The sequence below is a fragment of the Mesorhizobium sp. P2_D5 genome (assembly GCF_056404355.1).
On the sequence record NZ_JBFUEE010000006.1, the window covers coordinates 1 to 55,492 of the forward strand.

Below are 55,492 nucleotides of genomic sequence, written 5' to 3' on the forward strand. Positions count from 1 at the left end.
CATAACCTGAAGGTCACAGGTTCAAATCCTGTCCCCGCAACCAAATTAAAACAGCCCGGCCAAGCCCGGGCTGTTTTTGTGTCCGGCCGACCGTGGCCATGGATTCGAACCCCTCAGGGGCCCGCAAGCAGGCATAGTCGACCCAGCCGGACAAATAAGACAAAGCCTGTCCCCGAAACCAAACGCCCGCCTGGCCAAAAGCCGGCGGGCGTTGCGCGTTTGGGACGCCTTGCCGTCGATTCTCCCATCAATGTAAGTTGTCTCTGACGTTTCCATGCGGCGGAAATTGCCCATCTGTTGCAGCGTCCTGCAACAGGTCGCCGAATAGGCGTCACGCCATGGTGCGGCCGCGCGATCGGTTTTTCTCGGCCGCGGCGAGCAAGTCGACGAAGGCGCGCACCTTGGCGGGCCGGAACCGGGCCGGCGGAAAGACGGCATGGATGCCGCCGGTGGGCAAGCTCCAGTCGGCAAACACCGGCACCAGTCGTCCCTCCGCGATATCGTCGCTGACGCTGTAGTCGGGAAATACGCCCAGTCCGATGCCGGCGAGCACGCAGGCATGGGCGGCGGGGCTCTTGTCGCACATGATGATCGGATTGAGTTCGGTCAGCACGGTTTCACCATCCCTGGAAAACAACCATTGGCCGATGCCGCGCAGCTGGGCGTTGCCGACCCAGGCCAGCGATCTTGCCTGGCGCGGGCTGACGTCGGGCGGCAGGCTTGCCGCGAAGGCGGGGCTCGCCACCACGGTCTGCCGTATCGTGCCCAGGCGACGCGCCTGGTTGGAGGAATCGGCGAGCCAGCCGACGCGGATGCCGAGATCGATCTGCTCGTCCACCAGATTGCTCACCGCGTCTTCGAAGATCGCCTCGACGCGCATATGCGGATAGGCCTTCAGATAAGCGGCCATGACCGGAGCCACCACCTTGGTGCCATAGTCGAGCGGCGCGGTCAGCCTCAGCGTCCCGCTCGGCTCGAACGCTCCGTGCGAGATTTCGCCATAGGCCGCCTCTGCCTCGCGCAGGATGATCATCGCGCGATCATAGAAGAGGCGACCTTCTTCGGTTGGCGTGACGCGCCGTGTGGTCCGCTGAAGCAGCGTTGCGCCCAATTCCTCCTCGAGCTTGCCGATCTGGTGACTGACGACGGCCTTGGCGACACCAAGCCGGTCAGCCGCTGCGGTGAACGAGCCGGTTTCCATCACCGTGGTGAAGTAGGCGAGCCGATTGAGGTTCAGAAGTTCGGCCAAAGCGACAGCCTTTTTGTCTGATTAGATCAGACAGTTTGTATTATTGGACGCTGTTTATCGCAAGGCTGTCGCCTGTCATGGATGCGCCAACACATTCGACCGGTCGGTGGCCGGCATTTCCGCACCAAGGATGGCAGCGATCTTGAGCAATTCAGAAGTGACCTACCTCTTCGATCCGCTCTGCGGCTGGTGCTATGGCGCCACCCCGATGCTGGACAGGCTGTCGGCCGGTGGCGTGTGCGTCGAGCTGCTGCCGACCGGCTTGTTCTCGGGTGCCGGCGCGCGTCCGATGGATGAAGGTTTTGCCGCCCACGCCTGGGCGAACGATCAGCGCATCGAGCGGCTCACCGGACAGAAGTTCACGCAGGCCTATCAACACAACGTCCTCAATGTCCGCGGCACCTTGCTGGACTCGCACGCCGCCACACTCGGCATCAGTGCTGCCGGCCTGGTAGATCCCTGCCGTAGACTTTTCGCGCTGAAGACGATCCAGCGGGCGCGCTATGTCGACGGCCGCGATATCGTGACGATCGACGGCGTTGCCCAGGTGCTCGCCGCCGCCGACATGAGGAGCGCGGGCGACCTGCTGAAGGCGCCGACGGAGGAGCTGATGACGGCCCACCGCGAGTTGGTCGGCCGTGGCCGCGCGCTGTTCCAGCGCCTGCATGCCGATGGCGTGCCCGCTCTGGCGGTCATGCGCAACGACGCGCCCCGGCTCATCGGTTCGAATGCATTGTTCGGCAGCTTCGACAACCTCGTCGCCCACATCGCGGCGTGATCCATCCACCAGCAATCTCCAACAAGGAAACGGAAAAGACATGGCAAAAGTCGCTCTCATCGGCGCATCAGGCGCTGTCGGTTCGCGCCTTCTCAGGGAACTCTCGGATCGCGGCCACACCGTCACTGGCATCGCCCGTAACCCGGAAAGGATCGCGGCGCTGCCGGGCGTGACAGCCAGGAAGGGCGATGTCTTCGACAAGGAAGGCCTCGCCAACCTGATCCGCGRCCATGATGTGGTGATCAGCGCCGTGCATTTTCTGGACAGCGATGCCGACGCGCTGATCGCTGCCGTGCGCGCCTCCGGCGTGAAGCGCTATCTCATTGTCGGCGGTGCCGGCAGTCTCGAAGTCGCACCCGGCAAGCGTCTGGTCGATACGCCGGAATTCCCAGCGATCTACAAGGCTGAAGCGCAGAAGGGCGCTGACTTCCTGGACAGGCTGAAGACCGTCGGTGACCTCGACTGGACGTTCCTGTCGCCGTCCGCCATGTTCATTCCTGGGGAGCGCACCGGCCAATTCCGTCTCGGCAGGGACACCCTTCTCGCTTCGGACAAGGGCAGCAGCATTTCGTTCGAGGACTACGCCATCGTCATGGTCGACGAGATCGAGAAGCCGGCCCACGTCAGGCAGCGCTTCACCGTCGGCTACTGATCGAACGAAGCCCGGCCGATCTTGTCAGGCTTCTTTCGAACAGCGTCGGCGTTGCCGACGTCCTTCAGTTCGGTGCGGCGCGTCCAGCATCGTCTGCCTCCTGATCGCCGGCCCTGTTGGTCAGCGCGATGTGGCAGCAGCCGGAGCCGTGGCCCGGCGTCCAGGTGACGTTGTCGAAACGCACACCGGTCGCCTCGAACAGGCCGCGGTCGAAAGCGCCGGCAATACGGCAGAGCGTGGCAAGTTTCTCGTCACTGAGCCCGGCCTCGACCCAGGCGTCCTTCAGCGGGCAGCGTCTGACCTTGAAGGCGATGCGGCTATCGCTGCGTTCGACATCGGTCGGATACATGCGGCCGCCGTCAGGGCTGATGGCCAGGAAGGCTTCGCCGATCGCGCGTGCATCGTTGGCGCCGAAGCTGGCGAAGGCGGCTGCGGCCACTTCCTTGCCGCGCTGTTCGATGGCGCGGATCATGATCGCTTCGGCTCGTTCCGCACCGAGCTCTCCAGTCAGTTCTTCGAGTAACAGACGATAGAGATCGGCGCGGTTGCGAAAGGCGGAATCGAGTTCGCGCGACAGCTTTTCGGATCTGGCTTCGGGGTCGGTCATGTTGGGTCCTGGTTTGTTGTTTGACCATGATCTTGTCCCGAAAACCGGATCCCACTTTTCGCTGGCGCGGTCCTTCGGTTCGGGGTCATGGTCGGATCCTGTTCAATCTTGGCGCGGCTGCCACCAGCGCCTTGCCGATGGCAGATTGCGGCGCGTCGATGACGGTCCGGGCATCGCCGCTCTCAGCAATTTGGCCGGCTTCGAGGAGGACAACGCGGTGGGCGATCGCCCGGACGACGCCGAGATCATGTGAAATGAAGACATAGGCGATCCGTTCCTGGCGTTGCAGGTCGAGCAGCAATTCGAGGATCTTCCCACGCACCGAGACATCGAGCGCCGACACTGCCTCGTCCAGCACGATCAGCGACGGCTTAGTCGCGATGGCGCGAGCGATGGCGACGCGCTGGCGCTGGCCGCCGGAGATTTCATGGATGGCGCGCGGGGCGACATCAGCGGTCAGCCCGACGCGCTCCAGCAAGGCGGCGATGCGGCGCGGGCGTTCGGCGCGGGCGGCGATTCCATGGATACGCAAGGGGTCGTCGAGCACGCGCGCCACCGTGGCGCGCGGGTTGAAGGCGGCAAGCGGGTCCTGGAACACCATCTGCAGGCGGGCGCGTCGCGCCCGCAATGCTGCGCCACTCAAAGCCAGGAAATCATTGCCTTCGAATTCGATACGGCCTGCATCCGGTTCGATCAGCCGCAGCACCAGCCGCGCGATCGTCGATTTGCCGCTGCCGGACGGTCCTGCCAGCGCCAGCGTTTCGCCGGGGTCGATATGAAAGGAGACATCGTCGACGGCGGCAATGGTCTTGCCGCCACGACGGTAGCTCTTGGTGAGGTTGGAAACCGTGAGCAAGCTCATGCGTCGGGCCCGGCTCGGTTGAGCAGCGGTGCGGCGTCGAGGCCGATATGGGCATCGAGCAGCGTACGCGTATAGGCTTGGGTTGGCGCACCAACGATCTGTGCCGTCATTCCGAGCTCGAGCAGTTCACCATGACGAAACACGGCAATGCGTTCGGCAAGCTCGGCCGCCAGCGCGATGTCGTGGCTGATGAACAGCAGCGTCATGCCGTCCTCTGCCACCAGCCGCCGGATCAAAGCGACGATCTCGGCCTGCACCATGGTGTCGAGCGCGCTGGTCGCCTCGTCGGCGATCAGCAATTTCGGACCCGCCGCAATCGCGGCGGCGATCGCCACTCGCTGCTTCTGGCCGCCGGAGAGTTGATGCGGAAAGGCCTGTAGGGCTGCGTCGGGGTCCGGCAGGCGGACGCGTTCAAGCAGGCTCTTTGCCTTCGCATACGCCTGCGGCCATGTCAGGCCGAGATGGGTGTATGCCACTTCCGCGATCTGCTTGCCGACAGTCATGACGGGATCGAGGCTGGCGGACGGATCCTGGAAGACGAAGCCGATGTCTCGGCCGCCGAGGGGCGCCTTGGCACCAGAGGATGGCGACGATGGCAAGTGCCAGCCGATGCGGCCTTCAATCCGGGAAGACCGCGGCAGCAGCCCGGCAATCGCCAATGCCAGCGTGCTCTTGCCCGAACCGCTTTCGCCGATGATGGCCAGGCGTTCGCCAGCGACGATGTCGAGGTTGATGGTCTTCAACGCCGCGACCTCGTTGCTGTCGCGGCGGTAGGTCACGGTCAGGTCGCGGATCGAAGCCAGTGCGGTCACGACAGGCCTCTTCTTACGGCTGTCGTTTCGACGATGCCTTCACCGGCGAAATAGACACCCAGTACCGTTAGCACCAGTGCAATGCCCGGGACGATCGACAGGAAGGGCGCGGTGCGCAGCACGGCGCGGCCCTCGGCGATCATGCCGCCCCAGGTCACCCTGTTGGGATCGCCCAGGCCAAGGAAGGACAAGGCTGCCTCGGTGAGGATCGCGGCGGCGACGATCACCGAGGACATGGCCAGCACCGGCGGCAAGGCGTTAGGCAGAACTTCGCGAAAAGCGATCGCCAGCGGATGCATGCCGATGACCCTGGCACCGGCAACATAATCGCGCTCCCGAATGGAGAGGACCTCGGCGCGGGCGACACGCGCGGGGCCGGTCCAGGTGCCGAGCGCGATGGCAATCACGACGATGCCGAGCGACGGTCCAACGACGCTGACGAAGGCCAGCGCCAACAGGAAGCTCGGCACGGTCTGGAAAGCGTCGGTGATGCGCATCAGCGCCTCGTCGACGAGGCCACCGGCAAAGCCGGCCAGCGTGCCAACCACGGAGCCGATGGCGAGGGCCGCCGCCGCTGCCGCCAGCCCAACGGCCAGCGAGGTGCGGGCGCCATGGAACAGCTCGGCCAGCACGTCACGGCCAAGCCGGTCGGTGCCGAGCGGCAGCGACCAGTCCTGAAACGGCGGCAGCAGTGCCGGCCCGGCGATGGCTTGCGGGTCGCCGGGAAACAGCAGCGCTGCCGACAGCGCCATGGCAATCAGCGCCGCCAGGAGGATGGCGTCGGCGACAGCCTCGGGTGTGCGCAGAAAACGTCTGACGGGGCTCATGTGCCGGCCTCGCCGGCGCCGACGCGCGGATCGAGAAAGGCATAGGCGATGTCGACGAGCAGGTTGATGACGATGACCAGGACGGCGCTGGTGAGGATAATCCCGAGCAGTAGCGGGGTGTCCCGCGCGGCCACCGCTTCCTGCGCCAGCCGGCCGAGGCCGGGCACGGAAAAGACGCTCTCGATGACCACGCTGCCGCCGAGCATCTGCGCCGATTGCAGCCCGAGCATGGTGACCAGTGGCAAGAGTGCGTTGCGGGCAACGTGGGCGAGGACGATGCGGCGGCGGGACAGCCCCTTGGCGCGGGCGGCCAGCACAAAATCTTGCCGCCAGACTTCTGCCATGCCGGCACGCATCATGCGCAGATAGAGCGCCAGATAGATGAAGCCTAGCGCCGAAACCGGCAGGACGAGGTGAATGGCGATGTCGGCGACACGGTCGAAGCCGGTCTTGTCCGACGCCAGGGTTTCGATGCCGCCGATCGGCAACCAGCGCAGGTCGACGGCAAAGACGACGATCAGCACCAGGCCGAGCCAGAAACCAGGCACGGCATAGAGCGCCAGCGAGCCGATCGACAGCAAGCGGTCGCGGACGCTGCCGGGTCTGGCGCCGGCGTAGATGCCGAGCGCCGAACCCAGCCCGAAAGAGAGCGCAGTGGCGCTGACCATCAGCAGCAGCGTGGTGGGCAACCGCTCGAGGATCATGTCGCGGATCGGCCGGGAGAACGTCACCGACTGGCCGAGATCGAGATGCAGGAGCGCCCAGAGATAGTTGGCCAGCCGTGTCAGCTCCGACTGATCGAGGCCCCAGCGATGACGCAGGAGTTCGATCATGCCGGCGTCGCCGCCGGTGGAGACGATGTAGGCGTCGACCGCATCGCCGGGCGCTGCTTCGAGCAGCAGGAAGGTGCCGACAACGACGATCAGCAGCACGAAGATGCTGCCGACCAGGCGACGACGGAGGAGAATGAGGGCGCGGGTCATGGGGATGACATGACGCCGTGCCGATTGAGAGAAGTGCGGTGTCTAGGCACCCCCCTCTGTCCTGCCGGACATCTCCCCCGCAAGGGGGGAGATTGGATGTCACCTCTGCTTTCGCCAATCTCCGATGTGGTCACGCAGAAAAAGAACCGCCGTCTGCGAAACCGCCGATCTCCCCCCTTGCGGGGGAGATGTCCGGTAGGACAGAGGGGGGTGTGAAGGAACGCGGCCTTCGGCCGTGTTTCAACACCGATTTCACCGCGAACTTTCATCCGCGCGACTGTGTCACGATTCCAGATAGGTGTCCGCCCAGTTCGACACCGCCCAGCGCGGGTTGTTGGCAATGTTGCCGACGGTGTCGCGCGCGACGCTGATGAAGCTCCATTCGGCGACGTTGATCAGCGGCAGGTCGGCGGCCACCTGTTTCTGGAATTCTTTGTAGAGGTCGGTGCGGGCAGCTGTGTCGAGCGTCTCGGATGCCTTGGCGATTAAGGCATCGAGCGCATCGTTCTTGTAGCCACCCTGGTTGGAGAACGGCACGCCGTCTGGAATGCCGCTCTGCACCAGGATGGTGGTCGAGATCGCCGGGTCGCCGCGGAACACCGGCGGCCCGACCGCGAGGTCGAAGGCGTGGTCGGTGTAGACGGCCTTGATGTGCGCGGCCGAGTCGTTGTTCACCAGCTGGGCATCGATGCCGATGGCGGCGAGCGCCTGGCGCAGATAGTCGCCGAACTGCTTGGTCTCGTTGAAGTAGGGCGCGGGCAAAAGCTTCAGCGAGAAGCGGTTGCCGTCAGCGCCTCGTCTGTAGCCGGCCTCGTCGAGCAGCGCGTTGGCCTTGGTGACGTCGAAGGCATAGGTCGGCACGTCGGCAGTGTAGAATTGCGGATCGTTCTTGGGCACCGGACCGGTGGCGGTGGCGGCATAGCCGAGGAACACCGTCTTGACGACGAAATCCTTGTCGATGGCATGCGCGATCGCTTGGCGCACCTTGAGGTCGGCCAGTTCCTTGCGGCGATGGTTGATCTCGACGACGAGCTGATAGGTGAGCCCCTCATAGCCCTTGGAGATCACCTTGAGGCCTGGCACCTTGGAGATGCGGTCGAGGTCGGCCAGCGGCACGGCGGAAAAGGCGGCGAGCTGGATCTCTTCGGCTTCCAGTGCACTTGCCGCCGACGTGCGGTCAGGCAGCACCTGATAGATGATCTCGTCGAGATAGGGCTCGTCCTTGCCCCAGTAATCCATGTTCTTCGTCAGCCGGTAGTACTGGCCAGCCTTGTATTCGCCGAATTTGAACGGCCCGGTGCCGATCGGCGCGTTGTTGGCCGGGTTGTCCTCGATCTTGCCCACGTCGTAGATGTGCTTCGGCACGACGCTGCTAAGTGCCGGCAGCGCGTTGCGGATCAGCTGGAACGGGGTCGGCTTGGCGAATTTGAACACGGCGGTGAGATCATCCGGTGTGTCGACGGCAGCGAGATCCTTGAACACGGTGCGACCGAGATTCTGCAGAGGCTTCCATACCTGCAATGCCGAGAAGGCGACATCGGCCGAGGTGAATGGCTTGCCGTCATGCCATTTGACGCCATCGCGCAGTTTGAACGTGACGGAGAGCCCGTCGGCAGCGCCTTCCCAGCTCAAGGCCAGCCGCGGCGCAAGCCCGTCCTTGCCGTCGAAGGAGGCTTCAGCCAGCGTTTCGACGATCTTGCTGGAGATGAAAAAGACGCCGTTGGAGGCGACGATCGCCGGGTTGAGGTTGCGCGGCTCGGAATCGGCGGCAAGCACCAGGCGGCCACCCTTCTTCGGCGTCTGCGCCCAGCCGAATGTCGGCATGGCGGTGGAGGCCAGCAGCATTGCCGAGCTGGCAAGCATCTGGCGTCTGGAAATCGTGAAACCTGACATGATCGAACTCCGTCCTCTCCGCAACCCAACCGGGTGCGCCAATCCCCTCGAACGTCGGCGAGCCCGCCAGCATCCTTGCGGTGGCGATTATGAGCCTTGCCGAGGGTTTCGCCAGAGACGGAATTGGCGCATCCTTGCTTGGCTTTGAAATTTTCGTCCGCTGGACCAGTTTGGAGGAAGCGGTTCAATCTGATCTATCTGGTAAGACCAGATTTCGTTGAATGCGCTGACATAACGTGATGGTGAGTTTGAAGCAGGCCATTTCGCGTGTTTCTGGCTAGACCAGAGCGAGCGAAATGGTGCAGATTTGATCCACAGCCAAGGGATCGGGAGCAAACGGCCGGCGATCTCGGGCAATTCAGGGAGAGAGAGATGAACATTGCTCAGGGCAAGAGTGCCGTCAGCAATATCCCGTTCGACCAGGCAAGGGTCGACCGGCTGATGGAGGAGGCCGGCATCGATGTGCTGCTGGCGACCTCCAAGCACAACACGCAGTATCTGCTGGGCGGCTATAAGTTCATCTTCTTCGCCGCCATGGATGCGATCGGCCACAGCCGCTATTTGCCTGTCGTCATCTATGAGAAGGGCGGACCCGACCATGCCGCCTATATCGGCAATCGCATGGAAGGCGCCGAGCACCAGAACAACCCATTCTGGACACCGACCCTGCACGCCACCTGCTGGGGCACGCTCGACGCAGCCAACCTCGCCGTCGAGCACCTGCGGAAGATCGGCAAAACGGGCGCCCGCATCGGCATCGAGCCGAGCTTCCTGCCGTCGGATGCTTACACGCTGATCCGCAAGGCATTGCCGGACGCCAAGTTGATCGATGCGACAGCCATGCTGGAGAGCATGCGCGCCATCAAGACCGATGCAGAGCTGGAGAAGCTGCGCACCGCTTCCGAACTGATCACCGATTCCATGCTGGCCACAATCGCCTGGGCAGGCGAAGGCACGACCAAGACCGAGATCATCGAGCAACTTCGGCGCGAAGAGACCAATCGGGGCGCGCATTTCGAATATTGCCTGCTGACGCTGGGCTCCAGCCATAACCGCGCCGCTTCACCGCAGGCGTGGAAGAAGGGCGAGGTGCTGTCGATCGATTCCGGCGGCAACTATCACGGCTATATCGGCGACCTCTGCCGGATGGGCATTCTGGGCGAACCGGATGCCGAACTCGAAGACCTGCTGGCCGAAGTCGAGGCGGTGCAGCAGGCGGCGTTCTCCAAGGTTAGGGCGGGCACGCTGGGCGGCGACATGATTTTGCACGCCGAGGGTGTGCTGAAGGCCTCGAAGGTCGCACCCTATACGGATTTCTTCGCCCACGGCATGGGACTGATCACGCACGAAGCGCCGTTCCTGATGACCAACCATCCGGTGACCTATGAAGGCACCTATGCGGCCAAGCCGCTGGAAAAGAACATGGTGCTGTCGGTCGAGACGACCATGCTTCACCCGACGCGGGGGTTCATCAAGCTGGAGGATACACTGGCGGTGACGGACACCGGCTATGTGATGTTCGGCGATCGTGGCCGAGGGTGGAACAGGGGTGGGGTCTCATAGACGCTGGTTTGATCGCCTGAGCAATCACTAAGATGGATCAGGAACCGCCAAGGCAAGTCTTTCTCGACGCGTGTTGCGAGATTTCTTCTCGGCTTGAATCTGTTGGATTTCGCTTTGCAAAAAGCGGTCCTCATGCAAGTCGCCGCGCCGGCGACTGGACATTCAAAATTTCCTTTCAGTCAAACTATCTGAATGTCGGCGGCGAGTATGTCGAACTCGTCGTGCATGCGTCGGTATACAACAAGGCAATAAGGGAATGGGATGAACGCAACGGTTGGCCGGCCAATGCCAGCGATTGGATAGCCGGAGGACAGCTTGGCAATTTGCGCCCCCCGCATCACTGGCGGACATGGAACATCGCAAACCCGCTCACTCGTCAGGCTGAAATCGCGAACATCGTTGCCAACGTTCAGGCGACTGTCCTGCCGTTCTTTGAGCGTTTTGGTGCTCCACGCAAACTGGCTGAACAGCTCGCGCATTCTGAAGTCCCAGGTTTCCTGTTCCCACAAAATGCTGTTCGATTTGTATTCTGGCAGCTTGGTCCAGAGGCAGCGGAAAACTGTATGTCCTATTGGGTCGCGCGCCTACAATCGTCGGATGCTTTCCGATCAGAACGCGACGTCCCCACTCTGCGGGATAGGCTCGCTGCGGGAAGCGATGCCAACAACCTGGCAAGGGTTGCTCGTGCGATGAAGATTGGTCTCAGCCTCTGACGTTAGTCCTTCCCACCCGGCAGCAGCCTGAAATCCGGCAGCTCGCGCAGCACCAGTTCCGGCCCGGCTGGGGAATAAACGACGAAAAGCTGCATTGGCCCATCGCCGGTGTTGAGCGTCGAGTGGAAGCGGCTTTCGGGCACGTAGATGGTGCAGCCGGGGCCGACCTTCTCGACCACCGGATTGCCCTTCTCGTCCTCGACCATCTGCTCGCCGTTGCCTGAGATGACGAAGATGATTTCCTCAGCGCCTGGATGGTTGTGGCGTGTGTGGCCCTTGCCGGAGGGCAGGTCGACGACACCGCCGGAAAAGCGCGTTGCGCCATTTACTTCGGGCGCCACGGTCAGCGCCAGCTTGCCCCAGTCGAAGCCGAAGGCACTGACGTCCTTGGGGTAGACAAACATCTTGCTCTTGTCGGTCATCTCTCATCCCTTCTTTTTCTTCTGGTCATGAAGCGAGACGGCCTTGAAATCAGCCGTCTGTTTGGCGATCGCGGCTTCCGCCGGCAGCCGTTCCATCGAACTTGCGCCATAGAAGCCTTGCAGGCCCTTGCAGCGGTCGAGGATATAGCGCGCGTCATCCGGCATCGAGATCGGTCCGCCATGGCAAAGCAGGATGACATCCTTGCGCACCGAACGGGCCGCGTCGGCAATGGCATCGATCTCGACAACGCAATCGTCGAGCGACTTGGCCGAGGTGGCGCCGATCGAGCCGCCGGTCGTCACTCCCATATGGGCGACGACGATGTCGGCGCCGGCTTTTGTCATGGCGCGGGCCTCATCGGGGTTGAAGACATAGGGCGTGGTCAGCAGGTCGAGCTTATGCGCCTCGGCGATCATCTCGACCTCGAGCCCAAAACCCATGCCGGTCTCCTCGAAGCTTTGCCGCATCTGACCGTCGAACAAGCCGATGGTGGGAAAGTTCTGCACGCCGGAAAAGCCCATCGTCTTCAGCTCGGTGAGAAGCAGCGGCATGATGACGAACGGGTCGGTGCCGTTGACGCCGGCCAGCACCGGCGTCTTCTTGACCACCGGCAGCACCTCATAGGCCATCTCCTTGACGATCTCGTTGGCATTGCCATAGGCGAGCAGGCCGGCGGCCGAGCCACGCCCTGCCATGCGGTAGCGGCCGGAATTGTAGATGATGATGAGGTCGATGCCGCCGGCCTCCTCGGCCTTGGCCGACAGGCCGGTGCCGGCGCCGCCGCCGACAATCGGCACGCCCTTGTCGATCATTGCCCTGAACTTCTTCAGTATGTCCTTGCGCGGTATGGCGGGCATATCTTGGATCTCACTGTCTGGCGATGTCGAGAAAGGCCGCAACCGCTGCCTTGGCGAATTCGGGATCGTTGATGTGCAGCGGCAGGCGCGTCACGCGGCGCATGTCGTTCGGCTGGATGGTGCGCTCGATGGCTTCGAACAGAACCGCGTCGGCCTCTGGATCGAAGAAAGCACCGCCTTCGATGTCGAGCGCCGAGACACCTTTTTCCGGAATGAGGACATGCACCGGCCCCTCGCAGAGGGCGAGCCTGGTGCCGATCCATTCGCCGATCGCGCGGCATTCCTGCGCCGTGGTGCGCATCAGCGTGACGTTCGGATTGTGTTCGTACACCAACCGTCCGCGATAGTGTTCCGGGATGGTCGACGGCGCCCAGAAGTTGACCATGTCGAGCGCGCCGACCGAGCCGACATAGGGCAGCCCGGTGCGGGCGATCGCACCGAAACGATCCTCGGTCGCCGGCAGCACACCGCCGAACAGCAGGTCGCAGACCTCCGTCGTGGTGATGTCGATGACCCCCGACAACAGGCCGCTGTCGGCCAGCTTCTCCATGCTGCGGCCGCCGGTGCCGGTGGCGTGGAAGACCATGCAGTCATAGGTCGAGCGAAGCTGGTCGGCGATGGCGGTCACGCAAGGGGTGGTAACGCCGAACATGGTGAGGCCGATCGACGGTTTGCCATCGGCCGGCGGCGCCGGCCTGGCCGCCATGCCTGATATGGCCTGGGCGGCGTTGTGCAGGACGACACGGGAGATCCGGTTCAGCCCGGCCATGTCGGTGACCGATGGCATCATGACGATGTCGGAGACATCGACATAGGGCGCGGTGTCGCCGGAGGCGAGCGTCGAGACCATGATCTTCGGCAGGCCGAGCGGCAGCGCGCGCATGCCCGACGTGATGATCGAAGTGCCGCCGCCACCGCCAATACCGATCATGGCGGCGATGTCGTTTCGCGATTGGACAAAGCGGGCGAAGGCGATGCCCATGGCGGCGACCGCAGCGCCACGGTCGTTGCCGCCGAGCACGGCGTCACGACCGCCGGGGTGATGGCCGGCAATGTCCTTCGCCGTGATGTCCACGGCGATGGTTGCGTCACGCGTCCCGACATCGACGCGCGAAATGATGGCGCCCGTGGCGGCTATCGCATCCGCCAGGAAGGCGAGTTCCTCGCCCTTGGTGTCAGCCGTGCCCACCACATAGACGCGCTTCATTGCGTTCCCCAATCCAGGCCGGCGCAACGCTGCGCCCCTCCGCTCATTGCCAGGCCGCTCGACGATGCGAAGGTCATTGCAAATTTTTGAGACGCGCGTATCGTATTGACATGTATGTCTCACGTCAACAATCGACAGCAGGCGAAGACGCCGAGCGGGGTAGCGGCCAGGCGCTGGAGCGTGGGCCCCGCGCGCGCACGAAACGGCTTATGCTGGAGACGGCGACAAGGCTGATGCAGGCGGGTGTCACGCCGTCGGTCAGCGAGGTTGCCGAAGCGGCAGAAGTCTCCCGCGCCACGGCCTATCGCTATTTCCCGAGCCAGGCGGCGCTGGTCCACGCGGTGGTCGACGAAGGGCTAGGCCCGATACTCGAGTGGCGATCCGATTCGTCCGATGCCGAACGCCGCGTGGCGGAGTTGATAGACAGCGCGATGCCCCGCATCGAGGCCTTCGAGGCAACGTTCAAGGCAGCGCTGAAATTGTCGCTGGACCAGTGGGCGCGCGGGCAGGCAGGCACGCTGGGCGGCGAGCCACCCTTCACCCGTGGCCATCGCATGGAGCTGCTGGAGGATGCGCTTGCGCCACTGAGGGGTGAGCTGCCGCCGCGCGAATTCGAGCGCCTGGCGCAGGCGCTGTCGCTGATTTTCGGCGTCGAACTGCTGATTGTGCTGAAGGACATCTGGGGCCTGGACAGCGGCAAGACCCTGGCCGTCGCCCGGTGGGCGGCCTCAGCGCTGGTGCGCCAGGCGCGACTCCGGACGCCATCCTGACCAGGGGTGGTGGCGGCGTGAGTTGGGCATGGAGGAGGGCTGGACGAAGGCGGATGCAGGATGTGAGACTTCTCCCGACGCGGACCGGATTGGGGGGTCGTCGAGGGCAATCCGGGGCGGTCGCAGCGGTAGCTCGGAGCGAATCTGGTTCGACCAGATTTGAAGGTCGGCGATTTCAGTGATTTTGGGGATTGGCGTTTTGCGAATGGGATGAAGGTGGAGAATTGCCAAAAATGAAGGAAATACCAACATATAGCGGACGTTTTCAGCTTATTTTGGTGACGGCAAATTTTAAGAAAGCGCTTGACGAGCATCTTAAATTGGTAATACCAGATTAGGAAAGAAAAGGCGGATCGGGAATGACAGCCGCAGTGCATTTCGGCAGGGCGAGGAGGATCACACGGATGGCGCGTGTTCCGTCCGCACGAGGTGGCGCATCGTGACGCAGACGTCGCCTCGCGCCAGTGCCGGCAAGGGGATTGCGCTGCGCCTCGATGGGCTCAGCAAAGCCTATGGATCCGTGCGCGCCATCAACGACCTGAGCTTCGCCGTCGACGAAGGCCGCTTCTTCGTACTCTTCGGGCCGAGCTCGGTTGGCAAGACGACGACGCTGCGCACTATCGCCGGCCTCGTCCAGGCCGACTCCGGCACGCTTGAGATCGGCGGCCGCGACATGACCCATGCGCCGATCGCCGGCCGCGGCATCTCGATGGTCTTCCAGTCTTTCGCGCTTTACCCCCACCTCACGGTCTACGACAATCTCGCCTATCCGCTGCGCGAGGAGAAAGTCGCGCGCGCCGAGATCGACAAGCGGGTGAAAGAGACCGCCGAGATCCTGAAGCTGACACACCGCCTGAAGGCCAAGCCGGCAACCCTGTCCGGCGGAGAGCAGCAGCGCGTCGCGCTCGGCCGCTCCCTGATCCGCCGGCCAAAGATTCTTCTCCTCGATGAGCCGCTCACCAATCTCGACGCCAAGCTTCGGCACGAGACGCGCGCCGAGCTGAAGCGGCTGCACCGCCAGTTCGGCATGACCGTGATCTATGCCACGCCCGACGAGCTCGAGGCTCTCTCGATGGGCGAGACGATCGCCGTCATGCGCGATGGCGGCATCGTCCAGATCGGCACGCCGGACGAGCTTTACGAACAGCCGATCCATACCTATGTCGCCAGCAAGATCGGCTCGCCGCACATGAATCTGTTCACGGCCTCGGTGCGCGCCGACACCAGGTCTTTCGACACGCCGCTCGGGACACTGGTTCCGGCGACGGCGCCAAAGACTGCCGATGCCGGCGAGGCCGCGCTGATCGGCATTCGCCCGAGCGACATTCGGCTCGCCGCCAAGGGCGAAGCCGGGGTTGCCTCGAAGGTGCATCTGGTCGAACCGCTCGGCGACATCACGATCGTCTCGGTCGAGGCCGGCGGCGAGATGTTGCGCATGGTGCTGCCGGAAGCGATCGCCGCCAGCATCAGGACCGGCGATTCGGCATCGATCGCCATCGATAACAGGAAAATCCACGTCTTCCGCGCCGTGAGCGGCCAGGCAATGACCTGACGCGAACGGCGAGAAGCAATCCGGTTAACCAAGGGAGGAAACGCGAATGACGGCGATGACCAAAGTGAAAGGGCTAGCGACAGCCGCAAGCTTCGCTGCCACGCTACTGGTGGGAGGCGTGACCTATGCCTCTGCCGAAGAAGTGACGTTGACGATGGCGGTGCCGGATTGGCCCCCGACCCGCATTATGAAGAAGTTCTTCGACGAGCAGTACAAGCCCAAGTCTGGCAATACCGTGAAGCTCGATGTCGACTTCATTCCGTGGCCGGATTTCTACACCCGCGTCAATGCCTCGTTGACCTCGGGCGAAAAGAAGTACAACTTCATCGTGTCGGACTCGCAGTGGCTGGGCGCCTTCGTCGAAGGCGGCTACTTCCGCAAGATCAACGATCTCATCGATGCCGACCCGGAACTCAAGGCGGCGATGGAGTCGATGCATCCCGCCGTGCTCAACGCCTACTCGACCTATCCCAACAGCACGCCGAACTACTACGGCTTCCCGCAGTTCCCGGACGTGCTGGTCACCTACGGCCGCAAGGACGTGCTCTGCAACGACGACGAGCAGGCCGCCTTCAAGGCGAAGTACAATGAGAAGCTGCCCTGCACCGGCGAAGAAATCGACGCCATGGACTGGAACACGTTCGAGCATGTCGGCGAATTCTTCCAGCGCAAGAAGGGCGACAAGCTCGCCGGCCAGGTGCTGGATGACGATTTCTACGGCATCGCCTATCAGGCAGGCAAAGGCTACGACTTCTCGACGAGCTCGGTCCACACGTTCGTCTGGGAGCATGGCGGCGGCATCTGGGATGAAACCAAGGCCCCGACCGGACATGCCGAAGGCGTCGTAAACTCCCCGAAGTCCATCGAGGGCATGGAGCATTTCCTCAAATTGCTGAAGTACATGCCGCCGGTGGTCAAGACCGGCACCATGGACATCTTCGTCTCGGACCAGTTGTTCCGTGAAGGCAAGGTGGCCATGAACATCGACTGGATCGGTCTCGGCGAAGCCTCGCTCGATCCCAAGACGTCGAAGGTTGCCGACAAGCTGGTGTTCGGATTGGCGCCAGGCCTGCGCGGCCCCGACGGAAAGGTGAATCGTACGTCACAGATCGGCGGACAGCCTTTCGTTCTCACCACCTGGACGACGCCTGAGCAAATCAAGGAAGCGGTGGGCTTCGTGAAGTGGTGGCTCTCGCCCGATATCCAGCACCAGTTCGCCGCCGCCGGCGGCCAGTCCGCGATCAAGTCGGTCTACAGCGATCCGAAATACGTGACCTATCGTCCGTGGGACCGCGCCTGGGCGAACTCGCTCGACTGGCAGAAGGACATGTGGCACGTGCCGCAGTTCTTCGAACTGCTCACCCAGCAGCAGGATCAGTACGACCTAGCCATCACTGGCAAGCAGGACGCCAAGACCACCCTGGATAACATCGCCAAGTTCCAGGAGGACCTCCTGAAGAACGCTGGCCTTATCCAGTAACCTTCCAACATAGCTGCGGGGAGCGGGCAAAAGCCGCTCCCCATCATTGCCACGTCAGGCGCTCCATATTTCGGACTCTCATGACCGCTGTTTCAAGCACGCTGCTGACACCACGCCTTACCGCGGTTGTTGCCCACAACTGGAAACTCGCCATCGCTGTCGCTGTCGTCGTGTCGGCCATATCAATGGCGGGCTTGCCGGCGGCTGTCTCCTTCTGGGTGGTGGGCGCCGCGGCGGCGTTGGTCGCGGCCGCATTTACCGTCAACGCGTATCGCCGCCACTACTTCGGCGCCCTGCTGGTCGCTCCGGCAATCGCCGTTCTGTTTGTGATGAATATCTTCCCCCTGCTGTGGTCGCTGGGCCTTTCGTTCTTCGCCTACCAGGCAAACCAGCAGACGATCCGCTTCGTCGGACTCGGGAACTACGTCCGGATCCTTACCAACGATCTCGCTGCTCACGCGACTTGGGGCGCGCTGATCAATACCGCCATGTTCGTCGTGTTCACCGTCTCCGCGCAGATGATCGTCGGCTTTCTGCTGGCCATCCTGTTCGCCAAGCAATTTCCGCTGCGCAAGTATTTGTTGATCCTGGTGCTGACACCGATGATGCTTTCGGTTGTCGCCTCTGGCGTGTTCTTCACCTACTACTATGACCCGACATTCGGGATTCTCAGCTACGTCATCAATTCCATCTCCGGCAACCAGTTCATCCTGATGAGCAACAAAGTCGGTGCCGTGGCGGGAATCGTTTTCGCCGACGCATGGATGTGGTCGCCCTTCGTCATGCTCCTTGTGCTGGCGGGCCTCGTCTCGGTGCCGAAATACCTTTACGAGGCCGCTGCCATCGACCGTATTTCCAGCTGGCGGCAATTCTGGATGATCACCTTCCCCTACATCCGCGGCCTTCTGATGTTGGCCCTTCTCTTCCGCACCATCGAGGCATTCAAGCTGGCGGATCTCGTCATCCTCCTCACCAAGGGCGGCAACGACACACTGACGATCTCCTATCACTTGATCCGCATCGCCAACGAGCAGAACAAGACGAGTGAGGGCGCGGCGATCTCCTATCTGATGCTGTTCATGGTGATCGTTCTCACCAACCTCTACCTGTACCTCGCAAACCGCCGTACGAAGGGAGCCTGACCCGTGGCCGAATCGATATTGGGAAAGCTCGGCTTCGGCAGGGCCAGCGGAGTAGACAAGGCCGGCTGGGGGCGGACGCTCGCCGTGGCCGTCGTCGCCTTTATCTATTTTCTGCCGGTGCTGTTCATCATATTCACCGCCTTCAAACCGCAGGGCGACGCGCTCCTGGTGCCTCCGACGCTGTCGCCCACGTCGCTGTTCGGCTTGATTCCGGACCATTTTGTATTCAAGCCCACGCTCGAAAATTTTGGGTCCGTCTTTTCCCGCTCGATGACGCCGGACGGTGCCCCGGAAGCGACAGGATTCGACCGTTATTTCTTCAACTCGATCTTCATCGCCTCGGCGTCGGTGCTGCTGGCGCTGGTCATCGGCACCCTGGCGGCCTTCGGCTTCTCGCGCTATCCGCTGAAAGGCAATGACACCTACCTGTTCATCATCCTGACCACGCGGATGCTGCCGGCGATTGTGGTGATCATTCCGGTGATCCTGATGTTCCGCGTAGTGGGCCTGTCGGGCTCGTATCTCGGCATCATCATGCTCTACACCGCCTTCAACCTGGCCTTCACCATCTGGATGATGAAGAGCTTCTTCGATGAATTGTCGCCAGACGTCGAGGATGCCGCCCGCATCGACGGATCGTCCGGAATGCGGGTGTTCTTCAAGATTTGCCTGCCCCAGGTCATTGCCGGGCTCGCCGCCACGTTCGTGTTCGGCCTGATCCTCACCTGGAACGAGTTCCTCTTCGCCCTGTTGCTCTCGGGGCCTGACACGAGAACGGTCCCGGTCGCCATGAACCAGGCCGTGTCGTCGGGTGGACGCGGCACCGACTGGACTTTGCTTGCCGCCATCGAAACCCTGTTCCTCGTCCCAGTCTTTCTGGTCACCTTCTTCTTGCAAAACCATCTGTTGCGCGGCGTTACCTTCGGCACCGTGAAGCGCTGAGATGTCAACCATCGAACTCCGCAAAGTCACCAAGCGTTTCGGCTCCTTCACCGCGGTCAAGGACGTTGACCTGTCGGTGGCCGCCGGTGAGGTCGTCTGCCTTCTCGGCCCGTCCGGCTGTGGCAAGACGACGACCCTGCGCGTCATCGCCGGGCTGGAAAGCGTCACTGACGGCGAGGTCGTCATCGCCGGCAAGGTGATGAACAACTTGCCGCCCGAAAAGCGCGACATCGCCATGGTGTTCCAGTTCTACGCGCTCTACCCGTCGGCATCGATCGGCGAGAACATCGCCTTCCCGCTCTATCATGACGGCATTTCCAGGGCTGAGCGGACTGCCCGCGTCAACCGCGTCGCCGCGATCCTCCACTTGGAGCACGTTCTCGACCGGCTGCCGAACCAGATATCCGAGGGCGAAAAGCAGCGCGCCGCCATGGCCCGCGCCATCGTCCGCGACCCCAATTGCTTCCTCTTCGACGAGCCCTTGTCGCGTCTCGATGTCGAACTGCGCCAGAGCATGCGTGGCCAGATCAAGGAAGTGCTGCAGGGCCTCTCCAAAGCGACCGTGATCGTGACCCATGACCAGCTCGAAGCGCTCACCATGGCCGACCGCATCGCCATCATGAAGGACGGCCTGATCGAGCAAGTCGGCTCACCGCACGAGGTTTTTGCCAAGCCCGCCAATGCTTTCGTGGCGAGCTTCATCGGCACGCCGCAGATGAATCTTCTCGAGGCCGACCTCAAGACCTTCGCCGATGGCACGGCGGAGATGGCCGTGGCCGGCATTAATCTGGCGATCCGCACGGACGCGGCGGTCGCGCGCCTGCAGCCCGGCAAGGTGACGATCGGTGTCCGCCCCCGCGCCTTCACCGCGACCGATACGGGGGACCGTGGCACCATCTCCGCCCGGGCCGAGCTCATCGAGCCCATGGGCGCCGAAACCCTTATTCATGCCCGCACGGCGGCAGGCGCCGACATCCGCGTCGTGGTGACGAGAAGCCAGCGGGTCAAGGTCGGCGAGGCGCTGAATCTACGCCCCGATCCCAGGCAAACCCATGTCTTCGATGGCGCCGGAAAGGCGGTGCGGTCATGAGCGACAGTTCTTCCGGCATGAGCCGGGCCGGCGCGTACTGCCTCGAGGTCTTCATCATTGGCCTCGGCGTCATGGCGCTGGTGCTGATCTTCCAACCCTTTTCCATCGGCCTGTACGCGGTCGGCAGCGGTCTCGTGGTGCTTGCCGGACTCATCAACAACCTGCTGCCGTTGGCCCAGCCGGGCGTCAAGGTGCGCAGTGTGGTGACCGTAGCGCTGGTCGTGGCGCTGGTCTTCTGCATTGTGCTGCTGGTTTCGATCACGGCGGCGCATCTCTACGGCGTCTTCTTCCTCAATCCACCGGACCCCAACACTCTCGCCGGCAAGGCGCAGCTCGCCACGCCGCCTTTCTACAAGCAGGCTTTCGTGTGGGAAATCGCCGCCGCGGCGGTGATTCTCGCGCTGGTCGTCACCGCTCTCAACAAGACAGCGCGATGATCAGCAGCTGACGCTATCCGGCAGGTCGCGCTCGCGCCGGTCCGCGACGGTCGGTGTGCGTCGCCCTCTCAACTCTCACGCCGTCATCCTCCGGCTTGACCGGAGGACCCGATGCCGAGATCAAGGACCGCGTCGACCGCCGCCCGAACGCTCAGGATCGAGCACCTGCTCGACCGCAAGACCGACAAGCTGTCCGCCGGCGAGATGCAGCGCGTGTCGATCGGCCGTGCCATCGTGCGCAAGCCGCGCGTGTTCCTGATGGACGAGCCGCTGTCGGCGCTCGACGCCAAACTGCGCGAGGCGCTGCGCACGGAGCTCAAGAACCTGCAAATACAGCTCGGCGCCACCTTCCTGTTCGTCACCCACGACCAGATCGAGGCGATGTCCATGGGCGACAAGGTCGGCGTGCTCAACCATGGCCGCATCGTCCAGACCGGCACGCCGTACGAGATCTACAACAATCCGCGCGACACCTATGTGGCTAGCTTCGTCGGCTCGCCGCCGATGAACCTCATCGACGGCAAGCTGGTGAACGGCTGCGCGGTGATGGCGCCGCTGAATTTCGAACTGCCTTTTTCAGGGGGAGCCAAGGCGAGTGCGGCGACCGACGGCCGCCCGCTCGTGACGCGATGCTGCGCGCCACCGTGCCGGCCAGGACCGATGTGGCCATCGAGCAGCCGGTGCGCTTTGCCTGGAACTCCGACAAGGTGGTGCTGTTCGAAAAGGGCAGCGGCGTCAATTTGCGCCACGCGTCATAGGCCGCGACCTCGCTTATTTCGGCAGGTGGGGATCATCTCATAAGGTGTGTCGTTGATCAGCAGGACCCTGCTCTTCGGCGCGAAGATGGCTGGGCGCCGAGCCAATGACGCGCTTGAAGGCACGGCTGAAGGCGGCATCCGATTCATAGCCGAGACGCGCGGCAACGACGGAGATCTTCATCCGGTCGCGGACCAGCCACTGCCGCGCCTGGTGCATTCTGACCTGGGTGACATATTTAGCCGGCGTTTCTCCAACGATGGTGGCGAACCGCTCGGCAAATCCCGACCGCGAGGCGCCCATCATCCTGGCCAGCGACTCGACAGTCCAGTCGTGGTTCGGTTCGAGATGGATGGCGGCCAGCACGCGCCCGATCTCGCGGTCCCTGACCGCCGCAATCCAGCCGGACGAGTCGCCGCAACCGCGTTCGACCCATGAGCGGATGACGGTCGCGGCAAGCACGTCAGCCAGCCGCGCCATGATGCCGCCCGAGCCGACGCGCTCCATCGTCACTTCGCGTGCCATCGAGTCCAGCAAATGCGGTATCCCCGGTTCATAGGCTTCCAGCTCGTGCGTGCGCATCACGTCCGGCATCATGCCGAGCAAGGGATGCAGGCCATCGAGGTTGAAATACATGCTGGCGCAGAACAGCAGCGTTCCCGGTTGGCAGTCCTTGCCGCACATCTCCGCGTTCGACGTGCAGTAGACGTCCTTGCAGACCTCTTCGAGTTCGTAGCCGTGGATCGGCCAGGCCTGGGCGCCGGGTTCGCTGGCCAGCACATGCGCCGCACCGCGTGGCAGCAGCACCGCATCCCCCGCATTCAGCTCCACCCATTCGCCCGACGGCTGCTTCAACCAGCAGCCTCTACGGCCGATGAAATGAAACCGCGCCCCGGGTTGAGCCGGGAACTGGATGCCCCACGGCTCCTTCATTTCGCAGCGACCGTATTCGACGCCATCGAGACGCAGGCCGCGCAATATGTCGGTGAGCGGATCGCCCGTGATCGGGATTTTGGACGAATGGTCAAACATAATGGGGTTTCTAGCATGGAAACTCCAGGCGGTCACTCCCTATGTTGCGTTGCAGCCAAATGCTGCGCTGCAAACAAGATCGAAGACCGGCCACATAGCCAAGCCGAGATGGCAAGGCATGTAACGGGTGGAGCCCCGGTTGGTCGTTCCCTATGTGGCGCTGCAAACAGATCGGAGACTGACCATGGCCGAACCCGCGACAGGCGTCATCGACGCCACACTTCTGAACCCCGCAGACTCTGATGAACGAACCGAGCCGGCATGGGGCGCCGTGGTCTCGCTGGCGCTTGGTGTTTTCGGCCTCGTTACCGCCGAGTTCCTGCCGGCCAGCCTGCTGACGCCAATGGCGCGCGACCTCGGCGTCACCGAAGGCGTGGCCGGACAAGCGGTGACGGCGACCGCCATCGTCGGCGCCATTGCCGCGCCGACCATGGCCATCATCACCAGGCGCATGGACCGCAGGGTGGTGATGTGGATGCTGACGGTGTTCCTGATCTTCTCCAACCTTCTGGCCACCTTTGCCTCATCGCTTACCGTGCTCCTGCTTGCCCGCGTCGTGCTCGGCGTTGCACTTGGCGGCTTCTGGGCGATGTCGGCGGCGATGGCGCTGCGGCTGGTACCGATGCGGCTGATGCCGCGCGCCATGTCGATCATCCTGACCGGCGTTTCGCTGGCGACGGTATGCGCAGCGCCGGTCGGCGCCTATGTCGGTGATATCTGGGGCTGGCGGACCGCCTTCATGATCGCCACCGTCGTCGGCGCCCTGGCGCTGCTGGTGCAGGTGGCCACCATTCCGAAGCTGCCACCCGTGGGCGTGGCAAGCTTCCGTACCTTGCTCGATGTGCTCGAGCGCCCCTCTATCAGGGTGGCACTGCTGGTCGTGCTGCTCGTTGCCTCGGGACACTTTGCCGGCTTCACCTACGTGCGCCCTTTCCTCGAGAAGGTCCCCGTGCTCGACATCGAGACAATCTCGCTGGTGCTTCTGGCCTATGGCGTTGGTGGCTTCTTCGGCAATGTCGCCGGCGGCTTCCTGGCCGAACGCAACCTCAAGGCAGCCGTTGCGCTGGCGCCCTTGCTGATTGCGGCGGCGGCTGCCTCGATGCTGGTTTTCGGTGCCTCGCCCACGGTCGCTGCCGCCGCGGTTGCGGCGTGGGGCTTTGCCTTCGGCGCGGTGCCGGTTGGGCTGCAGAGCTGGCTGGTGCGGGCAGCACCGGATCAGGCAGAAAGCGCAGGCGGGCTGATGGTGGCGACGTTCCAGGTGGCGATTGCGCTCGGTGCTGTCGTCGGTGGCCTGCTGGTCGACCATGCCGGCGTGGCCAGCGCCTTCGCCTATTGCGGCACGGCGACATTGCTGGCGGCGATCGTGGTGTTCCTGCGCGGTCCGAAGCAGGTCAACTAGCCGTCGGACTCACCATTTGGCGATAACTTCCTGACGCCAAGCATCGGCCCGCGAACCATCACGGTTTCGGGCCGATGCCGTTATGCGGCAAGCGACAAAGCGAACCTTGCCGGTGCGACGGGAGATAGGTTCAGACCGAGCGGCCATCGAAGTCGAAGACTGGCAAGGTCGAAGGGTCAAAATCCGCAATGCAATACATGTTGACGTAGGCACTGCGTTCAGGGCCTTCGCCGACATCCTCAGCGAAGGGGTGGACTCCACAGGTGCGGCAGAACCGATGCGCGATGGCGTGGTTGCCGAATGTGTAGATCCCCAAGTCATTGCCCCAGGCCAGCACCTGCAAGGTCTCGTGCGGGATGGCACACAACAGGGCACCCTTGCGCGAGCAGATCGAGCAATTGCACCGCACGGCGCCGGTCAGCTCGGCTTCGAACTCGAAGGCGACCTTGCCGCAGTGACAGCTGCCTTTGTAGAGCATCGGATTTTTCCTCGTATCGACAGGGTGCAAAACCGCCTGCGCCGGTTTAAGTCTCGGCAGGCCAAGTGCTGGCCGCTACCTCTTAAGACGTTCAAGGCGTCCGGAGTCCGACACCGAAAATGCAATCAGCCCGCGATCATCTCGAAACCATCCTCGCGCGACTCGCCGCCCGTGCCGGCGAAGAACATGTGTTCACGAAGCTTTATGCCGAAGCCGCGCGGGCCGCGGCCGACGCCAGCGATGCCCGCAAACAAGCCGGTGTGACGCTGGGGCCGCTCGACGGCACCATTGTCTCGATCAAGGATCTGTTCGATGTCGGCGGCGAACCAACCACGGCCGGCTCGCTCATGCTCAGGACCGCTGCACCTGCCCTGCGCGACGCCACCATCGTTGGCCGGTTGCGGCAGGCCGGCGCGGTGATCGTCGGCAAGACCAGCATGACCGAATTCGCGTTCACCGCGATCGGTGACAACCAGCACTACGGCACCCCCGGCAATGCCGCCGACGCCAGCCGCATTCCTGGTGGTTCATCCTCGGGTGCCGGCGTTTCCGTCGGCGAGGGGACGAGCGAAATCTCCATCGGTTCCGACACCGGTGGTTCGATACGCATTCCGGCATCGCTCAACGGTGTCGTCGGCTTCAAGCCGACCGCCCAGCGGGTGCCTCTCACCGGCGCTTTCCCGCTGTCCGGCACACTGGACTCGGTCGGGCCGCTTGCCCGAACCGTCGCCCAGTGCGCCGCCGCCGACGCCGTGATGGCCGGCGAGGAAGCGGCAGCGCTGACGTCGATCTCCCTTGCGGGGCTTCGCGTAGGCATCCCGCGCGGCGTCCTATTCGAAGAAACGCAAGGCGAGGTGGCGACCGCGTTCGATCGATGCCTTCGCAAGGTCGAACTGGCGGGTGCAGGGTTGGCGGATCTGTCGATAGACGATCTGCTTGGAGAGATGCGCGCGGCGACCAAGCGCGGTTCGATCGCTGCCATAGAAGGGGCGGAGATCCATGCCGACTGGTTGGCGACGGGGGCATCGGTGCCGGTCGACCCACATGTCAGCGGGCCTTTGTCGCGGGCAGCTATGCTGCCGACGCCAGTTTACATCAGGACAATGCGTCGTCGCGCCGCGCTCGCGGCCGCCATGGACGAGCGGCTGGCATCGGTCGATGTGCTGGCCCTGCCGACCACACCGGTGACGGCGCCGACCATCGTTTCGATGGTCGACGATGCGGAACTGCGCGACCGCACCGAAGGCCTACTGCTGCGCAACACGCAGGTTGCCAACCAGTTCGACCTTTGTGCGATCTCGCTGCCGATGCCGGGCATGGTGCGCCCGGCAGGATTGATGCTGGTGGCGCGCAATGGCCATGACCGGCGCCTGTTGCGGATTGCTGCCGAAATAGAGTCGCTGCTTGGCGCTTGATCGACGCGGAGTATCAGTGCGACGAACAGTGCTTGCGTTCGCTTTCCTTGGCGGTGCGTACGATGCCGGTCGCAACCAGCCAGGGCAGGCTGTACTCCTTGCCGGCGATGATCTGCGTGCGATGCTCGATCGATCCCCTGACGACGATCTTTCCGGCGTAAAGCGCGTCTGAAAGATCCGTTATCGCCTTGTCGGCCTGCGGCAATCCGCTACTGTCGATCGACACGCCCTTGATGATCGTGCCGGTGGCAAGGTCGAGCGCGCTGTTCGACGGGCAGGGTGCCTTGAAGCAGCGCAGCCCGTTGTCGCAGTAGACATAGCTGCTCTCCGCAGCGGCAAGCGACGGCACTACGGCTGTCGAAGCGGTGGCAACAAACAACAGCGTGGAGCGAAGACTGGACATGGCAGCGAGCCTCGCCAGAAAATGAGGCGAAACGGCGATGCGTTTACACGCTCGCAGGAAACCGCCGGCGGTAGTGATCGACCACTTCGGGGTTGCGCAGGTTGACCGGCAGTTTGTTGGCTAGCACCAGCAAGGCTTCACCGGCCGCGCCGACGCCCATGCGCATCATCGATTCCTCGGTGATGCCTGCCATGTGCGGGGTGATGATGACATTGTCGAAGCTGAAATAGGGATGATCTGGCGGCAGCGGCTGCGTCGAAAACACATCGAGTGCAGCACCGCCGATGCGGCGTTTCTGCAAGGCTTCGATCAGGGCGTCGTCATCGACGACCGGTCCGCGCGATACGTTGATCAGCAGCGCATCGGGCTTCATGCGTGCGATCCGCTCGCGATTGATCAAGCCGCGCGTCTCCGGCGTCAACGGACAGCACAGAACGATGATGTCGCTCTGCTCGACCAGGGCGTCGATGGACAGGAAGCCGACTTTCTCCGGCGCCGGCTGCATGCTGCGCGTCGTTGCCACCACCTTCAGGTCGAAACCATGCGCCGCGATATGGCCGACGGCTTGGCCAACGGCGCCAAGGCCGACGATGCCGATCGTCTTGCCGGCAAGTTCGCTGTTGGAATTGGCGTGCTCGCGGCCGGCGAGCCAGCCTTTCGCGCGCAAGTCGCGATCGACGATGCGGAAGCGGCGAAGCAGGGCAAGTGCTGCAAACATGACGTGTTCGGCAACCGAGCGCGCGTTGACCGCCGGCACATTCGCCACCAGCACGCCGGCCGCGAATGCCGCTTCCATCGGGATCATATCGAGCCCGGCGCCATGGCGGATTGCCGCCCTCAGCTTCGTGGCACCCTCGAAGAGCTGTGGCGGCAGGTGCGCGCGCACGATGACGATGTCAGCGTTTTTCGCCTCGGCAGCCAGCGTCGCGGGGTCGAGAGCAGAAGCGACAACAAGCTCGCCGGCGCCGGCCAGCATGGCAGAGGCGCGCGGATGCAGGGGGTGTGTGGTGAGGATGCGGGCCATGTCGGTCAGGCTCTTTCGAGCGTCGGGCTTTGAGGTTCCTCGCCATGGCCCTCGATCAGGCCCTTCCAGTAGCTCTCGGCGCCCTGCAGATGAGCGCTCATCAGCGCCTGGGCGAGATTGCCGTCGCGGCGCAGCAGCGCCTCGTAGATCTGGATGTGCTCGGCATGCGAGCGCACGCTGCGCTCGGGATCGTTGAAATAGATCGGCAGGCGCTGCTCGCCCATCATGTAGTAGACGCTGCAGACATTGTGGAAGACGCTGTTCTTGGTCGCGCGTACGATCTCAAGGTGGAATTCGCGGTCTTCCTTGGCCAGGCCCTCGCCTGCGGCGATGCGCTCTTCCGAAGCTTTCAGGATCTCGCGCAGACGCTCGAAATTCTCTTCGGTGGCGCGCGAACAGGCAAGCTCGGCCGCCTTGATCTCATGGATCTTGCGCAATTCGACCGTCTCGTAGATCTGGATCGGATCGAGCGGCAGGCCGGCGCGCGCGAACAGCGCCATCGCCTCGACGCTGGCCTGCTTGGTGTCGATGTAGATGCCGGACTTGGCCCTGCGCTCGACGATGCGCATGGCTTCGAGGATGGCGAGCGCCTCGCGGATCTGGCCGCGGCTGACGCCGAACTGCTCCGCCAGCTCACGTTCCGACGGCGTTCGGCCGGTCTCCTTGTCCGAATGGGAGAACAGGTAGGCAGCGAGTTCCGCGAGAAGGTTCTTTTCTTTCATTGTCAATCGCGTTGCGCGTGCGCCTCCAGGAACCGCTCCGAAATGGTGAACCCCAGACCCGGCTTTTCCGGGATCGCTATCATACCGTCCTTGGCTTCGACAGTCTCTTCGATCAGATCATGGATCATCGGGTTGGCGCCGAGCGAATATTCGACGGTGAAACTAGCCGGCGAAGCAGCACAGATGTGCAGTCCGGCGAAGAAGCACGGCGCGCCGGCCCACAGATGCGGCGCAAAGCGCAGGTTGAAGGCGCTGGCGATGGTGCCGATCTTCATCGCTTCGCTGATGCCGCCGCAGAAGGCCGGATCGGGCTGGAAGATGTCGGCGGCTTTCAGCACGGCAAGGTCGCGGAAGGCATAGCGCGTCGCCTCGCTTTCGCCGGTGGCGATCGGAACGGCACCGCTTGCCCGCACTTCGGCCATGCCTGGCTTGTCGTCGGCGATGATCGGCTCCTCGAACCAGGCGAGGTCCAGATCGTCGACGAGGTGGATGAAGCGCTTGGCTTCAGCCACCGTGTAGGTGCCGTGGGCATCGACCATCAATTCGACATCGGGGCCAAGCGCCTGCCGTGCGGCACGGACGCGGGCGGCGGAGACATGCGCGGCACCGTCCATGGCGCCGATCCGCATCTTCAGCGCCTTGAAGCCGCCTTTGGCGACATACGATTTCAATTGCTCGCCGATGGCGTCGGCGGACGCCCATCCGCCGGACGCATAGGCCGGCATGCGATCGAGCTTGCGGCCGCCGAGGAGCCGCCAGACCGGAACGCCAAGCGATTTGCCCAGGATATCCCAGAGCGCGATATCGACGGCGCTGATGGCCGCTATGCTCATGCCGCGCCGCGCCAGTTGCGGCATGGCGTGGCCGGCGCGGGCGGCGCTGTCGTGGCGAACGCCGTTGTAGAGCATCTCCCAGATGACGCCGATGTCGGCCGGATCGCGGCCGATCAATTGCGGCCCGACTTCATGGTTCAGCATGTGGACAAGCGCCCCGTAGCTGCCGGCGCTGCCGGCGGCATTCTTGCCTTCGCCCCAGCCGACCAGCCCGTCATCGGTCTCGATGCGCAGGATGGCGGCGTCAAAGGTCGTCACCTGACCGAAGTCGCTGCGGTGCTGCCGAGCGGCTTCGATCGGGATGCGGATCCACCAGGCTTGGACGGTCTTGATGCGCATTGTCTTTCCCGGCCCTGCCGCCGGTCAGGGCGAAAGGGCAATTTCCCAACAGGCAGTCGACTACTTGATCAGCGGCAGCAACGTTTCTGCGGTGATGCGCATCTGGTCGGTGTAGAATTTCTCGGTCAGAACGCTGGAGCCGTGATCCTGGATGAACTTCAGCTGCTCGGGCGAAATGTCGACCGGATGGCGCTCGACCATGTCGGGATAGGGCGCGGCCGGCGTGCGGTCGACCGGGGCGACGAACTCGTTGGTCAGCGCGCCGTCGTAGCCGACCTCCTTCAGCGTGGCGACGATCTTCGGCCAGTCGATCTGGCCGAGGCCGGCGGCAAAGCGGTTGTTGTCGGCGACATGGAAGTCGAACAGGCGCTTGCCGACCTGCCGGATCGCGTCATAGACGTTAAATTCCTCCATGTGGATGTGGTAGGCGTCGAGGCAGACGCCGCATTCGGGGCTGACCGCGTCGGCCAGCGCCAGGGCCTGGGCGCCGCGATTGAACAGATAGGTTTCGAAGCGATTGAGCGGTTCGACGGCTATCTTGACGCCGACCTTCTTGGCGTGGCTGAAGCATTCACGGGTCGCGTCGACAACCCATTTCCATTCCTCTTCCTCGGTGCCATCCGGTACCACCTTACCGACCGTCGCCGGAACCAGCGTGATGATCTCGCCATCGAGTTCGCTGATCATCGTCAGCACGTCCTTAACATACTGCACGGAACGCTCGCGCTGGCCCTGGTCCTTGGCGGCGAGGTTGCGCTCGCCAAGCATCAAGGTCACCGCGCCCCAGCAGCGGATACCATGCTCCTTGAGCAGCGCCCGCGTCTCCTTGGTCTTGTACTGCTCGGGCTCGCCGGAAATCTCGATCGACTCGTAGCCGAATTTCTTGATGCGTTTGAGCGTCGTCTCCAGCGGTTCCGCGCGCATCCAGTTGTGCGTCGAAAGGTGCATGGTCTGTCCTTCCCAAATTCGTCTTTATGGTTCGCCTGCGACATGCATCGCTGAACGGCGACGCAAGGGTTCCTCCCCAAGGCATCCCCAGCCTTTTTCGCAAACTGGTTCGACCAATTGGGCCTGAAGGGAGGTCTACAGCAATTTCCCATGGACGGCAAGAAGCGGCGGGTTGCTGCGCTCACTCCGAATTATTTCATTGATTATATTGAGATATGTATCCCTTTTTTGCCTACCCCAGGGGTTCCGGTGATGCACTACAAGACTTGACCAAATCCTTGTATTTGGTAATACCAGAATAGCGGCGCGCACAAGCGCCCGGTGTGAAAAGACCAAAGTGGCTGGCCCTGCTTCCAATCGGCGCTATGCTCGGTCGCGAGGAAAATGAGGGAGGATGCCGATGCCGACGACCATGAAGGGCCCTGGACTGTTTCTGGCGCAGTTTGCAGGAGACGCCGCGCCGTTCAATTCACTGGCTTCGATCACCAAATGGGCGGCTGGTCTTGGTTACAAGGGCGTGCAGATCCCGACCTGGGACGCGCGCTTGTTCGATCTCAAGAAGGCTGCATCTTCCAAGGCCTATTGCGACGAGGTGAAGGGCATCTGTGCCGACGCCGGCATCGAGATCACGGAACTGTCGACGCATCTGCAGGGGCAATTGGTGGCGGTGCATCCGGCCTATGATGCGCAGTTCGATGGCTTTGCGCCGGCTTCGGTGCACAACAATCCCAAGGCGCGTCAGAAATGGGCGGTCGAACAGATGAAGTTCGGCGCCAAGGCCTCGCGCAATCTCGGGCTGAACGCCTCTGTGAGTTTCTCCGGAGCACTGGCTTTCCCTTACCTCTACCCGTGGCCACAGCGGCCGGCCGGCCTGATCGAGGAGGCTTTTTCGGAGCTCGGCAAGCGCTGGAAGCCGATCCTTGACGTCTATGAGGACAATGGCGTCGATGTCGGCTACGAAATCCATCCCGGCGAGGACGTGTTCGACGGCGCTACCTTCGAGATGTTCCTCGAAGCGGTTGGCGGCCACAAGCGCTGCAACATCAATTACGATCCGTCGCACTTCCTGCTGCAGCAACTCGACTATCTCGAATTCATCGACATCTATCACGAGCGCATCAAGGCGTTCCACGTCAAGGACGCCGAGTTCAACCCGACCGGGAGGCAAGGCGTCTATTCCGGCTATCAGAGCTGGACCAACCGCGCCGGCCGCTTCCGTTCGCTCGGTGACGGGCAGGTGGATTTTGGCGGCATCTTTTCCAAGCTGACGCAGTACAACTACGATTCCTGGGCGGTGCTGGAATGGGAATGTTGCCTGAAGCACCCGGAAGACGGCGCGGCAGAAGGCGCGCCATTTATCCAGCACCACATCATCCGGGTGACGGAAAAGGCATTCGACGACTTTGCCGGCGGCACCACCGACAAGAAAGTGCTGCGCGGCATGATGGGGATTTAACGCGGCTTCCCCTCTCCCTCGATGGAGGGTGGCCGACGGGCCCGGGTAGGTCAGTTCAACCGAGCTCTACCTCTACGACCCACCCGATCCGCTGCGCGGGGCCGGGATATTTCAGACACGAGGAGAAAAGACATGGTCGGCGCATCGAAGTCGGAAACGGGAGGCGGTCCGATCCGCTATGGCATGGTCGGCGGCGGGCAAGGCGCCTTCATCGGCGCGGTGCACCGCATCGCGGCGCGCATGGACAATGATTTCGTGCTGGTCGCCGGCGCGCTGTCCTCCGATCCGGCGCGTGCCAAGGCCTCGGCCGCCGAACTCGGGCTCGACCCGGACCGCAGCTACGGCTCCTATGCCGAAATGGCCAAGGCCGAGGCCAAGCGGCCCGACGGCATCGAGGCGGTGGCCATCGTCACCCCCAACAATGTCCATGTGCCAGCGGCCAAGGCCTTCCTCGAAGCCGGCATCCACGTCATCTGCGACAAGCCGCTGGCGACGACGCTTGCGGAGGCCAAGAAGCTGGCCGCCGTGGTCGAGAAGACCGGCAAGGTGTTCGTGCTCACCCACAACTACACCGCCTATCCGATGGTGCGGCAGGCCCGCGAGATGGTGGCCAAGGGTGTGCTCGGCGACATCCGCATCGTGCAATCCGAGTATCCACAGGACTGGCTGACCGAGGACCTCGCCGCCACCGGCCAGAAGCAGGCGTCGTGGCGTGGCGATCCCAAGCAGGCAGGCGCAGGCGGCGCGCTGGGCGACATCGGCACTCACGCCTACAATCTGGCGCGCTTCGTCTCGGGACTGGAGCTCGATTCGCTTTCGGCCGATCTCGACGCCTTCGTGCCGGGCAGGCTGCTCGACGACAATGTCAACGTCATGCTGCGCTTCAAGCCCGACGGCAAGACGCATGCGGCCAAGGGCATGATCTGGGCAAGCCAGGTGGCACCGGGCCATGAAAACGGGCTGAAGCTGCGTATCTATGGCTCGAAGGGCGGGCTGGAATGGGTGCAGGCCGACCCGAACTATCTCTGGTACACGCCCTTCGGCCAGCCGAAGCAACTGATCACCCGCAACGGCGCCGGGGCGCTGCCTGTGGCGGGGCGTGTCAGCCGGGTTCCGCCGGGCCATCCCGAGGGCTACCTCGAAGGTTTCGCCAACATCTACCAGGAGGCCGCGCGCGCTATCCGCGCAGCGCGCAAGAAGGGCGGCAAGCCGGCAAAGGACGTCGTCTTTCCGACCATTCAGGACGGCGTCGAGGGCATGGCCTTCATCGAGGCTTGCGTGAAGTCATCGAAGAAGAATGGGGCCTGGACGAAGCTGTAGTCCAAGGGGGCGATGATATCAGGTGACGCCGGCCTGACCTGAATCTCAACGCCCTTTACGCTTGACGAGGGAGTTTTTGGGAGGGGCGTCGATGAAAATCGGCATGTGCATGTTCCTGTGGACGACGGCGGTGTCGAAGAAACACGAGCCGTTGCTCCGCGACATCAAGGCGACCGGTTTTGATGGCGTCGAGATACCGATCTTCGCCGGCAAGCCCGACGACTACAAGAAACTGGGTGAGTTGCTCGACCGTATAGGGCTGGAGCGGACCGCCGTGTCAGCCATGGGCGATCCGGCGATGAACCTGATCGCGGCCGACGCCGCGACCCGCAAGGCCGGCGTCGACTATATGAAATGGGCTATCGACTGCGCCGACGCGCTCGGCGCCAGTACGCTGAGCGGACCGCTGCATTCGACGCTCGGTGCCTTTTCCGGCTCAGGGCCGACAGCCGCCGAAAAGAAGCGCTCGGTCGCTTCGCAACGCGCGATCGGCGATCATGCCGGCAAGAGGAACGTCACCATCGGGCTCGAGGCGCTGAATCGTTTCGAATGCTATCTCCTCAACACGATGGCGGATCTGTCCGAGCATGTCGATGCCATCGACCGGCCGCACATCAAGGCGATGTACGACACTTTCCATGCCAACATCGAGGAAGCCGACCCGATCGGCGCCTATACAAAACACCGCAGGAATGTCGTCCATATCCATATTTCGGAGAACGACCGCGGCGTGCCAGGGCGCGGCAATATCCCGTGGAAGGAAACGTTTTCCGCCATCCGCAAGAGTGGTTATGACGACTGGCTGACGATCGAGGCGTTCGGCCGTTCGCTCAAGGACCTGGCTGCGGCGACCAAGGTGTGGCGCGATTTTTCCGAGAGCCCGGAAGCCGTCTATCGCGACGGCTACAAGCATATCAGGAATGGGTGGAAGAAAGCGGCATAAGGCGTCCTGAGGCGCCGCGGTCGCTAATTTTGCTCGGCTTGGATCCTGTTGTAGTCGTGGATGGTCCGGCTCAGCCGTCGGCGCAGGAAGTTGGATATGTTGTCGAAGATGAACACGACGGCCAGCGTCAGCAGCACCATGTAGAAGACGTTGGCCCAGTTGGAGTTGGTGCGCATCGCTTCCCATAGTTTCAGGCCGATGCCGCCGGCGCCGACGGCGCCGATGATGGTGGCGCCGCGGGTGTTGGATTCCCACTGGTAGAGCGTCTGGCTGATGAAGATCGGAATCACTTCAGGCATCACGCCATAGCGCTGCACCAGCAAACCGTTGGCACCTGTCGACTTGATGCCCTCGCGCGGTTTGTCGTCGATGTTCTCGAGGCTTTCCGAATAGGTTTTGCCCAGCGTGCCGATCTCGGTGAAAAAGATCGCGGCGCTGCCGGCCAGCGGGCCAGGGCCGAAGGCGCGGGTGAAGAACAGCGCCCAGATCAGCATGTCGACCGAACGCATGAAGTCGAAGAAGCGCTTGAGCACCTGGCTGAGCAGCCCGTTCGGCGTGATGTTGCGGGCGGCGAAGAAGGCAAGCGGGAAGGCGACGATGCCACCGAGCAGTGTGCCGAGAAAGGCCATGACGATGGTCTGCAACAACTTCGTCCAGACGTCGCCGTGCTGCCACTGGGCGTTGTTCCAGATATTGTCTCCCGCCAGCGCGAGGTTCGAGGTGCCCGGCTTGAGTTCGGGGCCGGACACGATCAGCGAGACCACTTCACTGGCCGACTTGCCGAAGAAGGGCGAGCGCGTGTCGAAGACGAAATTCGCCCAGCCGAGGAAGCGCTTGCGGACCTTGACGCGGTCGACGGTGACGCGCACTTCGCCGGCGAAGCCCATTTTGGCCACCACCTCGTCGTCATGAGCGGTGATCCAGTCCGGCACCGGGCCCGAGATCACCGGCTTGCCGCCGGTCAGCGACACCGGCACCGTCTCGCCATTGGCCACGATCGTCGCCTTGGTCTTGTCGAAGGTGACGGACTTGTCCGGACCGTCGATCAAGACGCTGAAGGTGCCGTCCGCGTTCTTGATAACCCAGTCTGGATTCGGGTTCTCGCCAAGCGCGGAAAAGCGCGGGTATTTCGGTGTGATCTCGGGCTGGTCGAGGCGGAACTCGGGCTGCAGGTCGTAACTGACCCACTGCGTCAGGAAGAGCGGCAGGCGTTCCCAGTGCGATTCCCGCAGCACTTGCGGCAGGCTGAAGAACCACAAGGCATAGATGAGGTAGAGCAGGACGCCGACGAACAGGAACAGCGGGGCAAAGCGCTTGTACGTCGGCCGCCGGAACACTTGCGGGTAGCGCTCCTCGATCAACCGGATTTCGTCGGCGGTCATCGTCGCCATGATCAAGAACCTGATCCATCCCGATAGAACCGCGATGGGGCTCTATCTTTTGGTTTTGCCATGGTCTTTTCCGAAAACCGAATTCCACTTTTCGGGATCATGGCTACGCACCCATCAGGAAGGCTTGTTCGCCGACCAGCTTGCGGCGCAGCCAGGCCGAGAACTGGTCGATAATGAAGATGGTCGTGAACAAGAGCAGCACCAGCGCCAGTGTCTTGGCGCCGAAGCCGCGTGAAATCGAGAGTTTTAATTCCTCGCCGATGCCCCCGCCGCCGACGGCGCCGATGATGGTCGAAGCGCGCACATTGATCTCGACGCGGAGCAGCGTGTACGACATGAAGTTGGGCAGCACCTGCGGCAGGTCGGCGAAGCGCACCCGCTCGAACCAGTTGGCGCCGACCGCCCTCAGGCCTTCCTCGGCGCGCATGTCGATGTTCTCGTTGATCTCATAGAACAGCTTGCCGAGCGCGCCGATCGAATGCAGGCCGATGGCGATGATGGCAGCGATCGGACCGGTCGAGACGATGGCCGCGAAGAGGCCGGCAATGACGATCTCCGGAAAGGCGCGCAGCAGCTCCATGAAGCGCTTGACGACGAGCCTCAGCACCGGATGCGGCGTCAGATTGCGCGCGGCGATGAAGGAAAACGGCACGGCGAAGATGAAGCCGATAAAGGTCGAGACGAGGGCCACGTTCACCGTGGTCAGCATGAGCTCGAAATATTCAGGGATGTAAAAGCCGCCCCAGACATAGACGCGGCCAAGCGGAAAGTTGAATTCCTGGGTGCCGGTGTCATGCGGCGAGGCAATGTCGAACAGCGCCCGCCAGACGTCGTTCCAATCCTTGGGAATCAGCCAGCTCAGGAAGTCCAGGATGTGCGGCAGCCGGTCGAAGAAGTGCCCAGCATTGGCTTCGTCGGCGAACCACATGCTCGCAAACATCGCGGCAAGCAGTAAACCGACGCCAAGCACCGTATAGAGCCGGCGCAGCGATATCTGGCGTCGCCAGGCATCGGCCATCTGATGGGTGGCGGCGGAGGGGGCTGTCACGGAAAGGGTCATGATCGGACAAACAGAAAGGGCGGTGCTTTCAACACCGCCCTTCTGATTTTTGCCGTTAGCCGCCGATGGCCGCCTTACGGGCTTCGACGATGACGTTGTAGAAGTCCGCCTTCACCGGAACGTAGCCGGTGAAATCGCCGCCTTCGACGCCCTCGAAGCAAGCCTTGTCCTTGGCCGGCAGGGCCGTGAAGAAGGCAGTCAGCTTGGCGGTCATGTCGTCGCCGAGCGCGGTGCGCACGACCAGCGGGCCGTTCGGGATCAGGCCCGAGCGCCAGACTTCGACGAAGTCGTTAGGGTCGACGGCGCCCTTGGCGACTTCCTTGTGGAAGGTGCCAGAGGTGTAGCCGTTCTTGAAATCGCCGATGCCCGAGGAATCGTCCACCGCGACGTCGACCTTGCCGTCACGCACGGCCAGGACGTTGTTCTCGTGACCGCCATTGAACTGGGTCGAAGCGAAGAAGGTTTCGTTCGAAGCGCCAGTGTCCTTCGGGATCTGGGTCAGCGGGATCAGATAGCCGGAGGTCGAATCCGGATCGGCGTAGCCAAGCTTCTTGCCCTTGGCCGACTTGATGTCGGTGATGCCGGAAGACTTGAGCGCCAGGCCGATCGAATAGTAGCCGGTGGCGCCGTCAGTCTGCTGGGTGGTGAGGATCGGGGTTACCGCCTTCGGGTCCTTGAGGGCGATGCTGGCATAGCCGGAAGCGCCGAGTTCGGCGAAGTCGAGGGTGCCGCCGAGCAGGCCCTGGATGACGCCGTCATAGTCGGCGGCGGGGAACAGCGAGACCTTCTCGAAACCGAATTCGGCCTTCAGATGGTCGGCCAGGCACTGGTAGTTGCGCAGCCGGTCGGTTTCGTTCTCGCCGCCGAGGATGCCGACGCGGAATTCCTTCATATCGGCGGCGTGGGCCATGCTGGTTGCCATGGCGAGCACCGAAACGGCGCTGAAAACCATCTTCCTGAACATTGGATATCTCTCCTGTGGGTTCCGGCCCCGCGCCGGTAGCGTTGGTTATTCTGACAGGTGCCCTTGACGCGGGCTGGCGATCCAGGTCGCTCTTTCTTGACTCAATATCCCGGGAATGCGGGCTCGAGCGGTCCGGCGGATGCAGTGATCTTTTGCTTGTAGGCGATGCTGGTCGAGGTGATGGCCTCGGAGATTTCGCCGCCATTGCTGTCGGCGCCATAGACGAGGCGGACGGCCTCGCGGTTGAGCTCTTCCGGCGGGCCGTCGAAGACGACCTTGCCGGCGGCCATGCCGATGATGCGGTTGCAGTAGGCGCGGGCAGTGTCCAGCGTGTGCAGATTGGTGACGACGGTGATGCCTTCGCGCAGATTGATGTCCTGCAGCGAATCCATCACCACCTTGGCGTTGAGTGGGTCGAGCGAAGCGATCGGCTCGTCGGCGAGGATCACCTTGGGCTGCTGCATCATGGCGCGGGCAATGGCGACGCGCTGCTGCTGGCCACCCGACAAAGTACCGGCAGGCTGCATTGCGGTGCGGGCAATGTCGAGCCGCTCGAGCGCGGCGACCGCCTCGGCGCACTCGGCGCGGGAAAACATGCCGAGCAGGTTTGACATGGTCGAACGGTGGTTCAGCTTGCCGAGCAGCACATTGGTCAGCACGTCGAGGCGCGGCACCAGGTTGAATTGCTGGAAGATCATGGCGCAGTCGCGCTGCCAGCGCCGGAGCGGCGAACCGCGCAGCTGGGAAACCTCGGCGCCGTCAAAAAAAATCGATCCCTGGCTGGGATCGATGAGACGATTGATCATGCGAAGAAGGGTTGATTTGCCAGCACCCGAACGGCCTATGATGCCAACCATCTGACCCTGCGGGATCGAGACGTTGATATCGCTGACGGCAGTGTTCTTGCCAAATCGTCGGGTGACGCCGCGGATTTCGAGCGTGGCTGACATGGTCGTTTCCAGTCCAGTCGCGTTGAAGGTCTGTTAAGAACTTCGCTAGCGCAGCGCCATGAACCTGCGGTGTCGGATTGATGTCAGTTTTGTTACTGCCCACAGGCGCGGCGTCAGGCGCCTGGTGGTGTCGATCAGCCGAGCACCTGCAACTCCTCGAAATGCTCCATGTCCCTGAAGCTGCAGAAGGCCGGCGCCTTGATCTCGATCGCCGGAGCCTGCTGCGCGAAAAGCGCGAGGCACTCATCGAACAGTTGCTGCCATGCGGCCGCCCTGTCATCCGCAAGACGCTGGACCGGATAGGCGAAGGTGATGTGGAAGACGTAGCTGTCATGGTCGGGATGCCGGTAGCCGAACGGCATCGCCAAGGCGTCGCGCCATGCGCGCATGATGCGAACGTCCTCGTCGGTCGCGCCGGCGACGGTGAGGCCGGTCGGTACAATTTCGACCACCGTGATATTGAACGGGCCGAAGCCCTTGAAGCCCTTCAGGCGTTCCAGATAGAGACGGGTCATCGCGTCGATGCTGGTGTCGAGCGGCACGTCATGCGGCCAGTAGGGCAAGCGGCGGCGATATTCGATGATGCCCTGGAACAGCGTCATGTGTAGGCTGGAGACGGGGGTGAAGGCCAGCCGGTCGGCATCGGGCATCGCCAGCATCCGGTCGCGCACCGCAAGCACCACGGCCTCGGAGGGCGAACCGCTGACGAGATGGCTGACGACCGTGTTGCCGGGCTCGATCAGGAAATTGCCCGACGTGTCGTAGCGCGTGCCGAGATGAACCGGTGGCTTCGGATTGGAGCCGGCAAAGAATCCGGCGAGCGAGGGTCTGACAGAAACAAGCATTGCGATCTCCAGGGCAGATGGCGTCGTGCCCCGGCGATGTGTCAGGGATATGAAACAGGCCATGACAATGATGTGATGACCTATCCGCCATATTTTTCCAGAAAGGCGTCGGCCGACAGTTCCCGGAAATCATCCAGTGCTGTCCGCAGCTTGGCATGGTCCCAGTCCCACCAGGCGAGCGCCTGGTAGCGTTCGGCGGTGCGGCGGTCGAAGCGCTCACGGATCGGTCTGGCCGGTACGCCGCCGACGATGGTGTAGGGCGCGACATTCTTCGAGACGACCGCACCGGCACCGACCGCGGCGCCATCGCCGACGGTGACGCCGGGCAGGATGGTCGAGCCGTGGCCGAGCCAGGTGTCGTGGCCGATGGTGACGCGCTTGGCGCGGCGCTGGGCGAAGAACTCGCTCTCGTGCTCGGCGTCGTCCCAATAGTCCGAGGCGCGATAGGTGAAATGGTGCAGCGTCGGCCGCCATGTCGGGTGGTTGGTGGCGTTGATGCGCACGCTGGCTGCAATGTTGGAAAACTTGCCGATCGTCGCGCACCAGACGGCGCAGTCCTGCATCATGTAGGAATAGTCGCCGAGGATGCTCTCGGAAACGCGGCTTCGGTCGGCGATCTCGGTCCAGCGGCCAAGCGTCGAGTTCTGTACGTCCGCCGTCGGGTGGATCAGCGGCGTCTCTGACAGTTTTTTCGTCATGCGGCGATTTTTCCGGGTGCGAAAGCGGTGACGTCGATAATGCGGTCGGCGACCGCCTCGCGCACGTCGTGGTCGTGGAAGATGCCGAGCAGGGCGACGCCCGCGGCCTTCTTGGCGGCGATGAGTTCGATCACAACGTCGCGATTCCTGGCATCGAGCGAGGCGGTCGGTTCGTCGAGCAGCAGGATCGGGTGCTCGGTGATGAAGCCGCGCGCGATGTTGACGCGCTGTTGCTCGCCGCCGGAGAAGGTTGCCGGCGGCAACGCCCAGAGTTTTTCCGGCAGGTTGAGCTGCGCCAGCAAGGCGCGTGCCTTGCCGCGCGCGCTCTCGCGGTCCTCGCCGCGCTCGACCAGCGGTTCGGCGACGACGTCCAGCGCCGAGACGCGTGGCACGGTGCGCAGGAATTGGCTGACATAGCCGATCGTTTGCCGGCGTATGGCAAGCACGGTGCGGGGGCTGGCGGTGGCGAGATCGATCAGCCCGTCATCGTGCTTGACGATGATCTGGCCCTCGTCGACGGCATAGTTGCCGTAGAGCATCTTCAGGATCGAGCTCTTGCCGGCACCAGACGGGCCGCCCAGCACGGTGCATTCACCAGCCCTGATCGAGAACGAGACACCGGCGACGACAGGCAGTTTGATGCCATCGCGCAGATGCATGGTGAAGCTCTTGGCGACGTCGGAGACAACGAGGGGCGTCGGCATGGGTTACACCTGTAGTATCGAGGAAACGAGAAGCTGGGTGTAGGGTGCGCGCGGATCGTCGAGTACGCGGTCGGTGAGACCGCTTTCGACGACGCGGCCATCCTTCATCACCATCATGCGCTGCGACAGAAGACGCGCCACGGCAAGGTCGTGGGTGACGACGATGGCGGCGAGACCAAGGTCGGTGACCAGGCCGCGCAGCAGGTCGAGCAGGCGCGCCTGCACCGAGACGTCGAGGCCGCCCGTCGGCTCATCCATGAACACCAGCCGTGGCCCGGTGACGAGGTTGCGGGCGATCTGCAGGCGCTGGCGCATGCCGCCGGAAAAGGCGCGCGGCTCGTCGTCGATGCGGTCTTCGTCGATCTCGACGCGCGACAGCCAGTCGACGGCCGTGGCGCGGATCTTTCCATAGTGGCGGTCGCCGACCGCCATCAGCCGTTCGCCGACATTGGCGCCGGCCGACACCGTCATGCGCAGGCCGTCGGCCGGGTTCTGGTGGACAAACCCCCAGTCGGTGCGCATCAGGAAGCGGCGCTCGGCCTCGCTCATCCGGTAGAGCTCGCGGAACTGGCCGTCGCGCATGCGGTAGCTGGCGGTGCCGGAACTCGGCAGCAGCCGGGTCGACAGGCAGTTGAGCAATGTCGTCTTGCCGGAACCGGACTCGCCGACGACCGCCAGAACTTCGCCCGGCCACAGGTCGAAGGAGACGTTGTCGCAGCCGACGCGCGAGCCGTAGAATTTGGAGAGCGCCGAGACGCGCAGCAGCGGTTCGTCGGTCATTGCGCTGGCTCCATCATCTCGGGGGCAAGATGGCCACGATGACCATCTTCACGCCGCTTCTCGCAGTGATCGGTGTCGGAGCAGACGAACATGTGGCCGCCATGGTCGTCGAGGATGACTTCGTCGAGATAGACATTCTCGGCCGCGCACAGCGCGCAGGGCTGGTCGAAGGTCTGCACCTCGAACGGATGATCCTCGAAGTCGAGGCTGACCACCTCGGTGAACGGCGGCACCGCATAGATGCGCTTTTCGCGGCCGGCGCCGAACAGCTGCAAGGCCGGCGAGCGGTGCATCTTGGGATTGTCGAATTTCGGCGTCGGCGACGGGTCCATCACATAGCGACCCTCGACCTTGACCGGATAGGCATAGGTGGTGGCGATGCGGCCGTGCCTGGCGATGTCCTCATAGAGCTTGACATGCATCAGGCCGTATTCCTCCAGCGCATGCATCTTGCGCGTTTCGGTCTCGCGCGGCTCGAGGAAGCGCAAGGGTTCGGGGATCGGCACCTGGTAGACCAGCACCTGGCCCGCCGTCAGAGGATGCTCGGGGATGCGGTGGCGGGTCTGGATGATGGTGGCGCTGGCGGTATCGGTTGTCACCGCGACATTGGCGACCTTCTTGAAGAAGGCGCGGATCGAGACCGCGTTGGTGGTGTCGTCGGCGCCCTGGTCGATGACTTTCAGGACATCGTCGGGACCGATGATCGAGGCGGTGACCTGGACCCCACCGGTGCCCCAGCCATAGGGCATCGGCATCTCGCGCGAAGCGAACGGCACCTGATAGCCGGGGATGGCGATGCCCTTGAGGATCGCTCGGCGGATCATCCGCTTGGTCTGTTCGTCGAGGTAGGCAAAGTTGTAGGTGGCGATGTCGGTCATGGCGATCAGACCTGAATTGTTCTATTGAATTGACTTCCAGGACACGGGAAACGGGACGAACCCTGATGACCTCTGCCGGATGGACGCATTTGGGAATTCTGCTGCTGGTATTTGTTGGCGCCGTCTTCTTTTTCCTTCGGCGCATGGTTCTGCCCGCACCAAAAGAAAGTGCGAGCGGTGAGACTATTGCTGGCAGCAAAGGGTTCAACGAGGCGCATAGTGGCCACTACAGCGCTGGTCATGGTGGCGGCGAAGACGGCTGAGATCATTCCGCTGCCTCCCTCTTGTCTTCCGCCTTCACCGGGTTTTCTCGGGCGTCGTGTTCGGCGCGCATGCGGCGCACGAGGTCGAGTTCGGCCTGGAAATCGACATAGTGCGGCAGCTTCAAATGCTCGACGAAGCCGGTCGCCTGGACATTGTCGGAATGCGAAATGACGAATTCCTCGTCCTGCGCGGCAGCCACGACATCTTCGCCGAGTTCCGAGGCGCGTAGCGCCCGATCGCACAGCGCCATCGCCATCGCCTTGCGCTCGCTCTGGCCGAAGACCAGGCCGTAGCCGCGGGTGAATTGCGGCGGCGCCTTGGCCGAGCCCTTGAACTGGTTAACCATCTGGCATTCGGTGACCCGCACCGTGCCGAGCGGCACGGCGAACGGGAGTTCGGGGACATCCAGTTCCAGCTCGACCTCGCCGATGCGGATCTCGCCGACGAAGGGATGGTTACGGGCATAACCGCGCTGCGTGGAATAGCCGAGCGCCAGCAAGAAGCCCTCATCGCCGCGTGACAGCGCCTGCAGGCGGATGTCGCGCGCCATCGGGAATTCCAGCGGCTCGCGGGTTATGTCGCCGGGGACATGGTCCTGCGGCATCTCCCCATCTGGCTCGATCAGGCCCTCTCGGGCCAGGATCGCCGAGACGCGGGGCATGGCCTGCGTTTCGGTCTCGCGCTGCAGCGGCTCGGCGACATCGCCGCCGGCGGCAAGCTCAGGGTCGAGCAGCCGGTGCGTGTAGTCGAAGGTCGGGCCGAGCAGCTGGCCGCCGGGCAGGTCCTTGTAGGTCGCCGAAACGCGCCGCTCGACCAGCATGGTGGCGGTGTCGATCGCCTTGGAATAGCCGAAGCGCGGCAACGTGGTGCGGTAGGCGCGCACCAGGAAGATCGCTTCGATCAGGTCGCCGCGCGCCTGGACGATGGCAAGCGCCGCCAGCTCGCGGTCGTACAGCGAGCCTTCGCTCATCACCCGGTCGACGCCAAGCGCCAACTGTTCGACGATCTGGTCGAGGCGAAGGGCGGGCACCGAACGGTCGCCGCGCCGGCGGTCGGCGAGCAGGCTGTGGGCGTTGGCAATGGCCGCTTCGCCACCTTTTACCGCGACATACATCTCAGGCCCCCATCGTCTTGATGCGCGTTGTGCGCGGCAGGCAGGCGACGCCATCCGATGTGGCGAGGATGATGTCGACGCCGCGCGGAAAGCGCTTCATATTCTGCTTCCACTGTTCGACGAAATGACGCGGCATCTGCGCCGGCGCGATCGTGGCACTGGTTTCGATGCCGGGGCCTTCGAGCAGCAGCGGGGCACCCGAGGCGATGTCGCTGACTTGCAGGATCAGCGTGGTGGAGCGGTCGGGATAGTCCTGCGTGCCTTGCGAAAAACCATCGAGCGCCATCATCTCTGCTGGCGCGGCAATGAGGGCGAAATGTGCATCGGCCGGTGTGTTGGCCAAGGGCGCACCGGTGTGGAAACCAAGCCAGGATTTGATCGCGGCGGAGGCCTGCAAAGCGGGATCGAGCCAGAGCGGGGTGTCGTTGTCGCAAAGCGCCAGCGCTACGGCGCCGGCGGTCGCCGAAAGCGGCACCGGCGGGCGAGCGAAGGCGGGCAGGGGCTGCATGCTGCCCGGCCGCGCCATCGCGTCCAAGACGGCGCGAAACACGATCTGGGCGTCGAAGACCGGATCGGCGAAACCGCCTTCGATCGATTGCGCTGCGATCTCCATCAGTCTTCTCCGCGAACCATGGTGAAGAAATCCACCTTCGTTGCCGCCGTCTCGGCGCGGCGCCGTTCATGCGCCGTGGCCAGAGCCGACCGCAAAGGCGCTATGAGCCCGGTCTCGACCTCGGCGCGACGCGCCGGGTCCTGCCACAACGCGTCGGCGATCGCCGCCAGCCTCGCCTTCTGCTTGTCGCGGCCAAGCGCATAGCAGTGGCCGACCTGTCCGGACGGCAGCCGGACAGTGGCGCGGGTAACCGTCGTCTCACCGACATTGAAGGGGGAGCCGCCACCGCCGATGCGGCCACGCACGGTGACCAAGCCGGTCTCCGGGCCGCGCAGCACCTCAGCTTCCGAGGGCAGCCCGGTAGCGTTCCAGAGCCGGACGACGTCATCGCCGCTGGATTGCGCCAGTGTTGCCATGGCGGCCTTGCGCTCGGCCTGATCGCGGGCTTCCTGTCCTCGCATGAGCAGCATTCCTCTTGGCTAAATTTGTCTATTGATATAGACAACTATACAAATTATACCTATTATCTAGCGCGAGTCCATGACGGGTGGATGACAAGCAATGGGAGGCTGGGGCAGTTAATGGTCGGACAGCTGGCAGCGGACAGCATCGAGCGGCGGAGTGGTGTCTCGCTGTGGCGGCAGATCGCCGACAAGATCCTGCATGCGATCGCCATCGGTGATTTCGCCGAGAATGCAGCGCTGCCGCCGGAGGTTGCGCTGGCCGAGCGCTATGGCGTCAACCGTCACACGGTGCGCAGTGCCATAGCAGCCCTTGTACAGGAAGGGGTGCTGCGGGCCGAACAGGGACGCGGCACCTTCGTGCTGTCGCGCAAGCGGCTGTCCTATCCGATCGGCGCGCGCACACGGTTTTCGGCAGGCCTGCAAGGGCAGGCGTCGGAACGGCATATAGTCCTGCTTGCCTCGTCGGTGGAGCCGGCCAGCCAGCGCGTCGCCGAGGGGCTGGGCCTAGCCAGGGGGACAAACGTGATCCGGCTGGAAACACGCGGCGAAGCCGACGGTCGCCCGGTGTCGCGTGCCGCGGGCTGGTTCGAGGCCAGGCGCTTTGCCGGCATCGATGCCGCCATGGCACAAACCGGCTCGATCACCGCGTCGCTGGCACGTTTCGGCATAGATGATTACTTGAGGCAATCGACCATGCTGTCAGCACGCCATGCCGATGCCGCCGACCTTGCCGACCTCGACCTGCAGCCCGGCGCAATCGTGCTGGTCACGGTCGCCGTCAACGTCACACCCGACGGCCAACCGATCCAGTTTTCCGAGTCGCGGTTCCCGGCCGAGCGGGTCGAACTCAAATTGTCGGCGTTGTGAGCCGAGACCGCCGGTTGCCTAGATTGTCGAATTCAATTCCCTTAGCGAAAGCGCTAAGCGCTTTTCCCGGGAAAACCGCTTCAAACTTTTCCAGGATTGCACTCATCCGACTTCTATCACAGCCTTGATCAGACCGGATTTCTCGTGTGCCCAGCGTGCGAGATCATGTGGCGTGCCGGCCAGCGTGGTGCGGTGGGTGACGAGCTTGGCCAATGGCACGGCGCCGTTGCGGATCGAGGCGGCGACGTGGTCGAAGTCGGCGCGCAACGCATTGCGACTGCCGATCAGGGTCATCTCGCGCTTGTGGAATTCCGGATCGGAGAAGGTGATGTCATCCTTGACAACGCTGACCAGCACCAGTGTTCCGCCATGCGCGACATGGGCGAAGGCCGACTGCACCGACTGGGTGTTTCCGGTGGCGTCGAAGACCACATCGAAGCCTTCGCCGCCCGTCGCCTGCCCGACCAGATCGGGCACCGCGCCGCGCGAACCATCGAGGGTCTTGAAACCGAGCTCGTTGGCGGCAAAGGCAAGCCTTTCGCTGCTCATGTCGAGCAGCGTAACGTCAAGCCCGGCGATGCCGGCGAAGATGGCCGTGCCGAGCCCGATCGGACCGGCGCCGATGACCAGCGTGCGGGCGCCGGGATCGGCGCTTGCGCGCCGCACTGCATGCGCGCCGATGGCCAGGAACTCGACAGCAGCGGCGTCGGACAGCGAAAGGCCGTTTGCCGGATAGAGATTTTGTGCCGGCACCAGAATCCGTTCGCACATGGCGCCGTCGCGATGGACACCGAGCACCTCGATCCCGACGCAGCAGTTCGGCTTGCCGTGCCGGCAGGCGATGCACTTGCCGCAGGAAAGATAGGGATTGATGACCACCGGCTCACCAGCGGAAAGTTCAACGCCTTCGCCGGTCTCGACGATCGTTCCCGACACTTCATGGCCCATGATGCGGGGATAGGCGAGGAATGGGTGCTTGCCTTCGAAGATATGATAGTCGGTGCCGCAGATGCCGACATGGCTGACAGCCACCAGCGCCCAGCCGGGAGGTGGCGCGCTCGGCGCCGGACGGTCTTCCAGGACGAGCTCACCAGGCGAGCGGCAGACGACGGCTTTCATGCTTCAATCCAGTTTGTCATGAAAATCGCCGGCCCATTTTCGTGACAGGGCCGGCGATCGATCTCAAATTATTGTCACTTGCTACCGCGGCGTCGCAGCCCGTCGAAATAGACGATGATGATGATCAGCGCGCCGGTGATGATGCGCTGCCAGAAGGCGTTGACGTTCAAGAGATTGGCGCCGTTGTTGATGGTGGCCAGAATGAAAGCGCCGAGCAGCGGCCCGTGCACCGAGCCGACCGCGCCGAACAGCGAGGTGCCGCCGATCACCGACGACGCGATCGCCTGCAGTTCCCAACCCTCGGCCTGGGTCGGGTTGCCGATGCCGATGCGCGAGGCCAGCAACACGCCGACGAACGCCGCGCAGAGGCCCGACAGTGTGTAAGCCATGTAGATGGTTCGCTGGACATTGACGCCGGACAGGCGCGAGGCCTCGGCATTGGAGCCGACCGAGAACAAATACCGGCCCCAACGGCTATGATGGAGGAAGATGTAGGCCGGAATGCCGACCAGGATCACCATCCAGAACAGGTTGGGGACGCCGAGGAAGGAGTTGCGCGAGAACTCCTGAAAGGCATCGTTGTTGATCGAGATCGAATTGCCGTTGGTCATCAAAAGACCGATGCCGCGCAACGACGTCAGCGTTGCCAGCGTGATGATGAAGGGCGGCAGCCCCATCTTGACGATGCCGAAGCCATGGAACAGGCCGATGGCGACGCCGACCAGCAAGGTGATAAGGATGGCGAGGAAGACCGGGATGCCGGCATTGATCAGCATCGCGGCTATGACGGTGGCGAAGCCAACCACGGCGCCGACCGAAAGATCGATGCCGCCGGTAATGATAACGAAGGTCTGGCCGACGGCCAGGATGGCGATCATCGAGCCCTGGCGCAGCAGGTTCGAGATGTTGTTGGCCGAAGCAAAGCTTGATGTCGACAGTGACAGGATGACCCACAGAAGCACCAGCAGCGCCAGCAGCGTCAGCCCGAACAGGGCATTGTAGTTGCGCTTCGGTTTTTCGGCAGGAATCGCCTCGGTGCTCATATCTGTTCTCCCAGCTTTTCTTGTTTCTCGGCGAGCGCCTGTGTGAGAATTTCCTCATGGTCGGCGGTGCGGAACCCGTGCGTGGCGACCAGTTTGCCGCGGCGGAATACGTGCAGCGTGTCGGCCAGTTCGTAAACCTCGGGCAGGTAGGACGAGATCAGGATGATGCCGGCTCCCTTCGACAACAATACGCTGAACAGGCGGTAGATCTCGGCCTTGGTGCCGACGTCGACGCCGACCGTCGGCTCGTCGAAGATGAACAGCCTGGCGCCGTGGGCCAGCCATTTGCCGATGACGATCTTCTGTTGGTTGCCACCGGACAGGCTGGACGCCAGTGCACTGCGCGTCGGCGTCTTGATCCTGAGATCGGCGATCTGGCGGTCGGCCTGGGTCCTTTCCTGCGCATTGGAGATCAGCAGATTGTTCGAGATGCGCTTGTAGATCGGCAGGTTGAGATTGAGGCCGACCGAAAGGTTGAGGCACAGACCCTGATCGCGACGGCTTTCCGGCGCCAGCGCCATGCCAAGCTTGATCGCGTCATGCTCGGAGTTGATCTGGACCGGCTTGCCTTCCCACAGGATCTGGCCGGCCGATTTACGGTGGCGGCCGTAAAGCGTGGTGACGAACTCGCTGCGCCCGGCGCCGATCAGGCCGTAGAGCCCGACGATTTCGCCGGCTCGGACCGTCATCGATACATTCTCGAAGCCTTTGCCGGAAAGGTTCCTGGATTCGAGGATCGCCGCGCCCGGTGTGAAATGTTCCTTGTGGTAGATCTGTTCGATCGAGCGGTTGATCATCATCTTGACCAGCTCCGCGTCGTTGGTCTCGGCGATGTTGCGGGTGCCGACCAGCGTGCCGTCGCGCAGCACGGAAACACGGTCAGCCAGCTCGAACACTTCCTCCATGCGGTGGCTGATGTAGATGATCGTCACGCCCTCGCCCTTCAGCCGGCGGATCAGGGTGAAGAGCTGGTCGGCCTCCTTGCGGGTCAGGTAGGCGGTCGGCTCGTCGAAGATCAGGAATTTCGTGCCGCGCACGGTGGCGCGGGCGGCGGCGATCAGCTGCTGCTGGCCGATGGTGAGGTCGCCGAGCGTGACATGCGCCGGCAGATCGAAGCCGAGATCGTCGATGATCTTCTGCGCTTCCTTGACCATGGCGCGCTGCTGCAGGATGCCGAAGCGCGAATTCTCCTCGCCGAGGAACATGTTGGCTGCCACCGTCAGGTGACGGCAGAGTACGACCTCCTGGTGCACGGCATTGATGCCGAGTGCCATCGCCTCATGCGGTGTCGCCAAGGCTGCCGGCTGGCCCTCCCAGATCACCTCTCCGGAGGTGCGCGGCATGACGCCAGTGAGAAGCTTGATGAGCGTCGATTTGCCGGCGCCGTTCTCGCCGACGATGGCGTGGATCTCGCCCGACTTGAAAGCGAGGTTGACCGGCTTCAGGGCGTGGGTGCCGGGATAGCGCTTCTCCAACCCGCGCAATTCGAGGATGGTCCGCCCTGGTTCCAGCACGGGTGCCGGATGCAGGTCCTGCGCCGTCGACGTCATGACAATCCTCCCAGATTGGCCTCACGATTGGCACGCTGCAAGGCAAGGATAGGCCTCGAAAGGCAGCCTAGCTCAAGCTTGTGGATTGCCAAGCCGTTTGTGCCGGCAGTGGATGTTTCCGGGGCGCGAGGCCCCGGAAACGATTTGGATGCGACGGCTCAGAGCTTCGGGTTGAGCAGGGCGTCGATCTTCGGGTCTTTCATGTTGGCCTTGGTGACGAGGTTGGCGCCGGTGTCGACATTGGCCTCGACCTTCTCGCCCTTCGAGGCGGCGAGCGCCGTCTTGATGCCGTCATAGCCCATCCGGTACGGGTCCTGGACGACGAGGCCGGAAATGACGCCGTCATTGAGGAACTTGATCAGCTTCTCGTCGCTGTCGAAGCCGATCAGCCCGACCTTGCCGGCAAGTTTGTTCTCGGCGATCGCCTGGCCGACGCCCTGCGCCATAATCAGGTTGGAGGCGAAGATGCCCTTCAGGTCCGGATTGGCAGTGATCAGGTCGGTGGCGATGTTGAGGCCGGTGGTGGCCTGGCCGTCGGCATATTTGTCGGCGACGAGCTCGAGGCTCGGATATTTTGCCTTGAGCTGTTCCTTGAAGCCCTGGGCGCGCTGTTCCAGCGAGCCGGCACCGGGAAGTGCCGTGATCAACGCGACCTTGCCCTCGACCTTACCGCCATTGGCTTCGCCGATGGCTGCTGCAAGACCGTCCGCGGCGACGCGGCCACCCTGCACGTTGTCGGTGGTCAGGAACGAGGTGAAGGCCTTGGAGTCGGCGCCGGAGTCGATGCCGATGACCTTGACCTTGGCAGCGGCTTCGTCGATCGGCTTGCCAAGCGCCTTGGCTTCGGTCGGCGCGATGACGACGGCGGCCGGGTTGCCGGCGACGGCATTCTCGAGGATCGAGATCTGGCCGTTGACGTCGGTTTCAGCCTGGGCGCCGAGTTCCGGTACGTTGACGCCCAGGTCCTTGCCGGCCTTGCGTGCGCCGGCCAGAACGATCTGCCAGTAGAAGGACGTCGTGTCCTTGACGATGATCGGAATGGTCACGTCCGCCGCCGAGGCCGGCGCCGAGTGCATGACGCCGGCGAGCATCGAAGCTGTTGCCAACGTCATCACGGCGCGGCGGTTGAGAATGCTGGTTACGAATTTCATTAGGAATCCTCCCTAAGTCGCCCGGTGAACGTTACGGAAGCTCCGTCCGGATAGGCGTGGCCCAAACAGAACTTTATCAATAAAAAACATTTACAGTGTTTTGATAGTGCATCGACCTGTCCGATGCAAGCGGTGTTTCGCTTCAACCCTGCCGAGGTCTGGCAGGGGCAAAATAACCGCGCCACTCCTCCCTTGCCGCCGTCAAATGCTCCCGTTCCGTTCCGTGAAGACATGGAATATTAATTCCACTCTTTAGTCAATATGGAATATTCATTCTTTTATGAGATCGCAAGAATGTGAAGCATGGGTCAGCTTTCACGGGGGGGGTGGATGGGAGCTTCACGCTAGCTCCTGCACCAGAGTATAGGGTCGGTATCTGGCGTATTCCGCCTCGGGCACGTCGACGTCGAGCAATTCGAGGTTGCGGGTCAGGTTTGCCAGCTTGGCGGTGCCGGTCAGCACCGTGGCGACCGCGGGTTCATGCAAGGGGAACTGGAACGCGGCAGCGGCCAGCGGATAGCCACCCTCGGTGGCGATCCTTTCCATCGCACCGACGCGGTCCAGCACGTCGTGGTTGGCGGGCAGGTAGTCGAAATGCGCGCCTTGCACAGGCCCGGTCGCCAGGATGCCGGAGTTGAACACACCGCCGATGACCAGTGACGTTTGTTGTGCCCTGCACAATGGCAGCAGTTCCGCTTCGGCGCTGCGGTCGAGCAAGGAATAGCGGCTGGCGAGCAGGATACAATCAAGTGGCGCGCGACGCATCACATCGAGGCAGATCTGGACCTCGTTGACGCCAAGCCCATAGGCGGAAATGACGCCGGAACGCTTCAGCTCTTCGAGTGCCTTGAGGCCGCCATCCATGAACTCGCGAAAATGCAGTTTGGTTTTCTCGACGCCATGCGTATAGGCGCCGATGTCGTGGACGAACAGGATGTCGATCTTGTTGAGGCCAAGCCGCGCATAGCTGAAATCGACCGAACGCATGATGCCGTCATAGGAATAGTCATAGTCCAGCGCGAACGGCAGCGGGTCGACATAGGAGTGATCGGGAACACGGTCGTCCGGCACGGGGCGGAACAGGCGGCCGACCTTGGTCGACAGCACATAGGAGTCGCGCGGCTTGTAGCGCAGGAAGTCGCCGAAGCGGCGTTCCGACAGGCCGAAACCGTAGAAGGGTGCGGTGTCGAAATAACGCAGGCCGGCCTCCCAGGCGCCTTGCAGCGTTTCCATTGCCGACTCGCGCGAACAGGCGCGGTAGAGACCGCCGATCGCGGCGCCGCCAAAGCTGATCTCGGTGACCTCGAGCGCGGTCTGACCGATGCGGCGCTTGTTCATGCGAAAACCTCCCTGTTGCCGACCGTTGTCCGGTTGGCAGCCTTCAGATGTCAGTTCAATCTAGAGCAATTCCTGGAAAGACGTGTAACGGTTTTCCCGGGAAAAGCGCATAGCGCTTTCCCTTGGGAATTACGCAAAAACAACGGGTTAGAGCGTTGCACCAAGATGCCAGGGCACGAACTCGTTGTCGCCGTAGCCGAAATCCTCGCTCTTGGTCTTGCGGCCGGAAGCCGTCTCGACGATCAGTTCGAAGATCTCGCGGCCCATGCCGGCGATGGTTTTCTCGCCCGAGGCGATGACGCCGCAGTTGACGTCCATATCCTCTTCCATTGTGTGATACATGGTCGAGTTGCTGGCGACCTTGATCGACGGCGTCGGCCGACAGCCGAAGCACGAGCCACGGCCGGTCGTGAAGACGATGACATTGGCGCCGCCCGCCACCTGTCCGGTGGCCGAGACCGGGTCGTAGCCGGGCGTGTCCATGAACACCAGTCCGTTGCCGGTGACCTTTTCGGCATAGCCGAAGACGCCGTTGAGCGGCGTCTGGCCGCCCTTGGCGACCGCGCCCAGCGACTTCTCCAGGATGGTGGTAAGGCCGCCGCGCTTGTTGCCGGGCGAGGGGTTGTTGTCGATCGAGGCGCCATGCTTGGCGACGTGATCCTCCCACCACTTGACGAAACCGTCGAGCTTCTGCGCGATCTCCGGTGTTGCCGCGCGATAGGCGAGCAGGTGCTCGGCACCATAGATCTCGGTTGTTTCTGAAAGGATGCCGATGCCGCCGACGCCGGCCAGGATGTCGACGGCTGCGCCCAGCGCCGGATTGGCCGTAATGCCAGACATGCCGTCGGAGCCGCCGCATTGTAGGCCGACGACGATCTCACTGACCGGGATCGGCTCACGCTTCAGCTGGCCGACTTCCTCCGCGATCTCGGCCAGCACCAGCATCGCCTTTTCGACCGATTTGCGCGAGCCACCCGCGTCCTGGATGTTGAAGTGGCGTTTGCCGGCGGCAGCGCCCTTCTGGCCATAGAGGGTGAGCTGATTGACCTCGCAGCCGAGCCCGACCATCAGCACGCCGCCGAAATTGGGGTGGCGGGCGTAGCCGGCGAGCGTGCGATGCAGCACCATCATGCCGTCGCCGGTGCCGCTCATGCCGCAGCCCTGGCCGTGGACGATCGGGACGAAACCGTCGATGCCGGGATATTTCGGCAGCAGGGTCCGGTTGGCTTGGTCGGCGATGGCATGGCAAACCGTGGCCGAGCAATTGACGCTGGCGATGATGCCGATGAAGTTGCGCGTACCCGCACGACCATCGGCGCGGCGATAACCCATGAAGGTGCGGCTGCGGTCGGCTTCTGTCGCATGCTCGGCCTCGCTCGGCGGCACTACGGGCAAACGGCCGGATTCGAAAACCAGATTGTGCGAATGAACGTGCTCGCCCGGCGCGATGTCCTGTGTCGCGCGGCCGATTGCCTGGGCGTATTTCACCACGGCCTCGCCGGCGGCGATCGGCTTGATGGCCACCTTGTGGCCGGGCTCGATCAGCGCAGTGGCGACGGCACCGCCCGGCAGCGTGGTGCCGATCTCGATGCGGCCGTTGGCGACGGCGACATTGTCGGCGGGAGACAGAAGAATGCTGTTGGAGGCGTTCACGGGCGGTTTCCTGGGTGATCCTGGGATGCGCGGGCGGATTGACACGCGCCTGTTAAAAGATAATGTCTTTTATCGTGAAAAAACAGTTTTGCGTCAATTGTTTTTTCGCTGGGGAGTTCCGCATGTCCTTGGGTGTTCCGAAAGCGATTTAGCTTTTCAGGGGTCATGGGAACGTCATATTGCGCTTCAAGCCAGCAGCCGCAAGCGACGGCGTGCAACGGGTCAGGGATGTCGAAGAGCAACAACGTCTACAAGGATGCCTACAACAGGTGCCTCAGGCTGCTCGATGAAACACGTAGCCTGCCTTCGGAGCCGGAGCTGGGTACATTGCTTGGTGTCAGCCGGACGACCGTCCGCACCATCTTGGCGCGCATGGAAGAGACCGGGCTGATCGCCTGGAACAAGCGCGCCAAGACGGTGCTGCGCGAACCGCGTCCCGATGATTTCTTCCCCGAGGAAGAGACCGACACGCTAGCCGAGATCATCGAACGGTCGTTCATGCGACGGCTGCTCGCCGGCGGCGCCGAGGCAGGCATGCAGATCAACGAACTCGAACTGGCGCGCGAGATCGGCGTCGGCACCACCAGCGTGCGCGAGTTCCTGATCCGCTTCTCCCGCTTCGGCCTGATCGAGAAGCGCCGCAACAGCCATTGGGTGCTGAAGGGCTTTACCCGTGCCTTCGCGCTGGAACTGACCGAAATCCGCGAGATGTTCGAACTGCGGTCGGCGGCGGCCTTCGCCGCTCTGCCGCAGGACAGCGCGGTCTGGACCGATCTCGACCGGCTGGAGGACGAGCATCGCCAGCTGGCAAGCGAAATCGCCACGCGCTTCAACGAATTCTCGGAGCTGGATGAGCGCTTCCATCGGCTCATCCACCGGGCGTCGCACAACCGCTTCATCGTCGATTTCTACGACGTCATCGCCATGATCTTCCACTATCACTACCAGTGGAAAAAGGCGCAGGAGCGCGAGCGCAACGAGGTCGCGATCGGTGAGCATCTCGCCTATATCGCGGCGCTCAAATCGCGCGACCTCGGCAAGGTCGACGCCGCCTGCCGCAAGCACCTGAAGTCGGCGCGCCAGACATTGCTGACCTCGATCCCGGAGAGCCGGCCGCCCCTGAAACCCTGATATGCCGCGTTGCCGCAGCATCGAATTGCCGATTTTCGACCTGTCCCTCCCGTGATAGGTATCTCTCCGGTGATTGCTTGATGAGGCAGATCGTTTGAACAGCCGGGAGAAGCGGTGGAGCATTCTGGTCGCGCTTGTCGCGGCCCATCTGCTGCTGCTCCAGTCGACGCTCGGTGCGTTCGCCTTCGGCACTGCGCCGAATGCGTCACAACTCGATGCCTTCGGCAACGTCATCTGCACCCGTGAGGGTGCGACCCAGCTTCCTGGCGGCAACCCGCCACCGTCGCATCTGCCGGCATGTTGCGTGCTTGGCTGCAGCATGTTTTCGCCGGCCTTTGCGCCGCCACCCGTTGCGGGGTTGGCACTGGGGGCGCGTTCCTTTGAGGCCGTCGCCTTCGTCTTTCCGGCGGCCATCCATCTCGACTTTGCGCGTGAGCGCTCGCCGTCGAATCCGCGCGCGCCGCCGCGGACGGCCTGAGTCTGTCTGCCCGGCGGAACCTTTCGCGGGCGTACCCATCCAAACATCAAACTGTCCGCGACCGGTAACGGCGCGACCTTCACTTCATGGAGCAACCATGTCCCAATTTTTTCGCATCGCCGCGCGTCCTATGCCCGGCAGCTTGTTGCGCAGCTTCGAGGCGCGCCTTGGCATCGCCGTACTGGCTTTTGCGCTGTTGTTCGCCGGCGCCCAGACCGGCTTCGCGCATGGGTTCAAGATCGGCGATCTCGAGATCGGGCACCCCTGGTCACGTGCAACGCCGGCAGGCGCCAAGGTGGCCGGCGGCTATTTCACCATCACCAACAAAGGCAGCACGTCGGACCGGCTGCTGTCGATTTCCACCGACATCTCGGACAAGGCCGAACTGCATGAAATGAGCGTCAAGGACGGTGTCATGACCATGCGGCCCGTTGCCGGCGGCCTGGAGATTCCGGCCGGCGGCAAGGTCGCACTGGCGCCTGGCGGCTATCATTTGATGTTCATCGGCCTGAAACGGCAACCCAAGCAAG

At 63.1% G+C, this 55,492-nt stretch carries 56 protein-coding genes and 1 pseudogene (1 of these 57 cut by a window edge); 22 read left to right on the forward strand and 35 right to left on the reverse strand.

Annotation, left to right across the window (positions count from 1 at the left end):
• Positions 1-331 precede the first annotated feature (331 nt).
• Positions 332-1,249, reverse strand: a complete 918-nt coding sequence (locus tag AC1DYW_RS23890) for a LysR family transcriptional regulator (RefSeq protein ID WP_477227841.1) — start codon at positions 1,247-1,249, stop codon at positions 332-334.
• A gap of 142 nt (positions 1,250-1,391) precedes the next feature.
• Between AC1DYW_RS23890 and AC1DYW_RS23895 the strand changes: the two genes are divergently transcribed.
• Positions 1,392-2,027, forward strand: a complete 636-nt coding sequence (locus AC1DYW_RS23895; protein WP_477228088.1) for a DsbA family protein — start codon at positions 1,392-1,394, stop codon at positions 2,025-2,027.
• A gap of 40 nt (positions 2,028-2,067) precedes the next feature.
• On the forward strand, positions 2,068-2,679 hold the full coding sequence (locus AC1DYW_RS23900) for an NAD(P)-dependent oxidoreductase (protein ID WP_477227842.1): 612 nt from the start codon (positions 2,068-2,070) through the stop codon (positions 2,677-2,679).
• A gap of 64 nt (positions 2,680-2,743) precedes the next feature.
• Here AC1DYW_RS23900 and AC1DYW_RS23905 read toward each other — a convergent pair whose 3' ends face one another.
• From AC1DYW_RS23905 to AC1DYW_RS23930, 6 genes are all read right to left on the reverse strand, one after another.
• Positions 2,744-3,286, reverse strand: a complete 543-nt coding sequence (locus AC1DYW_RS23905) for an L-2-amino-thiazoline-4-carboxylic acid hydrolase (protein WP_477227843.1) — start codon at positions 3,284-3,286, stop codon at positions 2,744-2,746.
• 85 nt (positions 3,287-3,371) lie between these two features.
• On the reverse strand, positions 3,372-4,148 hold the full coding sequence (locus AC1DYW_RS23910) for an ABC transporter ATP-binding protein (protein WP_477227844.1): 777 nt from the start codon (positions 4,146-4,148) through the stop codon (positions 3,372-3,374).
• Positions 4,145-4,960, reverse strand: coding sequence for an ABC transporter ATP-binding protein (locus tag AC1DYW_RS23915; protein WP_477227845.1), 816 nt, complete (start codon positions 4,958-4,960; stop codon positions 4,145-4,147). The genes AC1DYW_RS23910 and AC1DYW_RS23915 overlap by 4 nt, the downstream gene beginning before the upstream one ends.
• Positions 4,957-5,787, reverse strand: a complete 831-nt coding sequence (locus tag AC1DYW_RS23920) for an ABC transporter permease (RefSeq protein ID WP_477227846.1) — start codon at positions 5,785-5,787, stop codon at positions 4,957-4,959. The genes AC1DYW_RS23915 and AC1DYW_RS23920 overlap by 4 nt, the downstream gene beginning before the upstream one ends.
• Positions 5,784-6,770, reverse strand: coding sequence for an ABC transporter permease (locus AC1DYW_RS23925; RefSeq protein ID WP_457151944.1), 987 nt, complete (start codon positions 6,768-6,770; stop codon positions 5,784-5,786). Before AC1DYW_RS23925 ends, AC1DYW_RS23920 begins: the two co-directional genes overlap by 4 nt.
• A gap of 282 nt (positions 6,771-7,052) precedes the next feature.
• Positions 7,053-8,663: an ABC transporter substrate-binding protein gene (locus tag AC1DYW_RS23930; protein ID WP_477227847.1), complete on the reverse strand. Its 1,611-nt coding sequence runs from the start codon at positions 8,661-8,663 to the stop codon at positions 7,053-7,055.
• A gap of 372 nt (positions 8,664-9,035) precedes the next feature.
• Between AC1DYW_RS23930 and AC1DYW_RS23935 the strand changes: the two genes are divergently transcribed.
• A complete protein-coding gene (locus AC1DYW_RS23935) occupies positions 9,036-10,226 on the forward strand; it encodes a M24 family metallopeptidase (RefSeq protein WP_477227848.1) in 1,191 nt (396 codons plus the stop codon).
• A 32-nt stretch (positions 10,227-10,258) separates the two neighbouring features.
• On the forward strand, positions 10,259-10,939 hold the full coding sequence (locus tag AC1DYW_RS23940) for a DUF4304 domain-containing protein (protein WP_477227849.1): 681 nt from the start codon (positions 10,259-10,261) through the stop codon (positions 10,937-10,939).
• A gap of 2 nt (positions 10,940-10,941) precedes the next feature.
• Here AC1DYW_RS23940 and AC1DYW_RS23945 read toward each other — a convergent pair whose 3' ends face one another.
• Genes AC1DYW_RS23945 through AC1DYW_RS23955 form a run of 3 tightly spaced genes read right to left on the reverse strand, consistent with a single transcriptional unit; the run spans position 10,942 to position 13,426 of the window.
• Positions 10,942-11,361, reverse strand: coding sequence for a cupin domain-containing protein (locus AC1DYW_RS23945; RefSeq protein WP_477227850.1), 420 nt, complete (start codon positions 11,359-11,361; stop codon positions 10,942-10,944).
• Positions 11,362-11,364: 3 nt separating this feature from the next.
• Complete coding sequence (locus AC1DYW_RS23950; RefSeq protein WP_477227851.1) at positions 11,365-12,219, reverse strand: phosphoenolpyruvate hydrolase family protein; 855 nt, start codon at positions 12,217-12,219, stop codon at positions 11,365-11,367.
• A gap of 10 nt (positions 12,220-12,229) precedes the next feature.
• Positions 12,230-13,426 carry a Tm-1-like ATP-binding domain-containing protein gene (locus tag AC1DYW_RS23955; protein WP_477227852.1) on the reverse strand — a complete coding sequence of 399 codons (1,197 nt, stop codon included), beginning with the start codon at positions 13,424-13,426 and terminating at the stop codon, positions 12,230-12,232.
• A gap of 110 nt (positions 13,427-13,536) precedes the next feature.
• Between AC1DYW_RS23955 and AC1DYW_RS23960 the strand changes: the two genes are divergently transcribed.
• The 8 genes and pseudogenes from AC1DYW_RS23960 to AC1DYW_RS23995 form a co-directional block, all read left to right on the forward strand.
• Positions 13,537-14,196 carry a TetR/AcrR family transcriptional regulator gene (locus tag AC1DYW_RS23960; protein ID WP_477227853.1) on the forward strand — a complete coding sequence of 220 codons (660 nt, stop codon included), beginning with the start codon at positions 13,537-13,539 and terminating at the stop codon, positions 14,194-14,196.
• Positions 14,197-14,635: 439 nt separating this feature from the next.
• Positions 14,636-15,748 carry an ABC transporter ATP-binding protein gene (locus tag AC1DYW_RS23965; protein WP_457154409.1) on the forward strand — a complete coding sequence of 371 codons (1,113 nt, stop codon included), beginning with the start codon at positions 14,636-14,638 and terminating at the stop codon, positions 15,746-15,748.
• Positions 15,749-15,794: 46 nt separating this feature from the next.
• Positions 15,795-17,228, forward strand: a complete 1,434-nt coding sequence (locus AC1DYW_RS23970) for an ABC transporter substrate-binding protein (RefSeq protein WP_477227854.1) — start codon at positions 15,795-15,797, stop codon at positions 17,226-17,228.
• Between the two features lie 80 nt (positions 17,229-17,308).
• Complete coding sequence (locus AC1DYW_RS23975; RefSeq protein ID WP_010911632.1) at positions 17,309-18,370, forward strand: carbohydrate ABC transporter permease; 1,062 nt, start codon at positions 17,309-17,311, stop codon at positions 18,368-18,370.
• Positions 18,371-18,373: 3 nt separating this feature from the next.
• A complete protein-coding gene (locus AC1DYW_RS23980) occupies positions 18,374-19,312 on the forward strand; it encodes a carbohydrate ABC transporter permease (protein ID WP_095084794.1) in 939 nt (312 codons plus the stop codon).
• Between the two features lies 1 nt (position 19,313).
• A complete protein-coding gene (locus tag AC1DYW_RS23985) occupies positions 19,314-20,402 on the forward strand; it encodes an ABC transporter ATP-binding protein (RefSeq protein WP_184877083.1) in 1,089 nt (362 codons plus the stop codon).
• Positions 20,399-20,839, forward strand: a complete 441-nt coding sequence (locus AC1DYW_RS23990) for a hypothetical protein (protein ID WP_032931773.1) — start codon at positions 20,399-20,401, stop codon at positions 20,837-20,839. Before AC1DYW_RS23985 ends, AC1DYW_RS23990 begins: the two co-directional genes overlap by 4 nt.
• A 107-nt stretch (positions 20,840-20,946) precedes the next feature.
• A pseudogene (locus AC1DYW_RS23995) lies at positions 20,947-21,597 on the forward strand (ABC transporter ATP-binding protein); the annotation flags it as partial.
• Positions 21,598-21,634: 37 nt separating this feature from the next.
• On the opposite strand, the gene AC1DYW_RS24000 reads toward AC1DYW_RS23995, so the two are convergent.
• On the reverse strand, positions 21,635-22,627 hold the full coding sequence (locus AC1DYW_RS24000; protein WP_477227855.1) for an AraC family transcriptional regulator: 993 nt from the start codon (positions 22,625-22,627) through the stop codon (positions 21,635-21,637).
• A 184-nt stretch (positions 22,628-22,811) separates the two neighbouring features.
• Between AC1DYW_RS24000 and AC1DYW_RS24005 the strand changes: the two genes are divergently transcribed.
• Positions 22,812-24,026: an MFS transporter gene (locus AC1DYW_RS24005; RefSeq protein ID WP_457152530.1), complete on the forward strand. Its 1,215-nt coding sequence runs from the start codon at positions 22,812-22,814 to the stop codon at positions 24,024-24,026.
• A gap of 130 nt (positions 24,027-24,156) precedes the next feature.
• On the opposite strand, the gene AC1DYW_RS24010 is transcribed toward AC1DYW_RS24005, so the two are convergent.
• Positions 24,157-24,504: a GFA family protein gene (locus tag AC1DYW_RS24010; protein ID WP_457152529.1), complete on the reverse strand. Its 348-nt coding sequence runs from the start codon at positions 24,502-24,504 to the stop codon at positions 24,157-24,159.
• Between the two features lie 119 nt (positions 24,505-24,623).
• Here AC1DYW_RS24010 and AC1DYW_RS24015 point away from each other — a divergent pair, with 119 nt between their 5' ends.
• A complete protein-coding gene (locus AC1DYW_RS24015; RefSeq protein ID WP_477227856.1) occupies positions 24,624-25,919 on the forward strand; it encodes an amidase in 1,296 nt (431 codons plus the stop codon).
• A gap of 13 nt (positions 25,920-25,932) precedes the next feature.
• Here AC1DYW_RS24015 and AC1DYW_RS24020 read toward each other — a convergent pair whose 3' ends face one another.
• The 5 genes from AC1DYW_RS24020 to AC1DYW_RS24040 are packed head-to-tail and all read right to left on the reverse strand — an operon-like array spanning position 25,933 to position 30,188.
• Entirely contained in the window at positions 25,933-26,322 is a 390-nt protein-coding gene (locus AC1DYW_RS24020) for a hypothetical protein (protein ID WP_477227857.1), read from the reverse strand.
• Positions 26,323-26,365: 43 nt separating this feature from the next.
• The gene (locus AC1DYW_RS24025; RefSeq protein WP_477227858.1) at positions 26,366-27,346 is read right to left on the reverse strand and encodes a hydroxyacid dehydrogenase; all 981 of its coding nucleotides are present in this window, start codon (positions 27,344-27,346) and stop codon (positions 26,366-26,368) included.
• A 5-nt stretch (positions 27,347-27,351) separates the two neighbouring features.
• Positions 27,352-28,068, reverse strand: coding sequence for a FadR/GntR family transcriptional regulator (locus AC1DYW_RS24030; protein ID WP_095084786.1), 717 nt, complete (start codon positions 28,066-28,068; stop codon positions 27,352-27,354).
• A gap of 2 nt (positions 28,069-28,070) precedes the next feature.
• Positions 28,071-29,240, reverse strand: coding sequence for a mandelate racemase/muconate lactonizing enzyme family protein (locus AC1DYW_RS24035; RefSeq protein ID WP_477227859.1), 1,170 nt, complete (start codon positions 29,238-29,240; stop codon positions 28,071-28,073).
• A 60-nt stretch (positions 29,241-29,300) separates the two neighbouring features.
• Positions 29,301-30,188 carry a sugar phosphate isomerase/epimerase family protein gene (locus AC1DYW_RS24040; protein WP_477227860.1) on the reverse strand — a complete coding sequence of 296 codons (888 nt, stop codon included), beginning with the start codon at positions 30,186-30,188 and terminating at the stop codon, positions 29,301-29,303.
• Positions 30,189-30,588: 400 nt separating this feature from the next.
• Here AC1DYW_RS24040 and AC1DYW_RS24045 point away from each other — a divergent pair, with 400 nt between their 5' ends.
• The 3 genes from AC1DYW_RS24045 to AC1DYW_RS24055 all read left to right on the forward strand — a co-directional run bounded on the left by AC1DYW_RS24045 (position 30,589) and on the right by AC1DYW_RS24055 (position 33,907).
• Positions 30,589-31,644, forward strand: a complete 1,056-nt coding sequence (locus AC1DYW_RS24045; protein ID WP_095085008.1) for a sugar phosphate isomerase/epimerase family protein — start codon at positions 30,589-30,591, stop codon at positions 31,642-31,644.
• Positions 31,645-31,776: 132 nt separating this feature from the next.
• Positions 31,777-32,964: a Gfo/Idh/MocA family protein gene (locus AC1DYW_RS24050; protein WP_477227861.1), complete on the forward strand. Its 1,188-nt coding sequence runs from the start codon at positions 31,777-31,779 to the stop codon at positions 32,962-32,964.
• 91 nt (positions 32,965-33,055) lie between these two features.
• On the forward strand, positions 33,056-33,907 hold the full coding sequence (locus AC1DYW_RS24055) for a sugar phosphate isomerase/epimerase family protein (RefSeq protein WP_477227862.1): 852 nt from the start codon (positions 33,056-33,058) through the stop codon (positions 33,905-33,907).
• A gap of 23 nt (positions 33,908-33,930) precedes the next feature.
• Here the strand turns inward: AC1DYW_RS24055 and phnE (AC1DYW_RS24060) are convergent, their stop codons facing one another.
• The 9 genes from phnE (AC1DYW_RS24060) to AC1DYW_RS24100 all read right to left on the reverse strand — a co-directional run bounded on the left by phnE (AC1DYW_RS24060) (position 33,931) and on the right by AC1DYW_RS24100 (position 42,177).
• Positions 33,931-35,298 carry a phosphonate ABC transporter, permease protein PhnE gene (phnE, locus tag AC1DYW_RS24060; RefSeq protein WP_477227863.1) on the reverse strand — a complete coding sequence of 456 codons (1,368 nt, stop codon included), beginning with the start codon at positions 35,296-35,298 and terminating at the stop codon, positions 33,931-33,933.
• Between the two features lie 103 nt (positions 35,299-35,401).
• Positions 35,402-36,358, reverse strand: coding sequence for a phosphonate ABC transporter, permease protein PhnE (gene phnE / locus AC1DYW_RS24065; protein WP_095084780.1), 957 nt, complete (start codon positions 36,356-36,358; stop codon positions 35,402-35,404).
• Between the two features lie 55 nt (positions 36,359-36,413).
• Complete coding sequence (phnD, locus tag AC1DYW_RS24070) at positions 36,414-37,322, reverse strand: phosphonate ABC transporter substrate-binding protein (RefSeq protein WP_457153002.1); 909 nt, start codon at positions 37,320-37,322, stop codon at positions 36,414-36,416.
• A 101-nt stretch (positions 37,323-37,423) separates the two neighbouring features.
• Positions 37,424-38,272, reverse strand: a complete 849-nt coding sequence (gene phnC / locus AC1DYW_RS24075) for a phosphonate ABC transporter ATP-binding protein (protein ID WP_095084778.1) — start codon at positions 38,270-38,272, stop codon at positions 37,424-37,426.
• A 134-nt stretch (positions 38,273-38,406) separates the two neighbouring features.
• Positions 38,407-39,117, reverse strand: a complete 711-nt coding sequence (locus tag AC1DYW_RS24080) for a DUF1868 domain-containing protein (protein ID WP_477227864.1) — start codon at positions 39,115-39,117, stop codon at positions 38,407-38,409.
• An 80-nt stretch (positions 39,118-39,197) separates the two neighbouring features.
• A complete protein-coding gene (locus tag AC1DYW_RS24085; protein WP_477227865.1) occupies positions 39,198-39,815 on the reverse strand; it encodes a DapH/DapD/GlmU-related protein in 618 nt (205 codons plus the stop codon).
• Positions 39,812-40,519, reverse strand: a complete 708-nt coding sequence (phnL, locus tag AC1DYW_RS24090) for a phosphonate C-P lyase system protein PhnL (protein WP_477227866.1) — start codon at positions 40,517-40,519, stop codon at positions 39,812-39,814. The genes AC1DYW_RS24085 and phnL overlap by 4 nt, the downstream gene beginning before the upstream one ends.
• A gap of 3 nt (positions 40,520-40,522) precedes the next feature.
• On the reverse strand, positions 40,523-41,299 hold the full coding sequence (phnK, locus tag AC1DYW_RS24095; RefSeq protein ID WP_023760811.1) for a phosphonate C-P lyase system protein PhnK: 777 nt from the start codon (positions 41,297-41,299) through the stop codon (positions 40,523-40,525).
• Positions 41,296-42,177, reverse strand: a complete 882-nt coding sequence (locus AC1DYW_RS24100; protein WP_477227867.1) for an alpha-D-ribose 1-methylphosphonate 5-phosphate C-P-lyase PhnJ — start codon at positions 42,175-42,177, stop codon at positions 41,296-41,298. Before AC1DYW_RS24100 ends, phnK begins: the two co-directional genes overlap by 4 nt.
• A 65-nt stretch (positions 42,178-42,242) precedes the next feature.
• Here AC1DYW_RS24100 and AC1DYW_RS24105 point away from each other — a divergent pair, with 65 nt between their 5' ends.
• On the forward strand, positions 42,243-42,440 hold the full coding sequence (locus AC1DYW_RS24105) for a hypothetical protein (protein ID WP_477227868.1): 198 nt from the start codon (positions 42,243-42,245) through the stop codon (positions 42,438-42,440).
• Positions 42,441-42,442: 2 nt separating this feature from the next.
• Here AC1DYW_RS24105 and AC1DYW_RS24110 read toward each other — a convergent pair whose 3' ends face one another.
• The 3 genes from AC1DYW_RS24110 to phnG are packed head-to-tail and all read right to left on the reverse strand — an operon-like array spanning position 42,443 to position 44,629.
• On the reverse strand, positions 42,443-43,555 hold the full coding sequence (locus AC1DYW_RS24110) for a carbon-phosphorus lyase complex subunit (protein WP_477227869.1): 1,113 nt from the start codon (positions 43,553-43,555) through the stop codon (positions 42,443-42,445).
• Between the two features lies 1 nt (position 43,556).
• The gene (gene phnH / locus AC1DYW_RS24115) at positions 43,557-44,168 is read right to left on the reverse strand and encodes a phosphonate C-P lyase system protein PhnH (RefSeq protein WP_477227870.1); all 612 of its coding nucleotides are present in this window, start codon (positions 44,166-44,168) and stop codon (positions 43,557-43,559) included.
• Entirely contained in the window at positions 44,168-44,629 is a 462-nt protein-coding gene (gene phnG, locus AC1DYW_RS24120) for a phosphonate C-P lyase system protein PhnG (protein WP_477227871.1), read from the reverse strand. Before phnG ends, phnH begins: the two co-directional genes overlap by 1 nt.
• 120 nt (positions 44,630-44,749) lie before the next feature.
• Between phnG and phnF the strand changes: the two genes are divergently transcribed.
• A complete protein-coding gene (phnF, locus tag AC1DYW_RS24125; protein WP_095084769.1) occupies positions 44,750-45,499 on the forward strand; it encodes a phosphonate metabolism transcriptional regulator PhnF in 750 nt (249 codons plus the stop codon).
• A gap of 102 nt (positions 45,500-45,601) precedes the next feature.
• Here the strand turns inward: phnF and AC1DYW_RS24130 are convergent, their stop codons facing one another.
• From AC1DYW_RS24130 to AC1DYW_RS24155, 6 genes are all read right to left on the reverse strand, one after another.
• The gene (locus AC1DYW_RS24130; RefSeq protein WP_457153924.1) at positions 45,602-46,618 is read right to left on the reverse strand and encodes a zinc-binding alcohol dehydrogenase family protein; all 1,017 of its coding nucleotides are present in this window, start codon (positions 46,616-46,618) and stop codon (positions 45,602-45,604) included.
• Between the two features lie 74 nt (positions 46,619-46,692).
• Complete coding sequence (locus AC1DYW_RS24135; RefSeq protein ID WP_477227872.1) at positions 46,693-47,661, reverse strand: ABC transporter permease; 969 nt, start codon at positions 47,659-47,661, stop codon at positions 46,693-46,695.
• Entirely contained in the window at positions 47,658-49,211 is a 1,554-nt protein-coding gene (locus tag AC1DYW_RS24140) for a sugar ABC transporter ATP-binding protein (RefSeq protein WP_095084766.1), read from the reverse strand. The genes AC1DYW_RS24135 and AC1DYW_RS24140 overlap by 4 nt, the downstream gene beginning before the upstream one ends.
• Positions 49,212-49,369: 158 nt before the next feature.
• A complete protein-coding gene (locus AC1DYW_RS24145) occupies positions 49,370-50,362 on the reverse strand; it encodes a substrate-binding domain-containing protein (protein ID WP_477227873.1) in 993 nt (330 codons plus the stop codon).
• A 339-nt stretch (positions 50,363-50,701) separates the two neighbouring features.
• Positions 50,702-51,700, reverse strand: coding sequence for an aldo/keto reductase (locus tag AC1DYW_RS24150; RefSeq protein WP_457152184.1), 999 nt, complete (start codon positions 51,698-51,700; stop codon positions 50,702-50,704).
• Between the two features lie 147 nt (positions 51,701-51,847).
• Positions 51,848-53,353 (reverse strand): UxaA family hydrolase, encoded by a 1,506-nt coding sequence (locus AC1DYW_RS24155; protein WP_457152185.1) that lies wholly within the window; start codon positions 53,351-53,353, stop codon positions 51,848-51,850.
• Positions 53,354-53,581: 228 nt separating this feature from the next.
• Between AC1DYW_RS24155 and AC1DYW_RS24160 the strand changes: the two genes are divergently transcribed.
• From AC1DYW_RS24160 to AC1DYW_RS24170, 3 genes are all read left to right on the forward strand, one after another.
• Entirely contained in the window at positions 53,582-54,484 is a 903-nt protein-coding gene (locus AC1DYW_RS24160) for a GntR family transcriptional regulator (RefSeq protein ID WP_477227874.1), read from the forward strand.
• Positions 54,485-54,605: 121 nt separating this feature from the next.
• Positions 54,606-54,962: a DUF2946 family protein gene (locus tag AC1DYW_RS24165; protein ID WP_095085006.1), complete on the forward strand. Its 357-nt coding sequence runs from the start codon at positions 54,606-54,608 to the stop codon at positions 54,960-54,962.
• 97 nt (positions 54,963-55,059) lie between these two features.
• Positions 55,060-55,492: the 5' portion of a copper chaperone PCu(A)C gene (locus AC1DYW_RS24170; protein WP_457152187.1), read on the forward strand. Its footprint extends 104 nt past the window's final position; 433 of the gene's 537 nt are visible here — the first part of the coding sequence; the start codon lies at positions 55,060-55,062; the stop codon falls past the right edge of the window.

Coding starts and splice junctions, on each gene's coding strand:
- AC1DYW_RS24140 (WP_095084766.1), bottom strand. CDS start 49,211: ATGACGTCGACGGCGCAGGACCTGCATCCGGCACCCGTGCTGGAACCA.
- AC1DYW_RS24015 (WP_477227856.1), top strand. CDS start 24,624: ATGCAATCAGCCCGCGATCATCTCGAAACCATCCTCGCGCGACTCGCC.
- phnH (WP_477227870.1), bottom strand. CDS start 44,168: ATGGAGATCGCAGCGCAATCGATCGAAGGCGGTTTCGCCGATCCGGTC.
- AC1DYW_RS23935 (WP_477227848.1), top strand. CDS start 9,036: ATGAACATTGCTCAGGGCAAGAGTGCCGTCAGCAATATCCCGTTCGAC.
- phnL (WP_477227866.1), bottom strand. CDS start 40,519: ATGCCGACGCCCCTCGTTGTCTCCGACGTCGCCAAGAGCTTCACCATG.
- AC1DYW_RS24150 (WP_457152184.1), bottom strand. CDS start 51,700: ATGAACAAGCGCCGCATCGGTCAGACCGCGCTCGAGGTCACCGAGATC.
- AC1DYW_RS23920 (WP_477227846.1), bottom strand. CDS start 5,787: ATGAGCCCCGTCAGACGTTTTCTGCGCACACCCGAGGCTGTCGCCGAC.
- AC1DYW_RS24030 (WP_095084786.1), bottom strand. CDS start 28,068: ATGAAAGAAAAGAACCTTCTCGCGGAACTCGCTGCCTACCTGTTCTCC.
- AC1DYW_RS23925 (WP_457151944.1), bottom strand. CDS start 6,770: ATGACCCGCGCCCTCATTCTCCTCCGTCGTCGCCTGGTCGGCAGCATC.
- phnF (WP_095084769.1), top strand. CDS start 44,750: ATGGTCGGACAGCTGGCAGCGGACAGCATCGAGCGGCGGAGTGGTGTC.
- AC1DYW_RS23990 (WP_032931773.1), top strand. CDS start 20,399: ATGAGCGACAGTTCTTCCGGCATGAGCCGGGCCGGCGCGTACTGCCTC.
- AC1DYW_RS24135 (WP_477227872.1), bottom strand. CDS start 47,661: ATGAGCACCGAGGCGATTCCTGCCGAAAAACCGAAGCGCAACTACAAT.
- AC1DYW_RS24040 (WP_477227860.1), bottom strand. CDS start 30,188: ATGCACCTTTCGACGCACAACTGGATGCGCGCGGAACCGCTGGAGACG.
- AC1DYW_RS24080 (WP_477227864.1), bottom strand. CDS start 39,117: ATGCTTGTTTCTGTCAGACCCTCGCTCGCCGGATTCTTTGCCGGCTCC.
- AC1DYW_RS23930 (WP_477227847.1), bottom strand. CDS start 8,663: ATGTCAGGTTTCACGATTTCCAGACGCCAGATGCTTGCCAGCTCGGCA.
- AC1DYW_RS24100 (WP_477227867.1), bottom strand. CDS start 42,177: ATGACCGACATCGCCACCTACAACTTTGCCTACCTCGACGAACAGACC.
- AC1DYW_RS23910 (WP_477227844.1), bottom strand. CDS start 4,148: ATGAGCTTGCTCACGGTTTCCAACCTCACCAAGAGCTACCGTCGTGGC.
- phnD (WP_457153002.1), bottom strand. CDS start 37,322: ATGTTCAGGAAGATGGTTTTCAGCGCCGTTTCGGTGCTCGCCATGGCA.
- AC1DYW_RS24005 (WP_457152530.1), top strand. CDS start 22,812: ATGGCCGAACCCGCGACAGGCGTCATCGACGCCACACTTCTGAACCCC.
- AC1DYW_RS23945 (WP_477227850.1), bottom strand. CDS start 11,361: ATGACCGACAAGAGCAAGATGTTTGTCTACCCCAAGGACGTCAGTGCC.
- AC1DYW_RS24035 (WP_477227859.1), bottom strand. CDS start 29,240: ATGCGCATCAAGACCGTCCAAGCCTGGTGGATCCGCATCCCGATCGAA.
- AC1DYW_RS24145 (WP_477227873.1), bottom strand. CDS start 50,362: ATGAAATTCGTAACCAGCATTCTCAACCGCCGCGCCGTGATGACGTTG.
- AC1DYW_RS24020 (WP_477227857.1), bottom strand. CDS start 26,322: ATGTCCAGTCTTCGCTCCACGCTGTTGTTTGTTGCCACCGCTTCGACA.
- AC1DYW_RS24025 (WP_477227858.1), bottom strand. CDS start 27,346: ATGGCCCGCATCCTCACCACACACCCCCTGCATCCGCGCGCCTCTGCC.
- AC1DYW_RS24045 (WP_095085008.1), top strand. CDS start 30,589: ATGCCGACGACCATGAAGGGCCCTGGACTGTTTCTGGCGCAGTTTGCA.
- AC1DYW_RS23955 (WP_477227852.1), bottom strand. CDS start 13,426: ATGAAGCGCGTCTATGTGGTGGGCACGGCTGACACCAAGGGCGAGGAA.
- phnC (WP_095084778.1), bottom strand. CDS start 38,272: ATGTCAGCCACGCTCGAAATCCGCGGCGTCACCCGACGATTTGGCAAG.
- AC1DYW_RS23975 (WP_010911632.1), top strand. CDS start 17,309: ATGACCGCTGTTTCAAGCACGCTGCTGACACCACGCCTTACCGCGGTT.
- phnG (WP_477227871.1), bottom strand. CDS start 44,629: ATGCGAGGACAGGAAGCCCGCGATCAGGCCGAGCGCAAGGCCGCCATG.
- AC1DYW_RS23970 (WP_477227854.1), top strand. CDS start 15,795: ATGACGGCGATGACCAAAGTGAAAGGGCTAGCGACAGCCGCAAGCTTC.
- AC1DYW_RS23985 (WP_184877083.1), top strand. CDS start 19,314: ATGTCAACCATCGAACTCCGCAAAGTCACCAAGCGTTTCGGCTCCTTC.
- AC1DYW_RS24085 (WP_477227865.1), bottom strand. CDS start 39,815: ATGACGAAAAAACTGTCAGAGACGCCGCTGATCCACCCGACGGCGGAC.
- phnE (WP_095084780.1), bottom strand. CDS start 36,358: ATGACCCTTTCCGTGACAGCCCCCTCCGCCGCCACCCATCAGATGGCC.
- AC1DYW_RS23940 (WP_477227849.1), top strand. CDS start 10,259: ATGGATCAGGAACCGCCAAGGCAAGTCTTTCTCGACGCGTGTTGCGAG.
- AC1DYW_RS23905 (WP_477227843.1), bottom strand. CDS start 3,286: ATGACCGACCCCGAAGCCAGATCCGAAAAGCTGTCGCGCGAACTCGAT.
- AC1DYW_RS24055 (WP_477227862.1), top strand. CDS start 33,056: ATGAAAATCGGCATGTGCATGTTCCTGTGGACGACGGCGGTGTCGAAG.
- AC1DYW_RS24000 (WP_477227855.1), bottom strand. CDS start 22,627: ATGTTTGACCATTCGTCCAAAATCCCGATCACGGGCGATCCGCTCACC.
- AC1DYW_RS23950 (WP_477227851.1), bottom strand. CDS start 12,219: ATGCCCGCCATACCGCGCAAGGACATACTGAAGAAGTTCAGGGCAATG.
- AC1DYW_RS24160 (WP_477227874.1), top strand. CDS start 53,582: ATGTCGAAGAGCAACAACGTCTACAAGGATGCCTACAACAGGTGCCTC.
- phnK (WP_023760811.1), bottom strand. CDS start 41,299: ATGACCGACGAACCGCTGCTGCGCGTCTCGGCGCTCTCCAAATTCTAC.
- AC1DYW_RS24105 (WP_477227868.1), top strand. CDS start 42,243: ATGACCTCTGCCGGATGGACGCATTTGGGAATTCTGCTGCTGGTATTT.
- AC1DYW_RS23960 (WP_477227853.1), top strand. CDS start 13,537: ATGTATGTCTCACGTCAACAATCGACAGCAGGCGAAGACGCCGAGCGG.
- AC1DYW_RS24130 (WP_457153924.1), bottom strand. CDS start 46,618: ATGAAAGCCGTCGTCTGCCGCTCGCCTGGTGAGCTCGTCCTGGAAGAC.
- AC1DYW_RS24050 (WP_477227861.1), top strand. CDS start 31,777: ATGGTCGGCGCATCGAAGTCGGAAACGGGAGGCGGTCCGATCCGCTAT.
- AC1DYW_RS24010 (WP_457152529.1), bottom strand. CDS start 24,504: ATGCTCTACAAAGGCAGCTGTCACTGCGGCAAGGTCGCCTTCGAGTTC.
- phnE (WP_477227863.1), bottom strand. CDS start 35,298: ATGGCGACGATGACCGCCGACGAAATCCGGTTGATCGAGGAGCGCTAC.
- AC1DYW_RS24110 (WP_477227869.1), bottom strand. CDS start 43,555: ATGTATGTCGCGGTAAAAGGTGGCGAAGCGGCCATTGCCAACGCCCAC.